Source organism: Tepidibacillus sp. HK-1 (assembly GCF_001748485.2).
GTDB lineage: Bacteria > Bacillota > Bacilli > Tepidibacillales > Tepidibacillaceae > Tepidibacillus_B > Tepidibacillus_B infernus.
The window spans coordinates 1-57,671 of record NZ_BDGM02000012.1 but is presented as its reverse complement, the minus strand read 5'-3'; the positions used below and the strand labels follow the sequence as shown (position 1 = coordinate 57,671).

Below are 57,671 nucleotides of genomic sequence, written 5' to 3'. Positions count from 1 at the left end.
GTTGGCGTTGTAAATATTCAAAAACAAACTAACTTCTGGACAAATATAACAAAAAGTGTGGAAGCAGGGGTTGGGTCAGGTGTTGTTTTTGATAAACGTAGTGGGAAGGCTTATATCGTCACGAATAACCATGTGATTGAAGGGGCCAATAATGTAGAGGTTGCCCTTGCAGATGGGAAAAGAGTTCCTGCAAAAGTCTTGGGAGCAGATGAATTAACAGACTTGGCTGTCATTTCTATTGATGAAAAATATGCAGATGCGGTTGCAACCTTTGGCGATTCAACAAACTTAAAAGCAGGAGAACCAGCGATTGCAATCGGTAACCCACTAGGTCTTAAATTCTCTCAATCTGTAACAGTTGGGGTCGTTAGCTCACCAAACCGTACCATTGATAAAGATTTAGATGGAGATGGACAACCCGATTGGGAAACAGACGTTATTCAAACAGATGCTGCGATTAACCCTGGAAACAGTGGTGGAGCACTCTTAAATATCAATGGAGATGTGATTGGCATCAATAGTGCCAAAATCGCTGAAAGTGGTGTAGAAGGGTTAGGCTTTGCGATTCCAATCAGCGAGGCCAAACCTATCATTGACCAATTGATTCAATACGGAAAAGTGAAACGTCCATATATGGGAATTACCCAAATTGATCTTCACTCTGTGTCACAAGCAGACCGAGTAAATGTATTGAAATTACCTGAATCTGTAAATGATGGAATAGTGATATATGATGTAAGCCGATTTGGTCCTGCTTACTTAGCTGGATTAAAACGATTAGATGTGATCGTGAAATTAGATGACCAGCCGATTAATAGCTCTAGTGATTTACGTAAGTTTTTATATAAACAGAAAAAAGTAGGGGACAAAATGAAGGTTAGCTTCTATCGAGATGGCAACCTACAATCGATAGAATTAACCTTAACAGAAGTCCCTGATCAGAATCGAAGGTAAATCTGCTCAAGAACAAACGAGATAAAGTAAAACAGCAAAGTCTAATGACAGACTTTGCGTTTTTTTATGGATATTTTCTGACATGTAAGTTTATCTTACGGAACTAGCTTGGATATAATGTTGGAAGATTGGAGGTATGTTGGAGTATGCAAATTACGGTTATCGGTATTGGCAAGTTAAAGGAAAAATATTTGATCCAAGGGATTGAAGAGTATAAAAAACGATTATCCGCATATACCAAGGTTCAAATCATCGAATTAGCCGATGAGAAAGCGCCAGAAAACTTAAGTGAAGCAGAAATGGAACAGGTAAAACAAAAAGAAGGAGAACGGATTCTTGCTAATATAAAGCAAGATGATTATGTAGTGGCCTTAGCCATTGAAGGCAAAATGCTAAACTCCGAACAGCTAGCAAAAGAAATAGACCAGCTCATGACCTATGGCAAAAGCCATATTGTTTTTGTGATCGGCGGTTCCTTAGGTTTGTCCAAAGAAGTGTATGACCGAGCGAATATGTTATTATCCTTTTCCAAAATGACATTCCCCCACCAATTGATGAGGGTGATTTTGCTTGAGCAAGTGTATAGAGCGTTTAAGATCAATAGAGGTGAACCGTATCATAAGTAAGTACAAAGTCCAGAAAAATTTGAATTTGTCAGTATGGAAGAAGTTCTGAAGGAGTTAGGTATTAATGAATCAGAACTATAAAATTGTCATAAACAAAAATGCATTGAAGTTTATTAATAAACAGGATACTACAAAGAAAGAGAATTTTATTTGCCATTTATGGATTACCTAAGGGTGACGTAAAGAAGTTAAAAGGTAATGAATATTATAGACTTAGAATTGGAGATATCAGAGTCATTTTTACTAAGAATGATAAGGAACTTATAATACTGGTTATAGATATCGGAAATAGAGGCCAGGTATATGAAGGCTTATTAAATTTGTCGTACAAAATGTACGGCTTTTTGCTTATTACAATATTCCAATACAAAAAGACTAGTTCCTAACCATGGTCAGGCAACTAGTCTCTTTGTATCAATTATGTTACATTTGTTTAAGTAATCGTTTAACCCCTTCTGCCGATTTCATGAGCCCTTTATGTTCTTCTTCCGTTAATTGAATCTCAAGCACTTGTTCAACGCCTTTTGCGCCAAGCACTACAGGGACTCCTAGAAACAAACCATCTACTCCGTATTTGCCATTTACAAATGCGGAAACAGGCATAATTCGTTTTTCATCAAGTAAAATGGCTTCCATCATAGATACGATCGATGAACCAGGAGCATAATAGGCACTTCCTGTTTTCAATAGGTTCACGATTTCTCCGCCACCAAAACGCGTCCGCTCAACTAGGCTGTCTATCTTCTCTTTGGTAAGTAACGTCTCAATAGGAATTCCGCCTGCATAGGAGTAGCGAGCTAGCGGAACCATATCATCGCCATGACCACCGAGTACAAATGCGGTCACATCTCGATAGGACACTCCAAGTTCTTGAGCAATAAAGGTTCTAAAACGAGCAGAATCCAGAACGCCTCCAAGTCCGATTACTTTTTCAGGGGCAAAACCACTTTCTTGAAGTGCAACTTGTGCCATGACATCCGATGGATTGGTGACTAAAATCAGAAATGCGTTTGGCGACAATGGTGCGGATTGTTGCACGACTTGCCGAACCACTTTGATGTTAGTTTCAAGTAAATCATCACGGCTCATTCCAGGTTTTCTTGCGATTCCTGCAGTGATCACAATCATATCCGAATCCTTTGTATTTTGGTAGTCATTCGTGCCAAGTATATTTGCGCTCAAAGATTCAACAGGAGCCGATTCTTGCATATCAAGTGCCTTCCCTTGAGGAATACCTTCCGCAATATCAATAAGTACAACATCACCTAATTTTTTTAATAAAGTTAAGTGTGCAAGTGTAGCTCCAACATTCCCAGCACCGACAATTGTAATTTTTGGGCGTTTCATAAATAACATCTCCCTTTTACATTTTATTTCCTTACAACAAGGACAGGAATATGTGAACGGTGCAAAACACCTTGTGAAACACTGCCTAATAAGGCACGATCAACCATGCCTCTCCCATGACTTCCTACAACAATTAAATCTGCCTGCTTTTTTTTGGCAACCTCACAGATTGTAATGCTCGGATGCCCCGTAAGATGCAAGAATTGAACACGATTTTGCCATTTGTCAAATAAGCGTTCCATAACATCGGTTTGAATTTGTTGCGCAAGGTGTTCTTCATAGCGATCGACTACATCAGGCACTAAGTCATAAGCATAATTTTCTTTGGCAGTGACGTATAAAACAATAGCAGTTGCTTCAGGCCAAGCGTCTAAAAATTCCCCTGTCATCCGTGCCGCATGTTCAGAGTATTCCGAACCATCAGTTGCAAATAAAATTCTTTTCATTTATAACCACCCTCTCATTCGTTGTATAAAAACCAATTACATGGCAACAAACGTTAAGAAGGATAGAACGACCGACGTAATCGACATAGCAATAAGCGGTCGCAATGCTTTCGTTCGGAGATCTTTAAGGCTTACATTTACCCCGAGTCCCACCATTGCCATGGTTAAAACAAATGTTGTAAAATCCGCTACATCGTTCATCACAGTCTTCGGAACGTATAGATGTTTGCCAAGAACATAGCTGCCGAAGAAACTCATTACGATAAATCCAATCAAGAACCAAGGGAACTCGATTTTTGTGTCTGATTGTTCTTTCCCTTTACGTTTCATCCAATACATCAAGATAAAACTGAGTGGAACAAGTAGGAAGACCCGCCCCAATTTTGCCAATAAGCCAATTGCCAATGCGTCTTGACCAGCAGGAGCCGCCGCTAATGCAACATGCGCAATCTCGTGTAAGCTTACACCCGACCAGATACCGTATTGAATGCCCGTTAAGTCGATGAAAGGTCTTAAAATGGTGTATGCGATGGCAAATACAGTACCTACTAAGGCGATAATCCCGGCTCCAATCGCTGTATCTTCATCTTTAGCTTTTAGAATAGGGGATACTGCAGCAATGGCAGCTGCACCGCAAACCCCTGTACCGATTCCAAGAAGAAGGGATAAGGACGAATCGGCTTTCAACCATTTCGCTAATAAAACCGTCAGGAAAATGGAGAAAACAATCGTTCCGACATCACGTACAAGCAAACCAAGTCCCTGATGAATAACAATGTCGATATTTAGCTTTAAACCAAACAAGATAATGGCAAGCCGTAATAATTTTTTTGCTGAAAATTGGATCCCAGGACGTATAGGTTCTGGATATCCAAAAATTTGACGATACACAACAGCAATGATGATCGCAGATGCGAGTTGACCAACATGATCAAACCCTGGTACCTTTGCTAGCCCATAACCCATAAAAGCAATGACAAACGTAAAAGCAATTCCGCCCATCCATAAATTTAACTTGTTTAGATCTACCTTTGATATTCTGGCCCCAACTGTTAATGGCACGCTGTTTTTTACTTGAGCCATTCCATCACCTCCATTATTCTTTACAGTTCCATGATAATGTGCATCTTGAGATAAGGAAAATAAATCATTATGATGATAATAATAAGTAAAATGGTATAATAAATATTGAGTATTTTTAAAATCGGTGGGGGGGGAAGTCATATTGGATCAATCGTTACTTGTTTTTGTTACCGTAGCAGAAAAGGAGAATTTCACACGTGCGGCAGAAGAATTGCACATGACCCAACCAGCAGTCAGTCAATACATTCAAACATTTGAACGAATGGTTGGGACGAAACTTTTGGAACGAAACAATAAATATGTACGATTAAATAAAGCAGGAGAAATTGTGTACCATCACGCAAAAGAAATATTGGGACTCTATACTCGAATGCAGTGTCTGGTGGATGATTTAATGCATACTGCTAGTGGGAATTTACCAATAGGGGCAAGTTCTACATATGGTGAATATGTACTTCCCCACATTATTGCACACTTGCGCGAGCAATATCCATTGATCAAGCCAACCATTACCATTGGCAATACAAAAGAAATCGCGGAACTGGTCGCCAGTCATCAATTGGATATTGGAATTGTAGAAGGGAACTTTAAACATGAGAAGCTACATATTGAACCAATTGCAGAGGATCTCATGTTTATCATTATCTCAGCCAACCATCGATTTGCGAATCGAAAGGAAATACAAATATCGGAATTAAGTAAAGAAACATGGATTGTCCGAGAAGAGGGTTCAGGGACACGCGAGGCAACCGAAAAAATGTTTGCCAAATTCCAGCTTCATCCGCATAACATCATGGAATTTGGCAGTACTCAAATTATTAAAGAATCTGTAAAAGAGGGTTTAGGTATCACATTACTTTCACACTGGGCTGTTCGAAAAGAAATCTCACTGGGTACTTTAAAGATGTTAAAAATAAATGGACTTCCCGTTTCCCGCAAATTTTCGTTAATCACGCAAGCCACACAATTTCATACAAAAGCCATGGAGGTTTTTTTGGATATCTTGCGGAAGAATGAAGCCTTATCTGAATTAAATATGAATGATTATTGACATTTTTTCACTGGTTTTTCACGATGCAACCTGATCTACATTAATGGCAATTAAACAGTGAGGACTGATAAACATTCCAGGCTTTTTATAATATAAAATGAACTATGACCTTTTGCACTCTCCGAATTATTTGACTCTAAACCATAGGAGGAAGGAACTAATGAAAATAAGAGTGTCAGCAGTACAATATCACCTTCATACCATACATTCGTTTGAAGATTTCGCTAAGCAATCTGAGCATTATATTAAAACAGCTGAGGAATTCGGCGCTGAGTTTGTTTTATTCCCCGAGTTTTTTACAACTCAATTGATGTCTATCGGTAACAATCAAGGAAAAGCCTTAACCATCAATGAATTACCCGATTTCACCGAGCAGTACCAGGATTTATTTTCATCTTTTGCGAAGCAAACAAAGATGCACATTATCGGGGGAACCCATGTGATCCGTAAGGGTGACCGATTATATAACGTTGCTCATTTATTCTATCCAGACGGAAGAGTTGCCGAACAGCCAAAGCTTCATATCACTCCGACAGAAGTAAAGGAATGGAACATGTCTCCTGGCGATGGCCTACAAGTGTTCGAGACCGACAAGGGAACTATCGCCATTTTAACTTGTTATGATATCGAATTTCCAGAAATCGTTCGAATGGCAAAGGCTAAGGGAGCTGATGTAATTTTCGTTCCTTCTTGTACTGATGATCAACATGGATTCCATCGTGTCCGTTACACCAGCCATGCGAGGGTGGTAGAAAACCAAGTCTATGTTGTCATCACAGGTACAGTGGGTTCTCTTCCCACAGTTGACTTTATGCGAGCGAATTACGGTCAAGCAGCGATTATTACACCTAACGATATCCCGTTCCCGCCTCGAGGCATCTTAGTCGAAGGAGAAATCAATCAGGATATGATTGTCACCGCAGATCTGGATTTAGAATTGTTATATCAAGTTCGTGAAAGCGGATCCGTCACCACCTGGCGTGATCGACGTATCGATCTCTATCCAGATTGGAAATAAGGAGAGGCTAGTTGCTTTAAGAGGAGGTAGAAGAATGTATCGAAAAGAGATCTATGTTTTTGACCAAGATCAACCTATTCCGGCGGTCATCCGAAATTATGAAGAAAAGGACTTTTCTGGATTAATCCGCATCCAGCAGGAAAGTTTTCCACCACCATTCCCGTCTGATTTATGGTGGAACACGGAACAACTGAAAAACCATGTTACGCTCTTTTCAGAGGGTGCCTTATGTGTGGAGGTTGATGGTGAAATTGCGGGATCAATGACAGGATTAATTGTTGATTTTGACCCTAACCATCCGGAACATACATGGGAAGAGATCACAGATAATGGATATATTCGTAACCATAATCCGAACGGGAATACGCTTTATGTCGTTGATATTGGTGTGCGCCCTGCTTATCGTAAATTAGGGCTGGGGAAATGGCTGATGCTATCCATGTATGAAGTCGTTGTTCAATTGGGATTGGAACGTCTGCTAGGCGGAGGTAGAATGCCTGGCTATCATAAAAAAGCTGATGAGATGACGGCGGAACAATACCTCGAAGCTGTCGTAAAAGGAGAATTGAAGGATCCTGTTATTACCTTCCTGCTTCGATGCGGCCGCACTCCTGTTAAAGTGGTGGCTAACTATTTAGAGGATGAAGAATCTTTTAATTATGCAGCACTGATGGAATGGAAAAATCCTTTTTATACACCTAAATTTTAATAAGGAGAATGATGAAATGGAATATCGCAGAATTACGAGTATTGAAGATCCTTTGTTTAAAAAAATGCATCAATTGATGCAACATGTTTTTCCTCCTGAAGAAGTATTGGAATTCGATCTGTGGAAGGAGCCTTTGGAAGATCCGGGAATTCGTGTGTTTGTTGCTGTTCACGAAGGGAATGTAGTCGGTGCAACGGAATATCGCTATTACGAGGATTATAATGTGGCGATGACAGATTTTACGATTATTGGCCAAGCAGGACTTAGTATTGGCCGATTTTTAGTTCAAAAGAGGTTGGAGGATTTGAACTCCTTGGCTGCGGCAAATGGAAAGCAATTATATGGTATGTTTGCCGAAATTTATGATCCCTATCGAATCGAGCATTATGAATTTGGCGGGGTTAAAACCATGGATCCCTATGTTCGTAGGGAGGTATTGTCTCACCTTGGATATAAGCGCCTCGATTTCGCTTATGTCCACCCATCCTGGAACAATGATGGAGAAGCCGTAACAGGGCTTGACCTTTGTTTTCTTCCAACAGATGATAACATGGATAAATTGCAAACGGCTCTTGTCGTGAAGTTTTTGAAACGTTATTATTCCGTCTTATCAAACAAGCCGAAGTCGTGGAATGAAATGATTGAATTTCTTGAAGCGAGGGAATCCGTTGCATTATTGCCAATTTAACCCAATCCGCTTCTTAGGTAGGGGAAGAAATTACTTTCAGCATGTCGTGAAACTATAAATCAAACAATTGAAAAAAGAGAGGCTATCTCAAAACGTCGTTAAATAACGACTCATATGAGGTAGCCTTAAAATTATTTAATGGAAATCAACATCAATTCTTGGTGTGCCAAAATCTTGGGAATCTGTCTAAAATGTTGGAAAATATTTGGTGAAACAAACGGTCTAATTCCCTTCTTACGTTTTCAAGATGGCGTATTATTTTCTCGAAAACAATAATTTATTTGTGATCGAATTAATTTTTTTTGTTTTGTTTTTATGAATTTTTGATTGTAAAATCTTTTTTATTCCAGAAAAGGCTTTCAACTTCTCATTCATTTACCACCTCATTATTAGTTTTTATAGCAGCTTTCTTTTTATTCGCTAAGGGTTGAGTGTCGCTTTGAACCATAATGCTTTCTCCGTTAAATATTCCTCCATCATCGATGATAATTCCTTCTGTTGTTGCGCTTCCAGTTAACTTACCACTTGGTTGAATATGTACTTTTTCAGAAGTATATAAGTTCCCTTTTACTTCACCAGCAATGATTATGTTTTTTCCTTTAATAGATGGTTCAACATAGCCTTCTTTTCCGATGAAAATGTCACCAGTACTATCAACTTCCCCATAGATTTTCCCATCAATACGTATACTTCCTTCAAGTTTTATCTTTCCTTCAATGATAGTTTCTGAACCAATAATAGTGTTGATCTCAAAGGCTTTATCATTTTTTACTTTAAACATATACAGCTTCCTTTCCTGGGAGAATGTTAAAGTTTTTCTTCGTTATGTTTTAAAAAATTCATATAAGGATATGGATCAATAGGTTTTCCATTTTTAAACACTTCATAATGGAGGTGTGGGCCACTACTTCGTCCAGTATTTCCAATTAAACCTATAATTTCTCCCTTTTTTACTGAGTCTCCTTGTTTAACCTTTATTTCTGAAAGATGGCCGTAAAGTGTTTTATACGTATTTGAATGACGAATAATAATTGTTTTGCCGTATCCGCCATAATATTCGGCTAAAATTACTTTACCGTCTGCGCCAGCATAAACAGGATTTCCCGTAGGCCCGGCAAGATCAATTCCAGTATGGAAAGAAGATACATTAGTAAATGGGTCTTTACGTATACCGAATCTTGATGTAATGGTATTAGTACTTGCTGGCCAAGCAGTTGGAAGCTGCTTTAATTTGTTGTTTGTTTTTTCCATCTCAGCAATGGCTTGTTTATACCTTTCAATTAATTTAATAGAAAGTAAATCAGAATTTATAGGTTCTTCTTGACTATTTTCAAATTCTATCTCGGGAATCGGTATACTAATCCCCCCACGTGGGTCTATATTATCAGACAGTTCCATCATGTATTCTTTCATTTGGGATTCTATTTCTTCAAGTTCATTTATTTTGATTTGGGCTTTAGTTGTAGTGTCTTCCATAGTTTTTATTTTTTCTTGTAACTCATCTATTTTGTTTGTTTGAATATTAAGATTATTAGATAGCAAGACATTCTCTTGTTGTAGTTGATTATTTATATTAAAAACATAAAATAGAATTACTATAGCAATGAATACAAATAAAAACATTATATAGATACTTACTTTCGGTAATTTCAAACGTATTACAGGCTTATCAGTATTAGATAAAATTAAAATAGTTAATAAATTTGATTTCTTCTTTTTTCTCCTCAATTTCTACTTAGCTCCCCTTTTAAAAATGATAACAGGGTATTATTCGACGAATTTTGTTAATTCCCTTTAAAAATATAAAAAAATTAGGACTTTTTTAATAGTCCGAATGGAACAGTTATTATGTATATTTTAAATATTTTTTATCTCAAACTCACAATTTTTAAATCCTTCCCTTGCAAATATTCAATGATCTTTGGCAAAGCATCTATAACAGCTTGAGATTCATGGAGAAGGATAATAGACCCAGATGCTTTAGAGTTATGTATATAATTAAGAATTTCATCGGGATTATTGTCTTTCCAATCTTCCGTATCCTTATTCCAAAGTACCATCTTTTTATGGTTTTTATTTATTAAATCTATGGTTAATTCATTTTTAGCTCCGAAGGGTGGTCTAAAGAGAACGACAGTATCTGGAATAATTTCTTCAATTATTTGATTTGCTTTTATTAGATTAATTTCTTGCTTTTCATAGGAGAGATTCGTGAAATTTGTATGGTTCAAAGAATGATTACCAATAGAGTAACCGTTTGAGTTAACATATTTAACATAGTCAGGATATTTCTTCGCATTAAGTCCAATAAAGAAGAATGTACCACCAACCTGATACTTCTTTAATACATCAATAATTTCCTTTGTATATTTAGATGGACCGTCATCGAAGGTAAGGGAAACGTAGCCTTCTGGAATACTGTAGTTTATTACCTTATTTAGTTCTATAAAAGGAATGCTAGGTTGAATAGAAGAATCAATTTCTGCTTGTTCGCTAGCAGATGGTTTCTCTTTATCTTTTTGATTCAAATCAACTTCATTAACCACAAGTTCTGCTTTTTTAGGTGTTTTTTCATCAAATCCAGTCTTATTTATATTAGCATGACCTGAATATCCGAATAGAATAGTGGATATGATACTGAGCATGGTAACAGCTATCCATGCAAACTTTCGATTATATCTATTAGAATTTACTTCTTCTCGTTTTAGTTCTAGTTCACTAATTGGTAGATTTGGATATAAGAATGGTAAAGTGTGAACTTGATTTATTTGTTGGATACATTTAATAAAGTTTAATCCTTTTACATATTCTTCGGAGCATAGAAAATAGATCCTATCGCTTTGATCTCGATAGGTTCTTGTTACATAACTTACGTTTTGCTTTCTAATTGAATCCCAGAAGCCATAAAAGGCCAATCTATATTTATAATTCCCTCCAAATACAGTCACTGCTTTCAAATTCTCAGCTGTATCATGGTCAATTTCCCAAAGTAGTTCAACTTCTTGTTCAAATGATAATCTTACTCGTAAAAAAGATTTATCAGATTTTCTATCGATTGATAATAATTCAAGTAGTTTTCCATGGTAAACTGACATGGTTACCCCCTTTCTCTAGTCGTGACTAGATTGTAGGTGCCTGTTTACTCCGATAGAGTCGTAGATGCAGTTTTCTTTGGGGAAAAAGAGAATGACATCCGCTCTGTAAAATCATTAATGGTCTCTATTAATTGATTCTTTTCACCAAGAATTCTTTGGTATTGTTCTATGTACTTTTGATTTTCAACTTCTAGATGACTAATTTTCTCTTCAAGTTCTTTGATTTTTAACATATTTTGATATTCAGTGTAAGTAGATTTTTCATTAAGTTTGTTATATTTAATAATCTCTTTTTCAAGTTGACTTGAAATTTTATCAAATTCTTGTTTTGAAGTATATTGAAAGTCTTTATAATCTTCAAGAAGTTGATCGTAGCTCATTTGTTTGTTTGTAAGATTGCTTTCTAAAACGCTAATTTCTTGATTCTTGTCCTGTAAAAGTTGCTCTTTCTTTGCAATGTCATGCTTTAAACGATTAATTGTTTCATTCGCATTATATAATTGGTCTTCAAGAGCTTTATTTTTATAAAGAAGTAATTGCCGGTCACTTAGCATATTTTCCACAGAAGCTATTAAATCTAGCGATACTTTATCCTGATTATCTTTTAAAAATAACTGCTTATTGCTAGGAATATCTGATTGCTCAGGCTCTTCCATATTACTAGATTGTTCTTCAAATATAGCAGTTGTAACTAGTTCTTCTTTACTACTTTGATCCGATTGGCTTTGATTAGATAGGACACCTTTCAACCAACCGATAGATTTATTTTTTGTGTCCTTGGTCATACTTTCATCTCCTCTTAAATAATAATTTAACTTTCGCATGCTTAAATAGGCAGGTAAGCCTTTATATAATTGGGTAAACCTGCGTTGCTGTAGTTGATTTTTAATCGATTTAGTTATTTTACGATTTGATTTTTTGAAATATCTTCAATTGGTTCAAATCATTGTTGTAGTGTTATTGCCTAATTTTATTCACCTATTTCATTACAAAATTCATAAAAGATTCCACCAAGCGTCCTTAAATCTTTACTACAACGGTGTTGCCATGCGAGTAAAATGTAACGAGAGAAGACAATTGTGGTATGACCAAACTATCCATCTAGACATAAGATGATTCTATAGGAATAAAGGTTTGGCCATCTGTCCATCCAAGTGTTAGCATTCTAAACCTTTGTAAAATGTATTTGTTGCATGATCATGAGGTGTTTTTCATTATATTTAGGTTTTTCAAGAGTTATATATGATAATTATTTAAGCATTACGGCTTAAGGTTTCACATTAGATATCGCTATGCGAAAGTTGAGATAATAAGATTAAAAAAATTTAAAATTACTATAATCTTACCTATATTGTATATTTATGTAGAAGAATGTCAACTAAAGACGATAAATTTAGGTCTTAAAAACTAAATTATTAGTTGTTTAAATAAACAAATAGATTAAAATAAAGAATAATAGAATTTAAATTAATGGTTTAGCTTGAATATTATAAATATTTTCAAGAAAAGAAAACCTATACAAACAATTTTAGGGTAGATTGCATGTATTTTAATAATTAAATCGATGGGAGATTTTAAAATGACAAATGAAGCCTTAGTAATTGTTGATATGTCAAATGATTTTGTTCACGACAATGGAAACTTAACAGCGGGTAAACCAGCCCAAGAAATAGTACCTTATATTATGCAAACAGCAGAGGAATTTTTAACAAATGGTGGAACAGTAGTTATTGCTATGGATTCCCACGATGAAAATGACCCTCATTTTGATTTATGGCCTATACATAATGTAGTAGGAAGTTGGGGGCACGAATTATATGGTGATTTGAAGACTTGGTTTAAAAAGAACGAATCGCATTCAAACTTATTAATGATTCCAAAAGCAGACTACAATGCATTCTTTGATACTGGTTTATCTGAAAAACTTAAAGAGAGAATGATTGACAAAGTTCATGTAGTTGGAGTGGCAACTGACATTTGTGTTTTTTTAACGACAGCCGGAGCCAATTCAAATAAATTTAAAACAGTAATCCATAAACGTGGAGTTGCTACTTTTACTAAATTAGGAGATGTTTTTATAAATCAAGCAAAAGCCCTTTTTCACACTGAGATTATTGAATAAGAGGAAAATTACATGTATAAGATATACCCTAGTTCTGTCTGTAATAGATGGTTCTGGGGTTTTAAAGCAACAAAATCTTATTACGAGGATTAGAATGTGGCGATGACAAACAATGATGGAGAGGCTATCTCAAAAGGTCGTTAAATAACAACTTAAATGAGGTAGCCTCTAAATTATTTAATGGAAATCAACATCAATTCTTTTTTTGTTATCAGCTTGTAATTTTGGCATACGAATTTCTAGAACACCATTCTTGTATGTTGCTTTCACACCATCTTGAGAAACACGACTAGGTAAGGTAACAGTACGTTGAAAACGACCAACAAAACGTTCTTGTCTATGCATATTTTCTTTCTTGATTTCGTTAACCCTGTTAATCGTTCCATTGATGTGAAGCATGTTATTGTCAATTTCGATATTCACATCTTCTTTCTTTTCTAAGCCTGGAATATCGCATGTTGCTACAATTTCATTTTCAGTTTCATGAATATCAATTCTGGGTGTGCCAAAATCTTGGGAACTTGTCCAAAAGGTTGGAAAATCTGTGGTGAAAAAACGGTCTAATTCCCTTCTTACGTTTTCAAGATGGCGAAATGGTTCATATGGGATGAGTGACATTGTGATTACCTCCTGAAAGTTAAAATACAGTATTATTTTCTCAAAAAAATTGTGTATTATTCAAAAACAAAAAAATCCTTAAATATATTGACTCAAACGACAGTATGTGTTATTAAAATAGTGATTAGCACTCAAGCGAAAAGAGTGCTAATAAGTTGATGATCTGTAATTAAAGATACCTGTACAATCATAATGACTACATTATGTGTTTAAGTAGTTTTAGATTGAAAGGAGAAATGTGAATGGCAAAAAAACAATTTAAAGCAGAATCAAAAAGGCTATTAGAAATGATGATTAACTCCATCTATTCTCATAAGGAGATCTTTTTAAGGGAGTTAATTTCTAATGCCAGTGATGCAATTGACAAAATATATTATAAAGCGTTAACTGACGATTCTTTACATTTTGATAAAGATAATTACTACATAAAAGTGATTACTGACAAGGAAAATAGAATATTGAAAATCTTAGATACTGGAATTGGAATGACAAAAGAAGAGCTTGAAAATAACCTTGGAACCATTGCCAAGAGTGGGTCTTTATCATTTAAAAACGAAAACGAATTGAAAGACGGTTATGATATTATTGGTCAATTTGGAGTTGGATTTTATTCTGCATTTATGGTAGCTGATGTCGTCACTGTAATAAGTAAGGCTTTAGGAAGCGATGAAGCTTATAAATGGGAATCCACAGGTACAGATGGATACACGATTGAGCCATATGAAAAAGATTTAGTGGGTACAGAGGTTATTTTGAAAATCAAAGAGAATACAGAAGATGAGAACTATGACGAGTATCTAGAAGAATATCGATTAAAAGCGATCATCAAAAAATACTCTGACTTCATTCGCTACCCAATAAAAATGGATGTAACAAAAACAAAACCTAAAGAAGGTAGCGAGAAAGAATACGAGGATTACCAAGAAGAACAGGTTATCAATAGCATGGTTCCAATTTGGAGAAAGAATAAAAACGAACTTACTCCAGAAGATTACGAGAATTTTTATAGGGAAAAACACTACGGTTTTGACAAACCTCTAACACATATCCATATTAGTGCCGATGGTGCGGTAAGATATAATGCTATTTTATTTATCCCAGAAAAAATACCTTTTGATTATTATACAAAGGAATATGAAAAGGGATTAGAGCTCTATTCCAATGGTGTATTGATCATGAGCAAATGCTCAGACTTACTTCCTGACTATTATAGCTTTATTAAAGGAATGGTCGATTCGGAAGATTTATCTTTGAATATATCCAGAGAGATTTTACAACATGATAGACAATTAAAGTTAATTGCCAAAAACATCAAGAATAAAATCACAAGCCACTTACAAAGTTTGTTAAAGGATGATCGGGATAACTATGAAACCTTTTATAAATCCTTTGGCAGACAGTTAAAATATGGGGTTTATAGTGATTTTGGAAGTCATAAAGATGTATTGCAGGATTTATTGATGTTCTACTCATCTAAAGAGAAGAAGATGGTTACCTTAGATGAATATGTATCCAGAATGCCTGAAGATCAAAAATATATTTATTATGCTTCAGGAGAAACGGTTGAAAAAATTGAAAAATTGCCTCAGATAGAGTTAGTGGCAGAAAAAGGATATGAAATTTTGTATTTTACCGAGGATATCGATGAGTTTGCCATCAAAATGTTGATGACATATAAAGAGAAAGAATTTAAATCAGTATCTAGTGGTGATCTAGGGATTGAAGCAGAGGAAAACCAGAATAAAACCGAAGAAGAAGAGAAGGAGAATAAAGATCTTTTCGAACAAATGAAAAAAATCTTAGCAGATAAAGTGAATGATGTTCGAATTTCCAAAAGGTTAAAAACACATCCTGTATGTTTTGCAACCGATGGGGAAATTACAATCGAAATGGAAAAAGTATTAAGTCAAATGCCAGGTGAACAAAACATTAAAGCAGAGAAAATATTAGAAATCAACCATAATCATCAAGTATTCCAATCCTTAAAGAAAGCTTATGAAAACGATAAAGAGAAGTTTGAATTGTATACAAATCTATTGTACAACCAAGCACTTCTCATTGAAGGATTATCAATCAAGGATCCAGTAGAGTTTTCAAATAATATTTGCAAAATAATGGTATAAAGCATGAGTGATGGTGGTTGGTTATTTACCTTTGAAGTATTCAGCAAGTTTTTACAAAAAAGACTGTAGCAAGAGAATCAAGGAATTAGCGGAGATTATGGATTTAGATCTCACCAAAAAAATAGAAAATCTTTCATTAGGCAATAAGGAAAAAGTGGAGATTGTATATTTTTTAGGAAAAGAGATTTGAATATTTGATCATAAAAAGCCACTCGTCCGTAAAGAATGAGTGGCTTTTAACCGGTTTTCTATTCGCTTTAAAACAACTGTGCTACAAATTTAGGCACATTGTCCTTCGTAAACAATCCATAAAACTCTTCTCCTTTTATCGTTTTAAATTTGACATAGTAGGCAGCTTTTCCATAACTGCTATATTGGATAAGCGCTTCTTGTATTGATTGTTTGTCTTCAACTCGAATAAATTGGAGGTTTTTCGGGTTTTTCAGGAAAATCTCCTCGGGATAATTGATGCTCTCTTCGCCTTCCTCTAGGGTTTCATTGGCTTTTGCAATTTCTAAGTATTGAAGATCATCAGACTGTATGCGTGCCTTTGAGAGATAGCCCTTCTCGTCCAACCATTTTTCCAATTGCACAAAGGATTTATTCCATTCGAAAGAGAAAAATTTATTATCATATTGGATACCTGTATGTGTTAATACAATCTTAGGATTGCTAAAAGAGAAATTGATCGTTGCCCAAGAACTCCGCGTATCTATCATATCTTCATATTTCATGTTTAATATTTCTTGTTTTAAAATTTCTTTTAGTTCATTAATTTCATCAGGATTTGTAATAGTTAAATTCCTGCCTGTAAAACTAGACATAAACCTGACTTTATCAATCGGTTGGTCTAACTGATTGAGGAGATAGTGCTCTTTTTTATAGTGGGGAGACTCTAAGACTGGTTTTAATGCTTCTTTGATTGATTCGACCGGAATGGTATATTCACGAACCATTAGCTCCCCATTCTTTAATTGATAGGCAAAAACCATTTGTCGGCTAACCGTATAGTTGATATTAGGTTTGCCACGTAAGTTTTCTGGTTTTTTAGTCAGAATCTCTTGGTGAAGGGAACGCACTTGTTCGACAAATAATGGATCTTGATAAAAAATATCCTCATTTCGCTGCAACTTATCTCTTAACTCAAAACCAGCATTGCCAAAATAAACACCCTCGATTTCTTCTGGGCTCGGTAGTCTGATTTCATAACGAGTCACATCCATTTGAATACCAGTGAAAAGAATCGTTGCAGCAATCGAGTAAATAAGGAGTTCGACAAACGTTCTTTTAACAAATACTCTCCAGGTTTTTTGTAAAACTATTTCTGCTACGAAAAAGCCAATGATGGAGCCGATGATATACCCAAAAATTGTCCATCTTTGATCACGATTTTGGGTAGAGGCAAAATACATTCCAACCATTAACATAACGGAAAAAGTAACACCGTATTTAAAAATGGGTCGTAATAACTTAAAGGAAATAGCTTGTGTTGCCGTTTCAAGGTGGCGATACTTATATAGCAAATAACCACTAACAGCAAAAATAAGAATTAGTACAAGATAGATCACGGTTTCTCCGAAGGAAAAAGGACGATTTTCGCTTGATATGATTCGAATAATGGGAGACCAATCTTCTATTTTTACCGAGGTCATATAGTTTTCAGGAAAACCGTATAAATATAAGCTTAAATGATAATTGATCAATCCCATAATTCCGGTAGGAAGGAATAGAAAAATATAGGTTAAGATCCCTTGTGCTACAGACATACCGGTCATAATGCCAACGAATGATGAAAAGATAAAAAAGAAAATCGTAAATAGTGTCATGATTCCCAACCATTGAAAAAAATCACTTGTCTTAAATTGTTCAGAGAAAGGAACAAAATAAGAAAGAAACCATGTCGTGATTCCTGTAATCCAAACAGCTGGAAGCAACATGAAAAAGCCGCTAACTAAATGGTTAAAGTAAAGACTTTCTCTTCTAATCGGTAAACTATGTATCATATCGGCCGATTCTTTCGTTTGTATATAGCGAAAGAGAAAGACCCCTGTAAGTACAGGTAGGATGAACAACAGGATCGCTTGGAATCCAAAATTGTAAAAATAAACGTTATCTATATATCGGTATTGAGTAATATATTGATTAGAAGCAAGCATCATCAGTTGTAAAGGCAAGGCGAATAGTAGGCCAATTAAATAGATGATTCCAATCCAACCGTGCTGTCTAAAATCCTGTTTGATGATTCCTATTTTAAAGAAGGACATTTTCGATTTCATAGCCGATATCCCCCATTTCATAGATAAAGATTTCTTCTAAAGTAAGTGGCAAAAGATCGAAGACCAACGGTTTGATGGATTCAATCTTTTGAAAGATTTCCTCTTCATATCCTTTCACAATATAAAGGGAAATGCTTCCTCGTTTTTCTTGATAAAGCACCTTAAGATCAGCCATTAATTGTTCCTCATCTTCTGGTTTGGCATAGGCGATTTGGATCTTTAGCGTATCTGCTTTTAGGTCGTCAAGTTCTTTTTCAATAATAAGCTTTCCTTTATGCATGATCCCAACATGATCGCAAATATCCTCAATTTCTCTTAAATTATGAGAAGAGATGATGACGGTCATTTCCCGTTCAGCTACATCCTGAAAGAGTAAATTTTTAATTTTTTGTCGCATAACAGGGTCTAACCCATCGATCGGTTCATCTAAGATCAAGATATCGGGCATGCTAGATAGTGCGAGCCAAAAGGCAACTTGACGCTGCATTCCTTTGGATAAACGGTGAATTTTACGTTTTGGATCGATTTGAAAAACCTGTTTTAATCGTTCAAAACGTTCTTGATTCCAGTTAGGATAAAAGCTTTGGTAATATTTCGTCATTTGTTGAATCGTTGATTGTGGCAAAAAGTATAGGGAATCAGGAATAAAAACCACGCGCTCTTTAAGAGGGACATTTTCATAAATGGGTTCTCCATCAATTTGAATCGTCCCTTGATCTGGTCGGTAAATTCCTGCAAGTATTTTTAGTAAAGTGGTTTTCCCAGCTCCATTTGAGCCTAATAAACCATAGATCGAACCTTTTTTTACAGATAGTTGAAGCTGATGAATGGCTACTTCTTTGTCAAATGTTTTACTGACTTGTTGAACTTTGATCATCGATCTGTCCCCCCTCCGTCTTTCGTTTGGCTTCGTCAAACCATTCATTCAATTCTTTTTTGGTTAAACCAAGATAAATGGCTTCAGCAAGTAAATGGGTCAGTTGCAGCTTTATTTCTTTTAGCTTTTGCTGATTGGGCATTAAATCAATTGGCGCCACGAAATTTCCCTTTCCTGGAATAGAATAGATATAGCCTTGCCGTTCTAATTCACTATACGCCTTTTGAATCGTGTTTGGATTGATGGTTAATTCCTTTGACAACATGCGAACAGATGGCAATTTTTCATCTGGTTTTAGGATTTGGCTAATAATCGATTCTTTAATTTTGTCTACCAACTGTTCATAAATTGGTCTACGACTACGAACATCTAATTCAAACATTGAAGCCCTCCTTTCCCGATCCATCGATTGTTTTTCAGTGAAACATATGTATTAACTGTAATAAGAGTAATAGTACTGTTAATATTATATGCGTAAAATCTTCATTTGTAAAGAGTGAATTGTTAAAAAGAATCAATTATGAAATTAATTCAAATAACTACATAAAAACAATATTTTTGCAAAAATAATGGTATAATTTCATTAAAAATTAGTAAATTGTGGTTAGCTTAATAAGAATTCTATTGCAATGTATGGGAATTTGATAAAGTGTTTGAAGTATGGAATCATCTATGTTCATTTGTAACCAATGGTAGCGGATATCTCGATTATCCAATTGAAAAAATAATTAAAGGATACAACAATCATTTATGATTAGATTGGTGTGATCAAAGTTAAACCAATTGTAGAGGGTGAAAGGAATGACAGAACAAGAACGATTAGACATATTGAATGGCGCTAAAAAATTTTTTAGAGAGATTATTGCTAGTCGTCATATAGAAAATACTAGAAAATTAAATGATTTATCAGAATTTAACGTTAACCCGTTTTTATTACTATATAATGCGAATTACTTAACAGGAAATAATGATGCCAAAAGTGTTGCAAAATCATTAATCTACCCTAGGGTTCTAGGAACATCAATAAATACTTCCTTTGGGACTCAATTCCAGTATTTTATTAGTAATACACTAAGTGGCTATGCCTCTGCAATTCAAGGACTTGATATTGAATTCGTCGATCAGATAGATAGCAGGAGGAAATATTGTCAACTAAAAGCTGGACCTAATACGATAAATAAAGATGATGTTCAAACTATAATCAACCATTTTAATGGTGTTAGAAATTTAGCTCGAACGAATCGATTGTCAATTGGGTTAGATGATCTTGTTGTAGGTGTTCTTTATGGTAATGTTGAAGAATTAAGTACACATTATAAACGAATTAATGAACAATATCCGGTTATCGTTGGTCGCGAATTTTGGCATCGCTTAACGGGAAGAGAAGATTTTTATATGGAGTTAATTAACGCAATAGGTGAAGTTGCAATTGAAGTGGATGGAAGTGACTTACTTGATCAGGTGATTGATCAATTAGCTGAACAGATTAGAGAAAAATGGGGATACAAATGAAGTCAAGAAAAGGGGCTCCCGATGTTTAATGGGAACCCCTATCGTCTTAAACGAGTATAAGTTCTAATTGCGCTGCCTTTTTTTCAATTTGTTCATTTGTTGGTTTAAATGATTGATGTTCTTTATATTTAACAGGATAAATCATGTTATTTTGTATCTCAATTTGATTAAGCATATTAACTAATGCCAAACCTACATGTTTTGCTAATTGAACAGGTACTGCATTTCCAATTTGTTTATATTGTTGTCCTAAAGAGCCTTCAAATTGCCAATCATCGGGAAAACTTTGTATTCTAGCATATTCTCTAACTGTAAATGGTCTAGTTTCTACAGGGTGGCAACGTTCAGTTTGTTTCTGTGCAGGTGAACAGGTTAAGGTTAAACTAGGCTCGTCCCATGAAAGTCGTCTAGCCATACCAGTTTTCCCACCCCCTAAGAAATAACTTTTACCCATGTATTCTTTTGCAATATTCTCAGGTAAATCCCTCCAGCAACCACCTGGTGGCACCATTTCTAGTATTTTCTTTTTACTTTCAGGATATTTTATCCCTGGCGATGGAGGGACGTCTTTTAATATATCCTTTAATGTAAGAATATAGTTAAGAGGTTTTGGGAAATTGATCTCAATATCTAAGTCATTTCTCACCCCAATAATAAAGATCCTTTCCCTTTTTTGGGCCACATTATAATGAACAGCATTAAGCAATTCATATTCAACAGTATAACCGACCTCTTTAAACACATCTAACATCACTTCAAGTGTTTTCCCTTGATCATGACTAATTAAACCACGAACATTTTCAGCAACAAAAACTTTCGGTTTTAATTCATTCAATAGTTCAGCAAAATAGTAGAATAGGGTACCTCTAGTATCGTTTAATCCTAATTTTTTGCCAGCGTAGCTAAATGCTTGACACGGAAAGCCGCCTGATAAAAGATCAATTTCACCCACATTATAGTTATGTATCCCATTTTTTACAATCTGATCAATATCTCCTTCAATTACATTCCAATATGGCCGATTTTTCCTTAAAGTACTACAAGCATATTTATCATATTCGATCAAACCGACACTATCAAATCCCGCCTTTTCCAAGCCTAGGGCTAATCCACCAGCACCAGCAAATAATTCTAACACTTTATATTGTTTAAAAGGTTTAATATTGGAAACATCAATGAATGATTTCTTTGTGGAATATGTAATTGATTGTTTTTTCTCTTTTTTGATAAGAATATCTTCTTTTGTTAAATTAAAGTACTTGCATAGCATTTCTAGATCATTGTCTTCTTGAATCATTCCTTCATTTATAATTGTTGATAGTCTATCATAGGGTATATTTAATTTGTCTGAAAGGTGATAGAAATTAGGAATGCTTCTTTTATGTAATAACTCTTTAAATTTTTTGGTGTTAATTTCCATTGACAACACCACCTTTTCTCCAACTAACTAGATCAATATCATTTATTACTAAGTATAACATGATCATCTAGTTTGGTCCACAGAAAATTTTACTTCACACCAAGTATAGAACGTTTGTTCCTGAATGTAAAGTATTTTAAAAAAATAACTTTAATTTTCTATTGAAATAACGAATTGACAAAAATTGACTTGAAATGATACATTGCAAAAAAGATGGATAAGTAGGAGATAAGGGGAGAGGAAGATTGAATGCTAATTGATAGTTTAATCATCGGAGTGTTGATCGCGAAGCTTCGCGGTGGAAGGGTCTTAAATTTTCTAGACCTAGACATTCATTCAGCCTGTGTTTAGCATTGGAGCTGTGTTGATTAGTATTGGCCTTTTTATCCTCATCCAAAAAGTAATGGTAAAATTGAAGAAATCATGATAAATAGTTGTTTTTTCTATTCGTTAAAGGGAGGGATTACGATATTAGCGTTGTTGGACAAATTATATGAACGAAATGATTTGTCAAAAGAAGAGATTATCCATGTACTTAGGAATTTGGATGATGGGCATAAAGAGGCTCTATTTCACTATGCCCATCGAACCCGGGTTAAATATTACGGACATAAAGTCTTCATGCGGGGGCTCATCGAGTTTTCCAATATATGCAGACAGGATTGTCTTTATTGCGGTATTCGGGTTTCTAACAGGAAAGTGGACCGATACCGCTTGACACCTGAGGAAATTCTGGACTGCTGCAAAGAGGGGTACCAACTGGGCTATCGAACATTTGTCTTGCAAAGTGGGGAGGATGCTTGGTACTCTGAGGAAATATTGATCGATATCATTAGAAAAATCAAAGAGATGTTTCCGAATACAGCCATAACTCTTTCAATAGGGGAAAGAAACGATGCTGTGTATCAAAAGCTTTTTGAGGCGGGTGCTGACAGGTTTCTATTAAGACATGAAACAGCTTCCAAACATCTGTATGAACAATTGCATCCCACGATGAGTTTTGAAAACAGAATCAATTGCCTGCTCACATTGAAAAGAATCGGGTATCAGGTTGGAGCCGGATTTATGGTTGGATTGCCTGAGCAAACGGCGGAAGATTTGGCGGAAGATTTGCTCTTTTTAAAAAAACTGCAGCCGGATATGATTGGAATCGGCCCATTTATTCCGCATAGTGAGACCCCTCTAAAGGATGCGGAAGGCGGTACGGTGGAAGACACGCTGGTCATGGTGGCGTTTGCTCGCCTGCTTGTACCCGATTGTTTGCTGCCTGCAACAACGGCCATGGGAACACTGCATCCGCAAGGCAGGGAATTGGCCTTGAAAGTAGGGGCAAATGTGGTAATGCCGAACCTTTCTCCCAAAGCGGTAAGAACGAAGTATGAACTGTATGAAAACAAAATTTGTACGGGAGATGAGTCTACCCAATGCCGTCATTGTATTGAAATGAGAATTCAATCTGTCGGATTTCAAGTAGATATGGGAAGAGGAGACAGTTTGCGGGCAATTCGGTAAGCGGATGATATAAAAAACTGCCAAGATTCAAAATACTGTCACAAATTATGTGAAACATTTCACTAAATAAATGTTATAATTACAGCATGAAGCAGCAATTAATAGTTATTATTTAAGTTGCGGGTGAGTTTTTTCTTGTTTATCTTGTGAATATTTTCACTTAATAGAACGGTATTTTCATCGTGAAATGAATAGGGAGAAAATCGGATCTCCATTTTGATGAATAAATTATAAAGGAAAGGAAGAAATTGCTTATGGAACATGCGTGCTGCTGCGAAGGCAAACGAACTGACGAACGACTGGAAAAAGTCAAAGAATCGATTCGAAATTTCAAAGATATGAAAGGGGCGCTCATTCCGGTTTTGCATAAAGTGCAGAACCTTTACGGATATCTGCCGGAAAACGTGCTGCAGGTTGTATCCGAAGAACTGGATGTGCCTATGACAGAAATTTACGGTGTGGCTTCCTTTTATTCTTTCTTTTCATTAGAGCCAAAGGGGGAGTACGTCATCAGGGTATGTCTTGGAACAGCTTGCTACATTAAAGGCGCACAGGAACTTTTGGATCGGTTGAGCAAAGAGTTGAATGTTCAAGTCCAAAAGACAACAGAGGATGGGAAGTTTACCTTGGATGCCACCAGATGTCTGGGAGCCTGCGGACTAGCCCCGGTTATGATGATCGGAGAAAAGGTTTACGGGAGAGTAACTTCCAATGATATTTCGAAAATCCTTGAAGAATACAGATAATTGGAGGTTGTTTTATGAAGACGTTAAAGGATCTTAAAGAGATAAAAAATATAACGATTGACAGGGTAAAGCGTAGAAAAGACGGGATCTCGCCGGATCGTGCAGCAGTCCGGCAAAGGACGGTTCTCATATGCGGCGGCACAGGCTGTACGTCGTCAGATTCGATGAAGATACTGAAAGCGATGGAACAAGAAGTAAAAAACCTGGGGATTGAAAATGATATAGAAATTGTCAGAACCGGATGCTTTGGATTGTGTGCACTGGGACCCGTTATGATCGTATATCCCGAAGGAGCCTTCTACAGCAGGGTAAAAATTGAGGATGTCCCGGATCTTGTGAAAGAGCATCTGGTAAAAGGCAGAGTTTTAAGAAGACTCATCTATCAGAAATCTATAAAAAATGATCAGATTAAATCATTAACCCATGTGGATTTTTTTAACAAGCAATACAGAATTGCACTGCGAAATTGCGGTGTGATAGATCCGGAAAACATTGATGAGTATATTGCTTTGGATGGGTACAAAGCACTGGCGAAAGTCTTGCTGTCAATTACACCGCAGGAAGTTATAGATATCATAAAAAAATCAGGTTTAAGAGGTCGGGGAGGCGGAGGATTTCCAACGGGTGTCAAGTGGGAATTTGCTTCCAGGCAACAAAATGAGCAAAAGTATATCATTTGTAACGCGGATGAAGGTGATCCCGGCGCATTTATGGATCGATCCATACTGGAAGGCGATCCCCATTCTGTGCTTGAAGCCATGGCGATAGGAGGATATGCGATTGGGGCAAATCAAGGATATATTTATGTACGGGCGGAATATCCGATTGCAGTGCAAAGATTGCTTATTGCCATCCATCAGGCCAGAGAATATGGCCTGTTGGGACAGAACATTTTGGGGACAGGCTTTCAATTTGATATAGATGTCAGGCTTGGAGCAGGTGCCTTTGTTTGCGGAGAAGAAACGGCGCTTATGAATTCTATAGAAGGCAAACGGGGAACGCCGAATCCGAAACCGCCATTTCCAGCAGTGAGCGGCCTTTGGGAAAAACCGACGGTAATCAACAATGTCGAAACTTTTGCCAGTATACCACAGATTATAGTCAAGGGTGCGGAATGGTTTGCAAGCATCGGAACAGAAAAGAGTAAAGGGACAAAAGTATTTGCACTTGGCGGAAAGATTGCCAATACAGGGCTTGTGGAAGTTCCCATGGGGATCAAGCTTAGAGAAGTGATTTATGAAATTGGAGGAGGCATCCCGAACGGCAAAAAGTTTAAAGCGGTTCAAACAGGCGGGCCGTCAGGTGGATGTATAACAGCTGAACATCTTGATTCTCCGATAGATTATGACACATTGACGTCGCTGGGTTCCATGATGGGATCCGGTGGTATGATCGTCATGGATGAAGACAACTGTATGGTTGATGTTGCCCGTTTCTATCTTGATTTTACAAGGGACGAATCCTGCGGCAAATGTACCCCTTGCCGAATTGGCACAAAAAGATTGCTTGAAATCCTTGAAAGAATCACAGAGGGGAAAGGGACATTGGAAGATCTGGATATGCTTGAAACCCTCTCTGTACAGATCAAAGCAGCATCAATGTGTGGCCTCGGACAAACCGCGCCAAATCCGGTTCTTTCCACATTGAAATATTTCCGGGATGAATACCTTGCACATGTTGTGGATAAGAAATGTCCTTCCGGAGTCTGCAAGTCGCTTTTGCAGTATTTTATTGATCCAGAGAAATGTAAAGGATGCAGTCTGTGTGCGAAAAAATGCCCCGTTAGTGCTATCAGCGGAAAGGTTAAGGAACCCCATACCATCGATGTGAATGTTTGCATTAAATGCGGACTTTGCTATGAAAATTGCAAGTTCATGGCTATATCCAGAAGATAAGAGGTGAGTATGTTGGAAAAGGTGAAGATTGCGATAGACGGTATAGAAATGGAAGTTGACAAAGGTACCACCGTACTTGAAGTAGCAAGAAAGGCTGGCATCGAGATACCTACTCTTTGTCATTTAAAAGGCATACATGAAGCTTCAAGCTGCAGGATTTGTCTTGTTGAGGTAGGTCCAAGACTCATGGCTTCCTGTACTTTGGTAGCAGAAGAAGGGATGAAGATACAAACTAATACACCGAAGGTCAGAGAGGCCAGAAAAACCGTTATCGAACTCCTTCTGTCCGATCATAAACGAGAATGCCCAACTTGTCTGCGAAGTGAAAACTGCGAATTGCAAAGTATTGCCAATGGTTTCAATCTCAGAAATATCAGATTTGAAGGGGAAAGGTCAAAATCAGGTATTGATGTTTCATCCCTTTCGGTTGTCAGAGATGCTGAAAAATGCATCCTGTGTGGAAGGTGTGTAACCGTTTGTGGGAATGTGCAAACGGTTCATGCCATTGGATTTGCGAATAGAGGGTTTCACACCACGATAGCTCCTGCGTATCAAAAACCACTCGCAGATGCAATTTGCGTAAACTGCGGACAATGTATCATGACATGCCCGGTCGGAGCCTTGTATGAAAAAGAGAATATCGAGGATGTTTGGAAGGCCATAGCAGATCCTGGAAAATTTGTGGTTGCCCAGACTGCCCCCGCAGTTCGAGTTGCTCTGGGCGAGGAATTCGGTCTTCCCATAGGAACCAGGGTAACGGGGAAAATGGTCGCTGCGTTAAGAAAGTTAGGATTTGATAAGGTGTTTGACACGGATTTCGCAGCAGACCTTACCATCATGGAGGAAGGGACAGAATTACTGAAACGATTGGGAACGGGCGAAAATCTTCCTCTGATGACTTCCTGCTGCCCGGGATGGGTTAAGTTTGTCGAGCAATTCTATCCGGATATGCTTGACAATTTGTCGACCTGCAAATCGCCTCATCAAATGGAGGGTGCTTTAATCAAAAGCTATTTTGCATCGAAAATGGGCATCGACCCGCAAAAAATTGTTGTCGTTTCCATTATGCCATGTGTTGCCAAAAAATTTGAAGGGCAAAGAGAGGAACTTTCCTTTAACGGGTTGCAGGACGTTGATTATGTTTTAACAACAAGGGAATTGGCTCAGATGATAAAAGAAGGGGGAATTGATTTTGTCAATCTTCCAGATGAAAGCTTCGATAATCCTTTTGGGGAAGGAACAGGAGCCGGAGTTATATTCGGAGCGACCGGAGGGGTGGCCGAAGCGGCGTTACGAACTGTTTTTGAACTGGTCGCGGGCAAGGAATTGGATACCGTCGAGTATACTGCCGTAAGAGGAATTGAAGGGATAAAAGAAGCAACAATCGAGCTGCCCAATGGGAAAACAATTCATACCGCGGTGGCTAGCGGGCTCGGAAATGCCAGAAAAATTTTCGATATGGTCAAGCGCGGAGAAAAAAGCTACCAGTTTATCGAAGTGATGGCATGTCCTGGAGGATGCGTAACCGGAGGCGGTCAGCCAATTGTTGATCCTCAAACAATGGAAAAGATCAACTTAAAAGCGGAAAGGGCCAAAGCCATTTACGAGGAAGATAGAGATCTGCCCCTCAGAAAGTCGCACCAAAATCCGTATATACAGAAAATCTATGAAGAGTTCTTAGTGGAAACAAACGGGCATGTAAGTCATGAATATTTGCACACCCATTATTTGAAACGGAATAAATTTTAAAAACGATCTTAATTGCAAGGAACTTTCTGAACGAAAGGAAATGGGTTAAAGAGTTCACAACCTAACGCAAATTAAGTGAACAGCGTACTTCATGATTTAGTGGGAATCATCGTGGGGCAGGCAGATGCGATCAGTGCGATGACTGGACGACTCGGCAAGATTCGAGGAGTGAATGTCAAATTGGCAATCAATAAACTTCAACCGCGGGCTCTTACAGAAAAAGAATGAGGAGGACTATGCCATGAGGGAGTATACAGCCGAAGATTTTATTCAAGATGGGGAGATTCTGGAATCGATTAAATTCGGGAAAAAAATGATACAGAACAGTGACTACATTATGTCTATTTTGGCCAAGGCAAAAGCATGCAAAGGGTTAACTCACAGGGAAGCAGCTGTTCTTTTGCATGTGGATGATCCGAAAATTCTCACGGAACTATACAAATCAGCAAAAGAGATCAAAGAAAAGATATACGGCAAAAGGATTGTTCTCTTTGCCCCTTTATATTTAAGCAATTACTGTGTGAATAACTGCGAATATTGCGGGTATAAACATTCCAATACAAATTTCAGGCGAAGAAAGCTGACGATGGAAGAGCTTATGCGAGAGGTGGAAGTCCTTGAATCATTGGGGCATAAAAGGTTGGCGCTGGAGGCGGGGGAAGATCCGGTAAATTGTCCGATCGATTATGTGTTGGAAAGTATCCAGACCATTTATTCTCTCAAATTTGACAATGGAAGTATCAGGCGGGTGAATGTAAATATTGCGGCCACTACAGAAGAAAATTACAGAAAGTTGGCGGAAGCAAATATTGGAACGTATATCCTATTTCAGGAAACCTATCACAAACCAACCTATGAAAAAATCCATCCCAAAGGCCCGAAGCATGATTATGAATGGCATACGACAGCCATGGACCGTGCTATGAAAGCCGGCATTGATGATGTGGGAATTGGTGTTTTATACGGTTTACATGATTATAAATATGAAACGATCGCCATGCTCATGCACGCAGAACACCTTGAAGAAGTATTCGGAGTCGGTCCTCACACTGTATCCGTTCCAAGACTCAGGGCAGCGGAAAATGTTGATTTGAATCACTATCCGAATCTTGTGTCTAATGCAGATTTTAAAAAAATTGTGGCTGTTTTAAGGCTCTCCGTCCCGTATGCAGGGATGATTTTATCAACCAGAGAAGAACCGGAGTTCCGGGACGAGGTTTTAGAACTGGGAATTTCACAAATCAGCGCAGGTTCTTGTACAGGGATAGGTGGCTATATGGAAGAATACAGGATGAAGCAGCATGATGAAAAGCCGCAATTCGAAGTAGGAGATCATCGTTCTCCACTGGAGATTATTAAAAGCTTGTGTAAAGGAGGGTATTTGCCAAGTTATTGTACCGCCTGCTACCGCGAGGGAAGAACCGGAGATCGGTTTATGCGGCTGGCCAAATCCGGTCAGATTCATACTATATGTGAGCCTAATGCTATTTTGACATTTAAGGAATATCTTCTCGATTACGGCGATGAGGAAGCAAACAAAATTGGAGAACAAGTGATCAAACAGAGTCTCGAAGACATCCCGAAAGTATCAACAAAAATTGCCACTATACAAAAAATGAAACGGATTGAAGCGGGAGAGAGAGATTTAAGATTTTAACGAATGCCAGCTTGCCGATGCAAGCTGTAGGAGGGGAAAAGGATGATAGACACGCCTCAAGCCAATCGGATGCATATCGCCATTTTTGGTAAAAGGAATGTGGGAAAATCAAGTCTTATTAATGCATTGACTGGGCAGCAAATTGCGTTGGTTTCCGACATGGCAGGCACAACAACAGATCCGGTTTACAAAGCAATGGAGCTGCTTCCGGTCGGACCGGTCGTGATAATCGATACAGCCGGACTCGACGACCATGGCGAAATTGGTGAATTGAGAGTCAAAAAAACAAGAGAAGTCATGGAAAAAAGTGATCTGGCACTATTGGTTTTTACAGCGGATGACGAAAGCTTGTCTCTTGAAAAAGAATGGTATAGGGAACTTCACGCTCGTAAGATACCGGTAATTGGAGTGATTAACAAGATCGATGAAGCGGATGCGGAGCTTGAAGTTTTTAAAACACAATTTGACATTCCTTTTATTAAAGTCAGCGCCAAGCAACGCACCAATATCGGTAAGTTAAAAGAAGCCATTCAAAACCATGCACCTGCTGACTTTGAAAGACCAACCTTGCTGGGGGACATTGTCAAATCCAAGGATATTGTCGTACTTGTGGCGCCGCAGGATATACAGGCTCCGAAAGGAAGGCTGATCCTCCCGCAGGTTCAAATAATTCGAGAAATTCTTGATCAGCACGCGTTAGCGCTCACAGTAACGGACGGTGAATTGGAGGATATTTTAACGGCTTTAAAGCATGATCCCGATTTGGTCATTACCGATTCTCAGGTATTTGACAAAGTGAATAAAATCCTGCCTGACCAGGTTCCTTTAACTTCTTTTTCCATACTTATGGCCAGGTACAAAGGGGATTTAGATGTGTTTGTGCAGGGAGCCAAGGCCATTGACCGTTTGCAATCGGGAGATAAGGTGTTAATTGCGGAAGCTTGCACCCACCATGCGTTAAAAGGAGACATAGGAAGAGAAAAATTGCCGGCATGGCTTGCGCAAAAAACAGGCGGAACACTGGACGTTACAATCAATACTGGGGTTGATTTTCCGGATGATCTAACCCCTTACAAACTGATTGTGCACTGCGGTGCCTGCATGTTTAACAGAAAACAGCTTATGAATCGAATTGCAAGGTCTGAGGAACAACAAATACCGATCACAAATTATGGTGTCGCCATTGCACATATACACGGAATGCTTGACAGAGTCATACGTGTTTTTAAAAGAAGTTAAGAAGACTGGACATTTACTGGTGATAGATTACTTTTCTCTTGGATAAACATATCTTCTTTAGCTATGTCAAAGAACCTGTACAGAATATACGTTTTTAAATGTAAAGGTTTTTTAATATAAAATGATATTGGAAATTAAAGAATTGACAAAAATTGACTTGAAATGATACATTGCAAGAAAGATGGGTAAGTAGGAGATAAGGGGAGAGGAAGATTGAATGCTAATTGATAGTTTAATCATCGGAGTGTTGATCGCGAAGCTTCGCGGTGGAAGGGTCTTAAATTTTCTAGACCTAGATATCCATTCGCCTGGGTTGATCATCCTTGCACTATTCATTCAGTTACCTATTATGTTCTTATATCCAAAATTTTTGTTCGTAGCAATGATTATAAGCTACATTCTATTATTACTATTTCTTTATCAAAATAAGAATCTCCATGGATCGAAATGGGTTTTTATGGGTATCATTCTCAATATGGTCGTTATGTTAGCAAATGGAGGGAGAATGCCAGTAGATATGCGGGCGGCACAGGAGTTAATTCCTGAACATATTCCTTCCTTATTAGCTGGAACGTATGGAAAGCATATTGCGATGACAACCAACACCTCTTTTCGTTTTTTAGGGGATATTTTTTATGTACCGGCTCCATATCCACATCCTGTTGTGTTTAGCATTGGAGATGTGTTGATTAGTATTGGCCTTTTTATCCTCATCCAAAAAGTAATGGTAAAATTGAAGATGAATCATGAAAATAGATTAGATTGGTAAACAATTAAGTAGAAAAGATGAAAAGGAGAAAGTTCTGTTGAAAAAAGGTGTTATTAGTTTAGGTGAAGCGCTAATTGATTTTATTCCTGTTGATCAAACCAATACAACTTATCAAAAGAATCCTGGAGGAGCACCAGCAAATGTAGCTGTAGGCTTATCCCGTTTAGGAGTAAAGTCTGTATTTTTAGGTAAAGTGGGAAACGATGCATTGGGTAAGTTTTTAAAAGAAACCTTACATTACTATGGTGTAGATGTTTCTTCAATGTACTTAACCGATGAAGCACATACTGGATTAGTATTGGTGACGTTAGCTGAAAATGGGGAGCGAAGCTTCGAATTTTATATTAAACCTAGTGCTGACCTATTTTTAAAAGACAGTGAAATTTCCGAAGAGATATTTGAGAAATCAAAAATCTTCCATTTTGGGTCTATTACCTTAACTCGTGAACCAGCAAAAAGCGCAACCATAAAAGCTATACAACTAGCGAAGGAAAAAGGATTGATTGTCTCTTTTGATCCGAATTTACGCTTAGGGTTATGGCAAAGTAAAGAACAGGCAAGGGAAGAGATTATCTCTATGTTACCTGCTGTAGATCTGTTAAAAATATCTGAGGAAGAACTTGAATTTATCACAGGTGAGAATGAAATAAACACAGGTATTCAGCAACTAAAGAAATATAGAATTCCATTGGTGTTTATCACGCTTGGCGAAAAAGGGAGTTATACTGTTGTAAATGACAATATTATTCATGTTCCAGCAATGAAGGTGAATGCAGTAGATACCACAGGTGCTGGTGATGCTTTTGTCTCAGCCATATTATATTGGCTCAATGAATATGAAGGAGAACTAATGAAAATAACAGCAGAAGATGCAGAGAAAATGGCTCGTTTTGCTAGTGTTTCAGGAGGGTTAGCAGCTTCGATAAAAGGAGCAATGACTGCTTTACCAACACTTAAGCAAGTTCAAAAAATACTAGGAAACCAACATGAATGAGAAGGTTACATATTTTTAAATGTAAAAAGTAGAATGAGAATGGTTAAAATGATGATAGTAATGAGTGATTTACTATATCGGTCACTTTTTCGCCGATGTCGCTTTGCGTTTACTCCAAGTGAAAAGATAGAAATGGCAAGTTGAGCGAAACTTAGATAAAAAACGATTTTCATCAGTGATTGATCCCAATCCTGGCGTACATCAAGATGAAGAATTCGAAAAATCTGGACCACGTCGTCTTTCTATCAAATTCGATTTTTTGTTCAAGATCATCACTTCCTTCGATTGATTTGTTCCTCAGTTTATCTTATGTTGCTGTTCATATTTCTGAATTTCTTAGGGGTTAATCCAGTATATTTTTTAAAGAGAGAAGAGTAATAGCTTTGATTACAAAAGTGGAATAACAAAGCAATATCAGAAATAGAGCTATCAGTGTAGAGTAGGAAATATTTTGATTCCTCAATTTTTTTTTGGTTAATAAATTCGATAAGGGAAGTACCAACTTCCTTTTTAAATAACTGAGATAAATAATTAGGAGTTAGATTAAATTGTAGAGCTATTTCGTGAAGAGATAGCTCTTGTAATATATTATCGTGGATATAAGATAAGACGCGATTGATTGTTTGGTTATATGTATTTTTTTTCTCTTCTTTTAGGGTGTTAATAAAGTGGGCCACCATTTCATACTCCAGTTCAGTCAGCCTCTTAGGATCATCTGCTCTTTCTAATTCTAAGATATACACATCGCTTAGGTTAAATGCAGTTTCTGGATGAACTCCGCCTTGAATAATCGCCCTTGTAAAAAGGGTACAGGAGCAGATAAGAGAATTTTTTAAAGAACGAATAGGGTGATGAGCTAATTTAGCCCTTTCTAGTGAATTGATTTTATTTAGTACGCCATATGCCTTCGTATAATTACCTTCTTGTATAGCGTTTAATAGCTGCTGTTCTAATAGATAAGGTGGATGGAGAAAGAATTCTTGTTGATTTTTTATTCTAGTCATCAAGTATTGGTTAATGATCGATTTGTTGATTGAGGTCATCATGATTGTCACCACTTATATTAAAATTTTGATAAATTTCTTAATATTTTAATATAATCTTATTGTTATTTTTTATAAAATTCAAGTGTAAATACAAATAAGAGGATAATGAAGGGGGTTTATTTCATGAAAAAATGGCTGTCTATTATGATAGCGGTTACATTAATTTTTAGTTTGTTTTTGGTTGGCTGTAATTCAAGTACTGAAAACAAAGAGGGAGCAACTGATACAAAGCAAACAAATGAAACAAGTGGTACTACTGAAAAGGTGGTTCTAAAATTTGCTGCTCAAAATGATAACACTCCAGCTACTCAAGCACTCATTGATCAATTTAACAACAGTCAAGATAAGTATAAAGTAGAATGGGTACAAATGACGAATGATTCTGCGCAAATGCATGACCAATTGCTAACCTCATTATCTAGTGGTTCTAGTGAATACGACGTTCTTTCTATGGATGTAGTTTGGGCTGGTGAATTTGCTGGCGGAGGTTATTTGCAACCGATCGATGTCAATATGAAAGATAGCGGCTTCAAGAAAGAAGATTTTAATGCTGGGTCTATGGCTTCAGGTAACTATAAGGGAAAACAATACACATTGCCATTCTTCCCAGACTTAGGATTACTTTATTTCCGTAAAGATATTGTGAGTCAAGAAGATGCCGCAAAATTAGAAAGTGGAAGTTATACTTATGAAGATTTAGGTAAAATGGCAGAAAAATATACTGGTCAAAAGAATACAAAATATGGTTTTGTTTATCAATCAAAACAATATGAAGGCTTAACAGTTAACGTGACAGAGTTTACAAAATCGTTCCAAGATATTAAGGGCGGATTAGAGTTAATGTACTCATTTACAAATGCTCCTTGGGCCGCTAAAGATATTTTAAACTATACCGAGGGTGAAACACATACGAACTTTGAACAAGGTAATGCAGTGTTTGCTCGTAACTGGCCATATCAATTTGGTCGTATTAAAGGTAAAGAAAGTGGTGTTACAGTCGATGTGAAAGATGTAGGGATTGCACCACTTCCAAATGGAGGTTCTGTTGGTGGCTGGCTTTTAGGCATTAATAAGAACTCTAAAAATGTTGACGGAGCATGGGAATTTATTAAGTTTGCTGCTGGTCCTGAAGGGCAGAAAATCATGTCTACAAAAGGTGGATATTTACCTGGATATAATGCTTTACTAGAGGATCAAGAAGTTATTTCAGCAAATGAAATGTTAGGCTTTGAAGGGTTTAAAAAAGCATTAGCAACCACCATTGCTCGTCCTGTATCTCCTGAATACTCTAAGGTTTCAGATACGATTCAAGTAGAGGCAAATAAATACCTAAGTTCTGGCAAAGATCTAGATGCTATTGTAAAGACGATCCAAGATGCAATCAATCAATAATCAATAAAAATAACCATAATGTAGGAAAGGCTCTAATCCGATTAGGGCCTTTCCCTGCTTAAGGAACCATTTCCTTTATACTTATAGAATGAATGTTCCAATATCTAATGCACAAGGAATGGGAGTGACCCTGATGAAAAAGAATGGAATACAGGGGTATTTATTTACATTACCTGTAATCATACTGATTGCTGTTTTTTCTTTATGGCCAATCTTACAATCATTTGTTTATACCTTTTTTGACTATAAACTAAACGATCAACAAAAATCAGGTTTATATATAAGCGAACGATTTAACTTTGATATGTTTCAAGAATCGCAAATGTATGTAAAGCTCTTTCTTGAAGAAGATCGGCCTTCTATTACGGATGTTAGTGATCAAAATAAAGTAGATCAATTGATTCAGAGAATAGAAACAGTTGAAAATGAATTTATAGGGAAAAAAGGGGTACAAAAGATTAACGGGACAGAAAAGGAGAAAATTTTATCTTTGTATGATGAGATTAACGCAACCGTTTCTGACCTAACTCAAAAATATCAATTACCAAATGGCGAAAATCTAACCTTAATCATGCAGGATTTAAAAAATAGTATCATTCCTTCTAATTTTATTGGTTTAAAAGGGTACAAAGAGATCTTATCAGATAAACGTATGGGTACAGCTCTTATCAATACGATCATTTTTACAATCATTTCTGTCTTTTTTGAATTCATTTTAGGCCTTCTCTTGGCATTGATTATGAATAAAGCCATATCAGGCCAAGGACTGATACGAACAACGTCTTTAATTCCCTGGGCGATTCCAACTGCTGTTGCCGCCTTAATGTGGGGATACCTTTATGATGGTAGTAGCGGTATTGTTGCGAATTTTTTCCAGAATATTGGACTAGTTGACGACTCTAGGGAACTACTGCTTAGTATTTCCGGGGCAATGTTCTCCACTATTTTGGCAGATGTATGGAAAACGACCCCTTATATGGCTTTACTATTATTAGCAGGGCTACAAAATATTCCATTATCTTTGTATGAAGCTTCTTCCATTGATGGAGCGAATAAAATTCAGACCTTTTTCCGCATTACGCTTCCACTTTTGAAGCCATCCATATTGGTAGCTTTACTGTTTCGTACATTAGATGCCTTCCGTGTGTTTGATTTAATCTATGTTTTAACAGGTGGAGGACCTGGCGGAGGAACGGAAACACTCTCGATCTATGGATATAAAGTCATGTTTGCCCAGACCAACTTTGGCTATGGTTCAGTAATTGTGATGGTTATGTTTGTGATTGTGGCGATTATTGCAACGATTTATGTAAAAGTGTTGGGTACAAATTTAATGGAGAAAAACTAAAGGAGGGAATAAAGATGAGCAGACCAAAGAGTAAAATGATGATTATAGTTTCCACTTTTGTTGCTTTCTATTTGTTTGCAATGGTATTCCCATTTTTCTGGATCTTTATCACCTCCTTTAAAACATCAGGTGAGATCTTTGGTGACGGTGCTTTTCGTGTGATTGCAAAAGACCCAACACTGCAAAACTATATCACGATCCTGTTTGAAAAGGGCATATTGACCGCAATTAAAAATAGCTTTATCGTTGCTACCACAACAACAATCTATATCGTTGCTGTGGCAACATTAGCTGCCTATGCGATCTCACGTTTTGAATTTAAAGGTAAAAATTTGTTGTTAGGGTTGATATTAGCTGTGTCGATGTTTCCACAGATGATCGTCGTTGGCCCAGTCTATAATTTATTCCTAAAATTAGGTTTGACTAACACTTATGCTGTGGTTTTGCCCTACTCAACGATTACCTTGCCAATGGCAGTTTGGATTTTAGTTACACATTTTAACCATATTCCTCTTGCCTTAGAGGAATCAGCAAAAATTGATGGGGCAGGGCCATTAAAAACGTTATTGCGAATCGTTTTTCCATTAGCAGCACCCGGTGTGTTTACAACAGCTATTATAGTATTTATCGCAGCCTGGAATGAGTTTTTATTAACGATTACGCTTAACTCTAACCAAGAATATCACACGGTACCATTGGCCATTTCCTTTTTACGAACCCAGTTTGAAATTCTTTGGGGGGAGGTTGCGGCAGCTACGACCATTGTAACCATCCCAACATTGATCATGGTTCTCTTCTTCCAGAAACAAATTGTCTCTGGATTAACATCTGGAGGGGTTAAAGAGTAAACTTCACCTACAAAAGTGACTACACTCAATCTTTCTTTATTATGAAAAAAAGGCAGAAGTTGTTTCTTTGGACAACATTTCTGTCTTTTTTTCAATGAATCGATTATAATTTGTAAATACTGTGAAGTGAATACTTCGAATAGAAAGGGAATTATCGAATGGAAAATAACACAAAAGGAATAGGCGATTGGTCTGTGTTACAAAGGTTGCAACCGTTTTTACAGGAAGCTTGGAAACATAAAGGTTTTCAAAAGCCAACGATGATTCAAGAGAAGGCAGTCCCATTGATTTTAGAAGGAAAGGATGTAATCTCTGAATCTCCTACAGGAACCGGGAAAACGATAACTTATCTTTTACCCTTGTTAGAAAGGATTGATTTAGAGAAAAAGGTAACTCAGGCTATAATCATCGCACCATCTAGAGAATTGGTTATGCAGATTTATGAAGAAATTCAAAGGTGGGCGCAAGGAAGTGAAATCACTAGTGCCTCTTTTATAGGTGGAGCTAATATAAAGCTCCAGCTTGAAAAAATAAAAAAGCATCCACAGATTGTAGTGGGAACCACAGGGCGTTTACTAGAACTGATCAAGATGAAAAAATTAAAAATGCATAACGTCAAAATGATCGTGGTAGATGAATTTGATATGTTAATTGTACAAGATCATATTAAAAATGTACAAAGTATCATAAAGGCAACACAAAAAGAACGACAACTCTTATTCTTTTCAGCCACCTTGTCTAAAGAAAATGAACAATTAGCAAAAAGATGGATGAAAGATCCTCAAGTCATTCGAATTGAAAAGAAGAAAGATTGCGAATCTAATGTAGAACACATCTACTTTGTAAGTGAACTTAGAGATAAGATTGATGTCCTTCGTCGAATCATGAGAATAGATGGAATAAAGGCTTTAGCATTTATCAACGACATGGAAAAAATGTTTGAGGTTCAAGCAAAATTAAAATATAAAGGAATTGCATCGGAAGTTTTAAATGGAGAGTCTAGTAAAGGAGAGAGGCAACAAGCCTTGCGGCATTTTCGGGAGGGAAAGGTAGCACTACTTTTGGCGACAGATGTAGCAGCAAGAGGTTTGGACATAGAAGGATTGAATCATGTCATCCATTTTGACTTTCCCCATGATACCAAACAATATATTCATCGTTCAGGTAGAACAGGAAGAATGAATGCAGTAGGTACAGTGATCTCTATCGTGACAAAGCGAGAAGAAAGCTTTCTTAAGAAACTGAGCCGTGAGTCGGGGATTCTAATTCAAAAAAAGGTTATTTATCATGGAAAAATAAGCGATCAAGAAACCCTTCTGTGACAAAATAGAAGGGTTGACACTGTGGTTAGAATGTCCAATTTTCCTTAGAAACTACTCCATTTATCCCTTCTTTGTTTCCTAGTGAAGTCTGCTATAATATGAGTAAACACGGGTACGATAGGTAGGAGGATTTATGAATAAACGATACATCGAAATCTATGAGGAGATAAGAAACGCCATTGTGGAAAGACAGTATAGTCCAGGGGAAAAACTTCCCTCTGAGCATGATTTATGTAAAAAATATAACACGAGTCGCGGTACGATCAGGAGGGCGTTAGACCTACTAGCGGAAGAGGGTTTAGTTCACAGCTTACATGGGAAAGGTGTCTTTGTTTTAGACCACGATACAATCACGTTTTCCTTTGGGGGATTAGTAAGCTTTAAAGAAGCAAGTGTAGGAAATGGGGAAAAATTTGTCACTACAGTCCCTAAGTTTGAAGAAGTAATTATTGATGAATCACTTCATCAAAAGACGAATCTCCCTATTGGTAAAGAAGCCTACTATATCTATCGAATCCGTCATTTAGATGGAGAACGAATTATTTTTGACATAAACTACTTTCTAAAAGATTTGATTATAGATTTAACAAAAGAAATTGCAGAACAGTCAATTTATCAATATATTGAAGAAATATTAAAACTAAAAATTGGTTTTGCAAGGAGAGTGATTCAAGTGGAACCAGCAACTATGAGAGACAAGCAAAACCTTGATATAAAAGGCTACCCTTTCGTGGTAGTTGTTAAAAACTTCGCTCATCTAAATGATGGAACCCAATTTGAATATACAGAGTCACATCATCGCCCAGATCGATTTGTATTCTCTGATTTTGCTCGTCGCCGTTAGGGCGACTTTTTTTGTCCCACATAAAAGTTGAACTTTATTAAAATAATAAAATGACATAAATTACATATTTGAACTTGTATATACAAGTATTGACTAACTTGTTTATACAAGTTATGATGGATAACGAAAACGATTACAGGAGGATGAAATTATGGACATAAAAAAAGAGTCTGTTGAACAAATTATTCAAGCCATTGGTGGTAAGGACAATATTATCGCTGCTACTCATTGTGTGACGAGATTAAGACTTGCTTTAAAAGATGAAAATAAAGTAGATAAATCGATGTTAGAAAATATTGATCTTGTTAAAGGTTCATTTTCAGCGAATGGACAATTTCAAGTAGTAATAGGACAAGGGTTGGTCAATAAAGTATATGATCAATTTGTTGAGGTGGCTGGAATTGAACGTGCGACAAAACAAGAGATTAAAGATGTGGCAGAAAAGAATCTAAATCCGTTTCAACGAGCAGTTAAAATCTTAGCAGATATTTTCATTCCTATTTTGCCAGCGATTGTAACTGCCGGTTTATTAATGGGAATCAATAATGTGTTGACAGGAAAAGGGATTTTCTTTGCAGATCAAGCATTTGTTGATGTATATACCCAATGGAAAGACTTAGCAGATATGATTAATTTAATTGCAAATACTGCTTTCGTTTTTCTACCAGGTTTGATTGGCTGGTCAGCGGTTAAAAAGTTTGGTGGTAGTGAATTATTAGGTATCGTTCTTGGTCTGATGCTTGTGCACCCAGCACTATTAAATGCATGGGGTTATGGTGAGGCTGTAGCAAAAGGTGCTGTACCATATTGGAATCTCTTTGGTTTTAATGTTGAAAAAATTGGTTACCAAGGTCAAGTATTACCTGTATTATTCTCATCCTATATCTTAGCTAAAATAGAGCAATTTCTAAATAAGCGTGTTCCTGATGCTTTTAAATTATTATTAGTTGCACCAATCACATTATTAATCACTGGTTTCTTATCATTTATCGTGATTGGGCCTGTTACCTTTGCAATTGGAAATGCGATCACTTCTGGTTTTGTAGCAATATTTGATAAATTTTCTGTATTAGGTGCATTAATCTATGGTGGATTCTATTCCGTATTAGTAGTTACAGGAATGCATCACACTTTCTTAGCAGTGGATTTACAGTTGATTTCCAACTTAGGGGGAACTTTCTTATGGCCAATTCTTGCATTATCTAACATTTCTCAAGGTTCTGCAGCATTGGCGATGATGTTAGTCTCTAAAGATGAAAAAACAAAAGGTTTATCTCTAACCTCTGCGATTTCTGCTTATTTAGGAATTACAGAACCAGCGATGTTTGGGGTAAATATTCGCTATAAATATCCATTCATTTCAGCGATGATCGGTTCAGCCATTGCAGCAGTGGTAATTACAATAAATGATGTAAGGGCTTCCTCGATTGGGGTTGGTGGCCTACCTGGATTCTTATCTATTTTCCCACAAAATTGGGGGCCATTCTTTATAGGTATGGGTATCGCTTTAGTCGTTCCATTTGTACTCACTTATCTCTATGGGAAAGTTAAGAAATAATTGAATATCGGTGGTGTTAATATTGGAACAACCTTGGTGGAAAAAATCCGTTGTATATCAGATCTATCCAAAGAGTTTTAAAGATACAACTGGAAATGGAATCGGTGACTTACAGGGGATTATCGATAAATTAGATTATTTAAAAGAATTAGGAGTAGATGTGATTTGGTTAACCCCGATCTATGAATCTCCGCAAAAAGATAATGGATATGACATTAGTGATTATTATCGAATCAACCCAGATTATGGGACAATGGAAACATTTGAGATATTATTACAAAAAGCCCATGAAAAAGGCATCAAAATCATTTTGGATATTGTAGTTAACCATACTTCAACAGAACATACCTGGTTTAAAGAAGCTTCTTCTGCAAAAGAGAATCCCTATCGAAATTTTTATATCTGGAAAGATGGGGAAAATGGTGAGCCGCCAAATAATTGGAGTTCTAAGTTTGGTGGGAATGCATGGAAGTATGATGAGAAGACAGGGCAATACTATTTGCATCTTTTTGATGTGACACAAGCAGATTTAAACTGGGAAAATCCTCAACTCAGGGAAGAAATTTATCAAATGATGAATTTTTGGTTAAATAAAGGGGTAGATGGCTTCCGTTTAGATGTCATCAATCTTATTTCCAAAAATCAATCATTTCCAAATGATACGTATCAAACCCCAATAGACGACGGGCGAAAGTATTATACAGATGGACCACGTATCCATGAGTTTCTAAAGGAAATGAATCGTAAAACTTTTTCCCGTTATCCTGAGATGTTAACGGTAGGGGAAATGTCTTCTACTTCTATTGAAAATTGTGTAAGGTATACGAATCCGGAAGAAAAAGAATTGAGTATGACTTTTAGCTTCCACCATTTAAAAGTGGACTACCCAAATGGCGAAAAATGGGTAAAAGCTGATTTTGATTTTATTAAACTAAAGAAAATTCTTAGTGAATGGCAATACGGGATGAGTCAGGGGGGTGGTTGGAATGCGCTATTTTGGTGTAACCATGACCAACCTAGAGTTGTCTCCCGTTTTGGGAATGATCGGGAATATCATAAAGAATCAGCCAAGATGTTAGCAACGGCTCTACATTTATTACAAGGAACCCCTTATATTTATCAGGGAGAAGAAATCGGAATGACCAATCCCAATTTTGATGATATTGATCAGTATCGCGATGTAGAATCGATCAATGCTTATTACTCATTAAAAAATCAGGGGAAATCCGATAAAGAAATCATGGCTATATTAAAACAAAAATCGCGTGATAATTCCCGTACACCAATGCAATGGAATACAAATGAACATGCTGGGTTTACTTCTGGAATTCCGTGGATTGGAGTAGCTTCCAATTACAAAGAGATCAATGTGGATCAAGCTTTAACTGATAAGGACTCTATCTTTTTTCATTACCAAAAGTTAATACAATTACGAAAAGAGCATGATGTCATTGCTTATGGCGATTTTCAATTAATTCTGGAAAATCATCCACAAATTTTTGCCTATATTCGTTCATATCATAATAAAAAACTTTTAGTGATAAATAATTTTTATTCGCAAGAAACCGTTTTTGAGTTACCTGAGGGTATAGAGCTAACTGGAGAATCTAGTATTCTTATCTCGAACTACCAAGATACAGAGAATCGATTTGATCAACTTAAATTAAGAGCATATGAATCTGTAGTATTTTATATAAAATAGACGTTAAGAAATGGGGGCTTTTTAAAGTCCCCATTTCCTTTCTCAAAGATTAAGAAAGTATAACTTTCTTCCATCTGTCATTTAAGGGTTTGTATATTCCATAAGCTGCGACATAGCGTGACTAGCAGCTTTAGCTGTGTAGCACGACTTGTACACTTTGTGTGCCTTCAGAAGTGCCCTTCTTTCCGTAATCTTTATTCATAGAAGGGCACGGATGACGGAGCGCGATGGAATATACAAACCTTTTTTATAAAGAAAGAAAAAATCGGAAAAAATAGTGTAACATAATAGATAAACATATATAGAAAATATTTGCTTTTTGTGCGATTTGTGATATATATACATGTGAATGCCATGCAATGGAATAAGAAAGGTTGAGAAGAATGGAAGAAAAGAATAGTCCTTCTAATTTCATAAGAAATATCGTAGTTGAAGACTTGAAGACTGGCAAGCGGGATCAAATCATCACTAGGTTTCCACCAGAGCCTAACGGCTATTTACATATTGGCCATGCCAAATCGATCGTATTAAATTTTGAATTAGCAGATGAATTTAAGGGTAAGACCAACTTACGGTTTGATGATACAAACCCATTAAAAGAGGATACTGAATACGTTGAGGCAATTAAAGAAGATGTAAAATGGCTTGGTTTTGAATGGGACGGACTTTTTTTTGCCTCTGATTATTTCGAAGAAATGTATAATCGAGCAATCATCTTGATTAAAAAAGGTTTAGCTTATGTAGATGATTTATCAGCAGAAGAAATAAGGCAAACTCGTGGAACACTAACTGAGCCTGGAAAAGAAAGTCCATATCGAAATCGTTCTATTGATGAAAATTTGGATTTATTTGAACGGATGCGCAAGGGCGAATTTAAAGATGGAGAAAAGGTATTAAGGGCAAAGATTGATATGGCCTCGCCTAATTTAAATCTGAGAGATCCAGTTCTTTATCGTATTTCACATGCTACACATCACAATACGGGTGATAAGTGGTGTATTTATCCGATGTATGACTATGCTCATCCTATCGAAGATGCGATTGAAGGAGTTACCCATTCTTTGTGTACATTAGAGTTTGAAGACCATCGTCCTTTATACGATTGGGTAGTGAGAGAAACAGAAATGGAGCATCAACCACAACAAATTGAATTTGCTCGTTTAAACTTAACCAATACGGTGATGAGTAAAAGAAAACTAAAGCTTTTAGTTGATGAAAAGATTGTGGATGGCTGGGATGATCCACGTATGCCTACCATTTCTGGACTTAGAAGAAGAGGATATACTTCGGAATCGATTCGCAATTTTGTTAGAGAGATTGGGGTCGCTAAGGCAAATAGTAAAGTAGATGCTCAAATGTTAGAACATTTTGTTAGAGAAGATCTAAAATTAAAAGCGCCAAGAACAATGGGTGTGCTAAGACCATTGAAAGTAGTTATCACGAACTACCCAGAAGATCAGGTAGAGATGTTAGAAGCAGAGAATAATCCAGAAAATCCAGAGATGGGTAATCGGCAGATTCCATTTTCTAGGGAGATTTATATTGAACAAGATGATTTTATGGAAAATCCACCAAACAAATATTATCGATTATTCCCAGGAAATGAAGTTCGTCTAAAACATGCATACTTTATTAAGTGTAATGATGTTATAAAAGATCAAAATGGCAACGTCATTGAGCTACATTGTACTTATGATCCAGAAACCAAAAGTGGAACTGGATTTACGGGAAGGAAAGTAAAAGGTACGATTCACTGGGTAGATGCTAAACATGCGGTATCAGCTGAATTTAGGTTATATGAACCATTGATTTTAGAAGAAGATCAAGAAGAAGGAACAACCTTTCTCGATCATATCAATGCTAATTCTTTAGAAGTGGTACATGGATTTGTTGAACCAAATATGAAGGAAGCAAAAGTTCAAGATAAGTTCCAATTTTTTAGACATGGATATTTTAATGTCGATCCAAGATATACAACAAACGAGAACTTAGTCTTCAATCGTATCGTATCATTAAAGAGCTCATTTAAACTTGAAAAGCATAAATAATGTGAACCTATTTGCGTAAATGGGTTTGACTCTTCTATTTAAATTTTGTATGATTAACATCAAAATAAGCATAATGTAAATGGTAACGATGAAAGGACAATAGTAACTGAAATCCTTTTTTAAAGCGAGCTAGGGAGGGTGAAAGCCTGGCAAAAAGATTCAGTGAAACGGCAGTCTGGAGTTGCTTTTGAAAAGAGGATGCACATCTGTGTATCAACTAGGGTGGAACCGCGGGAATATCAACTCTCGTCCCTAGGCTTGGTGGCCTAGAGGCGAGAGTTTTTTCGTTTCGTGGAGCCCCTCAAAGTAATTGGAATAGTAATAGATAAGGAGTGAATGAAAATGAATGTAACAATGGAGCAAATTGTCGCCCATGCTAAACATCGTGGTTTTATTTTTCCAGGATCAGAAATTTACGGTGGACTAGCGAATACATGGGACTATGGTCCACTAGGAACCGAATTGAAAAACAATATTAAACGAGCATGGTGGAAAAAATACGTGCAAGAATCCCCTTATAATGTCGGTCTTGATGCAGCTATTTTAATGAATCCGAGAACCTGGGAAGCTTCTGGACACCTTGGTAATTTTAATGATCCAATGATCGATTGTAAGGACTGTAAAGCGAGGCATCGGGCGGATAAGTTAATCGAAAATGCCTTAGACGAAAAAGGAATCGAAATGGTCGTTGATGGATTACCATTTGAGAGAATGGAACAATTGATTAAAGAACATGATATCGCTTGTCCAGAGTGTGGAAGTCATAATTTTACCAATATCCGTCAGTTTAATTTAATGTTTAAGACCCACCAAGGGGTTACAGAAACAAGTACGAATGAAATATACTTACGTCCAGAAACAGCACAAGGAATTTTTGTGAACTTTAAAAATGTACAGCGAACCATGCGCAAAAAGCTTCCCTTTGGTATCGCTCAAATCGGTAAAAGCTTTCGTAACGAGATTACTCCAGGGAATTTTACCTTCCGTACACGTGAATTTGAACAAATGGAGCTTGAGTTTTTCTGCAAGCCAGGTGAAGAATTAAAATGGTTTGATTATTGGAAGCAATATGCAGAAAAATGGCTACTCAGCCTAGGAATGAAAAAGGAAAACATCCGGATGCGCGATCATTCAGAAGAAGAATTGTCTCATTATAGTAATGCAACCACCGATTTTGAATATAAGTTTCCATTTGGTTGGGGCGAATTATGGGGTATTGCTTCCCGTACAGATTATGATTTGAAGCAGCATATGCAATATTCTGGTGAAGACTTCAACTATATCGATCCAGAAACCAATGAACGTTACATTCCTTATTGTATTGAACCTTCTCTTGGAGCGGATCGTGTAGCATTAGCTTTCTTTATCGATGCTTATGATGAAGAAGAACTTGAAGATGGAACCACACGTACTGTAATGCACTTCCATCCAGCACTTGCTCCATACAAAGCTGCGATCCTGCCATTATCGAAAAAACTATCGGAAGAGGCTAAAGGTATCTTTGAAGAGCTTTCAAAATATTTCATGGTTGATTTTGATGATTCAGGTTCAATCGGTAAACGTTACCGTCGCCACGATGAAATTGGTACACCGTTTTGTATTACTTACGACTTTGATTCAAAGCAAGATCAGATGGTTACAGTGCGAGATCGAGATACCATGGAACAACAACGAATTCCTATTGCTGAATTAAAGGAATACCTAGAAAAGAAGGTTCAGTTTAAATAGAAGGTGAACAAAAATTGAGAATTACAATGATTGGAGCAGGGTATGTAGGTCTTACAACAGCTGCGATTTTCGCTTCTTTTGGAAATGATGTTACCCTCTTAGATATTAATAAGGATAAGATAGAGAAACTGAAACAAGGTGAGGTTCCTATTTTTGAAGAAGGGTTGGGAGAGCTACTGGAGGTGGCTAGACCCAACCTTACCTTTATTTCTTCATGGGGATCGTTTAACTCTAAGACAGAGTTGATTATCATTACAGTTGGGACACCAATGAAGGAAAATGGCGACGTTGATTTAACGTCAGTTGAAAAAGTTGCAAAAAGTATAGGCCAAAAGTGGAGCAATGGAAGTCAACCTATTGTGATCATTAAATCTACAGTTCCTGTTGGCACGACTTATCGTGTTAAAGAATGGATCGAAGAAGAACTGAAAAAACGGGAAATTAACCAAGAAATCTATGTTGCATCTAACCCAGAATTTTTGCGAGAAGGGTTAGCAGTATACGATAGTCTATACCCTGATCGTATTGTAATTGGCACAGATTCTTCCCATGTGCAAGATTTATTAAAAAGGCTATACTCACCAATACTAAATCAGACATTTCCCTTATCCTTAAAGTTGCCTATTCAACAGCCAGATCATCAACCTAAACCGGTATGGCTTGTAACAGAAATTAAAAGTGCAGAATTGATCAAATATGCGGCTAATGCCTTTTTAGCAATGAAAATTTCCTTCATCAATGAAATTGCAAGGTTGGCTGAAAAAGTAGGTGCAGATATCACAGAAGTGGCCGAAGGAATTGGATTGGATCAAAGGATTGGAACAAGCTATCTAAAAGCAGGAATTGGCTGGGGAGGGGGATGTTTCCCTAAAGATACCTCGGCCATTTTAAATCAAGGAAAAGAAAAAGGAATCGAAATGTCATTGGTCAAAGCAACAATCGATGTCAATCAAAAGCAAAAGGAATGGGTCATTTCTAAATTAAAGGAAGCGTTAGGGGATTTAAAAAATAAAGAGATTGGCATCCTTGGCCTTTCCTTTAAGCCAAATACCGATGATATTCGAGGGGCGATCTCAATTGAAATCATAGAAAAATTATTGGAATTAGGTGCAGCTATCAAAGTATATGATCCTATAGCCATCGATAACTTTAGAAAGACATATCCTAAATGGAAGATTAAATATATTAAAAAGATCGAAGAGATTTTTGAGCATAGTCATGCTATTATTCTCGTTACAGAATGGAAGCAATTTAAAACCCTTCCTTATGGCGAATTAGCTAAAAAAATGGAAGATAAAATTATAATTGATGGCCGCAATCTATTAGATATTGCCCCATTAATAGAAGCTGGGTTTCAATATTTCGGCGTCGGGAGAAATTATAGTTGACAATGATTCTCATTATCTTTATAATTTCAGTTAGAGAGAAATGAAAATCATTATCAATTAGGGGGGTTATCATGAAGAAAAAGCTACATATCGCAGTTCTAGCAGGACTTATTGCAGCAAGTGGTGTTTTGGCGGGGTGTAGTTCAACAGAAACTAGCCAAAAAAACATAGAACCACAACAAACGAATCAAACAGAGACACAAAAAGAAGAAAATAAAGAAGTGTCCGTATCTACGATCTATAAAGAAGCAGTAGATGAACTTGCAAAAGCAAACGAAGGACAAACAGTAGATTATCAAAAGGTGATTGACCTTTATACAAAAGAACTTCAACCATTGGTTCAAAAACGTGATGCTGAATTTAATGAGTCTGCTGATCAACAGATCATGGCAGCCTTAGAGGCTGGAAAAAACAACTCAATGGATGGGGTTGTTGTAAAGCAAATCTTTGACAAATTAATGCAAAAGAATTTCTTCTTTACCATTCGTCATGAATTCACTGAAGTAGCAGAAAACTGGGATAATAAAGATAAGGTTAAGGAAGAAATGAAGGAAGCAAAAGAATTTTATGCGATTCTAAAATCTACGGTAGAAAAACGTGATGCAGCTTACCAAACTCAATTAGTTGCTAAAATTGATGCAGGCTTTGCTGAAATGGACAAAGCAATAGAAGCAGGAGATCAATTAGGGTTTCAACTAGGAAAACAAGTTGTTGATAAAACATTGATGAAGACTTTCTATTTAGCTACAGGGGCCTTACCTAATGGTTATGCAAGCAAAATTGCAGCACAAGAAGATGAAAAAGAAGCAAAAGCAGAACAAGCAGAGGGCTGGGCCTTCTATCAAGCTTTAAACGGATATTTAGTGAAAAACGCCAAGGAAGAAGCAGAATTTATTCAAAGCCAATTTGATCTTGCTACAGATGTGAAAGCATTAGATCCTAATGACATCAATAATGCTTTTGTAAGAGGTTTTGCGACGGTTGCTCTTAAAGAATATGAAGAAAGCCAGGAGAATTGGGGCAAAGATAAAGCTGTCATTACAGCTCTTGAAGGAGCACTGTTTATTGATATGATTGATACTGATCTTCAACGAATTCTAGGAGAAGAAGCTTACAATACTTTAAATGAACAAGCCCAAAAGCATCTTGAAGCTACAAAGGCACTAAATCAAGAAGAAGCTAAAAATATTCTAACCGAAATTGAGAAAAGCTTAAACACAGCGATTGAAAAAGCAAGTAAGTAGTGATTAGATTGTTGTAACAAGGGTTTGTATATTCCATCGCGCTCCGTCATCCGTGCCCTTCTATGAATAAAGATTAAGGAGAAGTGGAAGAAAGTTATACTTTCTTATCTTTTTTGAAAAAGCCGCTTTTTGCGGCTTTTTCATTGATGTGAACAAACGTTTATTTTAGAGGTGAGATGGATTGAAAATTTTAGTAACAGGTGGCGCTGGTTTTATCGGCCATCATTTAGCGATCCAACTATTACAAAAAGATCACCATATCATCATTGTTGATGAGCTAAATTCTTACTATTCTCAAGAGAGAAAATTAAAACAGATAGAACGTGTCACACGAATGGGTAAGGTAGATTTTTATCAAGAAAATTTAATAGATGAAAATTTTGTTAAGGAGCTTTTTAAACAGAATGCATTTGATGTAGTGGTTCATCTGGCTGCGATGCCAGGTGTGGCTTATTCCATAGAACATCCAGGAATATACATAGATTCAAATATTAAAGCGACTATAAATCTTTTAAAATGGGCTGGTGAAACAGGGGTAAAACAGGTGATTTTTGCCTCCTCTTCTTCGGTCTACGGTGATCAAGAGGGAACACCTTTATCTGAAGGAATGGCTAATGGCAAAGTAATTTCCCCTTATGCAGCTAGTAAAGTAAGTGGTGAAGCTTTTTGTCATGTCTATCAACAACTTTATGGTTTTCAACTAACGATCTTACGTTTTTTTACAGTTTATGGACCTTTTGGTCGACCAGACATGGCGATATCTAAATTTATCAAGAAACTGTTACAGAGAGAGGAGATTGAGGTATTTGCTCTAGATTCTGCCCGAGATTATACCTATATTGATGACATTATCGCCGGAATCACAAAAGCAATAGAAAGACCAGCAACCAATGAAGTTTATAATCTTGGTTTTGGTCAACCAGTCTCAATGAACAAACTATTACAAGAATTTAAAAAGCATTTTCCACAGTTGAGAATCGTAAAAAAGCCATGGCGTATAGGGGATGTAAAAATGACTTGGGCAGATATTAGCAAGGCAAAGGAACAGTTAGGTTATCAACCAACTACATCGATTGTAGAGGGATTGTCACGTACCATTACTTGGGCAAAGGAACATCAAGAGATTTTATGAAAAGAACACTTTTTCGACTTATCGGCTTTATCTTTTTAATCTTTTTTACCTTTTTAACATTGCGTTATTTCGATGTCGATCTTATTGGAAGGGTTAGTAAGCAACTAATAACCAATCCAACTTGGTTAATCGCCATGTTTGTTGTTTATGGACTGGCTTTTGTTCTTCGGGCATTGGCATGGAAATGGTATTTGAATCAATCCATTCCTCTATCTGTTTACCTTTATGCCTTATTCTATAGTCTCTTTATCAATCATTTGTTGCCACTTAAAGTAGGCGATGCAGTAAGAGTAGGATTGCTAATAAAAGAGAAAAAGGTTCAGTTTGATGAAACTCTTCATTCAGTCGTGGTAATGAGATTACTAGATATGTTTATCTTGGGTCTAATAGCAAATGTTGGTGCATTATTTATTGGTTTCGATCTTTCTATAGGCCTATTTCTGATTGTGCTTACCGGTTTAAGCTTAGGACTCCTTCTCTTTTATTGGTTATCAAAAAGAATGAATTCAGACATTTTGCGAAAACATTGGCAGATGATTCAACAGGCTTTTTCAGGAACAAAAGGAATCTATCTCATTTTGTTTATTACGCTAAGTTGGCTTTTTGAAACGATCGTTGTGTTTGGCGTAACGATGGCCTCGGGGCTTTCTCTATCTTTTCTTGATGCAATTTGGGTTAACAGTTTAACAATCTCTACACAGGTCTTTCATTTTACACCAGGTGGAATCGGCAATTATGAAAGTATGATGAGCTTTGCTCTTTCAAGAGTGGGTTTATCATGGGAGGAAGCCTATAGTATTGCTTTGGTTAGTCATGGATTTAAGTTCTTTTTTTCTTATTTAGTTGGTCTTTACGTCTTATTTAAATACCCGATTCGGATCAGTGAATTAAAGAAGTGGCTAAAAATCAACGAGAAAGGGGCAAATGCAGAATGAAAAAAGCATCCTGGTTTGAGATTATTGCGGCAAGGGGATGGAATTTATTAAATGAGGGAAAACCTTTTACTCCTATTTTTGTAGTAGGGACTTTTTTGCTCTTTCATATTCCCGATTGGTCTACTAGTTCGTTCTGGTCCACTATGGCTTTGAGCATGTTAACCATTTTGCCTCTACTTGTAATTTACTATGTTTATGACTACCCATTGATGCTAAGGAATTATTTATGGATTCCCTTTGTTGTTTCGCTCATTTTATGGAATCAGCTAAATATAGGCCTTTCTTTATTTGCTTTAGGACTCTATTTTTTCTTTACAATCTTTTTTTGGGGAACTTTTTATTACCATTTACGAATCGGTACATCTTGGTTAAATTTTACACGCTTTTGGAAGTTAGTTTTAAAAAATAGCGATTCTACCAGTGGTAATGCTCAAGAACAGATCCCGAAGTTTTTATTGTTGTTATTCTTGTGGGATCGCCAATATTCCTTATTGCAACAGGGTTATACCATTGGCGAGTTAGATTGGATTAGATTATTAGGTTTTGGTGGTTTTGTATTCTTGTTTAGTTGGCTCTTACACCATTATTTGTTTGATTGGAAACCAAAGGAAAGGGAAGGATATACCAAACAATTTTTCACAGAATCAAGTCAAGCTTTAACCAAGAAAGTGATCATGATAATTGTAGATGGGGCAAGAAAAGATCGTTTTGCTGAAGCCAATACTCCTTTTCTCGATCAATTGCGACTAAATGGAACAGAATATACACAAATGGAAACCGTGTACCCTGCAAGAACCGTTGTCTGTTTTTCTTCTATCTTTACAGGGACTTACCCAAAAGAGCATGGAATTAAATCGAATATGGTATGGAAATTAGGAATTAAAGTAGAGAGCGTCTTTGATTCTCTCAGAAAGGTTGGGAAAAAAGGCAGGTTACTAGGAATTGCTCATTTAATCGATGCAATGGCAGATGATGTAGAAAGTGTGACAGCAGTCATGAATAACGATGTAGCAGATCGAAATATTATTGAACGGGCAAAAAAAATAATGAGCGAGCAAAATCCTGATTTATTAGCAGTTCAACTGATTAGTACCGATCAAACTGGGCATAGTCGAGGTTCTTTGTATGAAGAATATAAGCAAAAAATTGAGGAAGCAGACCATTTAATTGAAGAGTTTGTTCATTGGTTAGAAGATAAAGGCATGATGGAAGATACTACGATCATTATTGCTGCTGATCATGGTCAATCAGATGGGATTGGTGGTCATGGCCATTTAGATGAAGGGGAACGATTTGTTCCATTCTTTATGCATGGGCCAAATATTGCAAAAGGGAAACAAGTGGATAAGCGACATTCTTTAATCTCTGTTGCTCCGACCATCGCCTATTTATTAGGTGCGCCATTCCCAGAACATAGCAGAGGTCCTGTTCTAATGGAAGCAATCAAAGAGTTAAAGGGGAACATAAATGAAGAAGCAGAGAGTAATCGTATTTCTACCGGCACATAATGAAGAAGAAATAATTGGCGAAGTTATTGCTAGAATTCCTCGAAATTTTGATTCAAGAATAGATGTGAAAGTACTAGTGATTGATGATGGGTCAGAAGACCAAACCGTCTCTGTTGCAAAAAGGGCTGGTGCTGATTATATTTTTTCGTTCTCAAGCAATCAAGGGTTAGGAGCAGCAGTAAGAAAAGGGCTAGAAAAAGCTCTCTGTTTAGGGGCTGATATCGGCGTTTATATTGATTCAGATAATGAATATCCCCCTGAACAGATCCCTGATCTTTTAGAACCTCTTTTTAAAGGGGAGGCAGATTATATCATAGGGTCACGCTTTTTAGGACAAATTAAGGGCATGAAGCTACATCGACGTTTAGGTAATTACACCTTTACCTTTTTACAGTCCTTATTATTAAGAAAATGGATTTATGATGGCCAATCAGGGATGAGAGCTTTTTCCAAGCAAGCAATGGAGCATGCGGAAATCATTCATGATTACAACTATGCTCAAGTCCTAACTTTGAATTTGGTTCGAAAGGGTTTTAGGCTTAAAGAAATTCCAATTCAATATCAAGTAAGACAAAAAGGAAAGTCATTCATTAAATTTAAAGCTTATTTGACGAAAGTGATTCCAGCCATTTTCAAAGAAATGAGTAGACCTGTACAAAAAGTAAAAATTATCAAGGATGCGCATCAATGGTCAAAAAATAGTTAAATTTATTTGACGATAATAATCATTATCAATTAAAATAGAAAAGGAAGATTTTATCATTTCGAGTGGGGGTTAAAAATGATGAAAACTAGTAACATGGTTGCTTCTTTACTCATGATGCTCATGCTAGTAGCAACATTCATTCCTACAAATGTCAATGCCTATTCTTATGGTAGTCCTAATGAAGATGCAATAGCATCAGCTTATACAGATATGTTAGCAGCATTGAGTAAAGAGCCGAAGGATTTTGCAGCAGTTCAAAACAAATTGAATGAAATTAAACCAGAAATGGTAAAAGAGTTTGGCCAAGAGCAGGTGGATCGGATTCAAAAAGGAATTGATGACAAGGATGCAAATCTAGTGATTTATGAGATGAAGGTTGTGATCGTTCGTAACATTGAAAGACGATTTATCAATATGGGGGAAATATTTGATGATTATGCTCAAGCAAAGGTATTATTAGCTAAAGCGTTTGCTAACTATGAAGCCTTATCCCCAGAAGTTATAAAAGCAGATCCAGAATTAGACCAAAAGATACGTAATGCTTTTGATGAAGCCTTAGCTTCCCTTGGTAATCCTGGATTATTTGGAGTAGGAAAAGTTTCATCAGATCGGGCAAAGTTTGATTCCAATCGGGATCTGATTTTAAATGAGATTAAGGATTTTTTCCAAACAGAAGCAGGATATCAAGGACATACAAAGGGAACTGGACAAACAGATATTGAGGTAAAGGGTGGCACGACAACATGGGCTAACTGGGTTCCATTGTTAATTATTTTATTCGTGATTGTAGGAGCTCTACTCCTTTTTACAAGGAAAGGGAAAAAACGAACTAAATGATAAAAGGGGAAAAATGGTTGATCTTTTTTGCTTTGGGTGTTATTGCAATCCCCCGTTTGCTTTATATCGGCCGCTATCCTGATAGTTGGGATACGGTCGATTTTGCGTTAGGTGTTGTTAGATATGATATCTACAACATGCAGCCTCATTTTCCAGGGTACCCTTTATACCTTTTACCTACAAAATGGATGAACAAGTTGGTGAGTGAACCCATTATTTCACTAAGTCTGGTAAGTGCTATCGCTGGAATCATCATGATACCTCTTATCTATTTCACGATAAAGAATTGGCTAGGGAAAAAGATCGCTCTTTTTACTACAATCCTTTCTGCCGTTAATCCACTGCTATGGCTAATGGCTGAACAACCGATGTCAGATAGTTTGGGGATGATGATGATTTGGGTCGTATTGTGGATTATCTCCCGTACCTTCAATCAATCCTTAACTCAATCCGAGTATCTGCGTACAGGAATCATCGCTTCATTTGTTTATGGATTAGCCATGGGCGTAAGAATCTCTTATTTTCCTTTTGTCGCAGTCCTTTTGCTACCACTTCTCATGTCTAGCTTTGATCTTCAACAAAGGATCAAATGGAGAACTTTATTAAGGCATACTGTATTGATGGCCTTATCACTTTTTTTCGGATTAGCATTATGGTTTTTTCCAGTGGCTTATACAGAAGGGGGACTTCTTCCTTACTTGAGGTTAGGAATTGCTTTTACTTCTGGACATTTTACCGATTGGGGAGGAACTGTATTAACTAGCCCACGTTATCTAGATCGAGTTGAAAGCTTTATCAAACTGATTTGGGTAAGCCTTGGGGGGAAAAGTTGGATTATTTCCTTTTTTCTATTTGGAGGATTGCTATGGATCGTTTATCACTTTTTAAAAGTAAGTAAAAAGATTCGGCTTTTTCCAAAATACTTTCACTTTCAATCGATGAAATCCTACCGTTGTCTACTCTATTTACTTAGTACAATCCCTTATATTCTTTGGGCTTTTATTGGGCAAAATTTAGATAAACCGCGGCATGTTGCAATCTTGATCCCATTCATATTGATAGGTTTTGTATGGAGTCTAGGGAAAATAGGTCGGCTTTCTAAACTGATATTTTTAGGATTAGCTTTCGTTACGATGATTACATCGATTCCATTAGTAGAACAGTATGCAGTTGAAAAACCGCCGATGGTACAACTGGCGAATCAAATCAACCAATCCTATCATCCTGAACAAACAACGATTTTTACCTGGGAAGAGCAAAGGGTGATTCAATATTTATATCCTGATTATCAAACCATTCGTTTAAGGAATCCAGCAGATTTTGAAAATCAAATCCTTATTTATGGGGAGAATCGGCGTATTTTGGTGACGAATGCTGTTTTAGATGGTTTCGGAGAACAGAAGGGAAAGTACGCACCTTATTTAAAACCTGTTTTTCAAACCGAAGCAGATTCATTTCTTTATCCTACTTACTATCAGATCGTCTTATATGAAGCATTGCCAGAGTTATATGAAAAATTAAAGCATTGACAATGAGAATGATTTGCAATAAAATATTTACAAATGATAATGATTATCATTATCGTCATAATAAAGATAACAATATCATAATAGTGAAAATAGCCATATACTTATGATGGGAACGAATCTATTAGATTGTCTTAAGGGGGAAAAGGAGAATGGATTTTCAGGCATTTTTAATCACCTTTAGGGAAGGGTTAGAAGCTTTTCTCATTATAGGGATCATTATTACTTATTTAAAAAAAATGGACCGAGCAAAATATAATAAATGGGTTTGGACTGGTGCATTTGGCGCAGTTATTTCAAGCTTATTAATGGCATTAATCTTTCAGGTAGTTTTGACTGGATTTACCTCAATGGGAAGTCAAAATTATATGAAGTTAGGAATTATGTTAGTCTCAAGCGTTCTTTTAACGCAAATGATTTTTTGGATGAATGAAAACAATAGAGACGTGCATACTAAGACACAAGATAAACTTTCGCAAATCGTCACAACTGGTAGTGTCATTGGCATGGTGACACATGCTTATTTAGTTGTTCTCCGTGAGGGAGTAGAAACGGTCTTCTTCTTTGCAGCTATAACAGGGGGAGATATTACTAGAGCCATTGAAAGTAAAGGCGCCTTGTTTGGTTTAATTCTTTCTGCGGTCATTGCTTATTTAATGTTTAAAGGACTTGTCCGTTTCCCATTAAAAACCTTTTTCAAAATTACTGGTATATTGATTATGATGATTGCTGCTGGATTGTTAGTCCAAGGTATTGGCATGATGCAAGATTTAGGAATCATGGGTAGTGCAATGCCTGAAGTATATAATATTATTGGCTTCATGCCTGAACATCCAATCGATGCCGCACAGTATATTAGAGACACAGGTAAACAACCACTAATCAGTGGCCAAGTAGGAATCTTTATGAAAGCCATGTTTGGTTATTCCCACCACCCATCGATTGAAGAGTTATTAGCGTATTTAGGATATTTTATCGTAGTGATCTTTTGGGTTCGATACACGAACCAACGTAAAGAGGAAAACAAAGCAAACGAGGCAAACATGGAGAATAACTCGTTCAAAGCAAACCATCCAACTGCAGTTTAATTGCTAAATGGAACATTGCTATCCGATAAATGATGAGGATAGCTTTTTCTTTCTGGTAAAACGTTTTCATATCATGTATATTTATTATATAGCACGAAGACAAGGATGAATCTCATGAATGAAGGAAAAAGTTATCTGGTTAAACGAACATTAAATAATAATACGGTTTTAGCAGTAGATGAATCTCAGAAAGAGGTTGTCCTCCTAGGGAAAGGGATTGGTTTTAATAGAAAAAAGGGAGAATGGATTCCCTACGACTCATCAATAGAAAAAATATTTGTTCTCTCCTCCGATAACAATCGAGAAACGATGTTACGGATTTTTACCGAAACTGAAGAAGAGATTATCCATGCCATTAACGATTATATTCAATATATAGAGGACCGATTAGAAGTTAAGCTTACTGAACAATTTCTTGTCTCTTTTATTGATCATATTTCGTTTGCGATTAAACGTTTAAAACAAGGGATACAAATCCAAAATCCATTTTTACATGAAGTTCGTAGCCTTTATCCTGAGGAATATGCTTTGGCTCAAGATGGAGTGAACATGTTAAGTAAACTTTTAAAAATGGAAATTCCTGATGATGAGATCGGGTTTATTACCCTCCATTTGCACAGTGCAAAAACAAAGCAAAGCGTTTCCAAGATGAACCAATTTTCTTCCCTTATTGGTAAATTGATACAAGTGATAGAAAACGAATTGGAAATTAAAATTGATCGAGATTCCATAGATTATGCAAGATTAATCACTCATCTTCGTTTTGCGATTGAAAGGACAGAGAGAAACCAATTTCTTGACCAAGATCATCCATTAACGTATGAGTAAAATTATTGTGGGAGGAAAAACAACCTTATAAGGCAGATAATGGAATCTGCTTGAATAAGAAGAATATTAAGCAGAAAGATGTAAGCAAAAAAATATGGAAAAGAGGGTCTCTCCTTG

52 protein-coding genes and 2 pseudogenes (1 of these 54 running past the window's edge) are annotated in these 57,671 nt (G+C 36.7%); 39 read left to right on the top strand and 15 right to left on the bottom strand.

What is annotated here, in order from left to right:
• The 3 genes from BEN26_RS07790 to BEN26_RS14300 form a co-directional block, all read left to right on the top strand.
• A protein-coding gene (locus BEN26_RS07790) for a S1C family serine protease (RefSeq protein WP_068726876.1) crosses the window boundary here: on the top strand, positions 1-954 show its 3' portion. 291 nt of this gene lie to the left of the window's left edge; only the last 954 of its 1,245 coding nucleotides appear in the window; its start codon lies beyond the left edge, outside the window; its stop codon occupies positions 952-954.
• Between the two features lie 146 nt (positions 955-1,100).
• On the top strand, positions 1,101-1,580 hold the full coding sequence (gene rlmH / locus BEN26_RS07785; protein ID WP_069799074.1) for a 23S rRNA (pseudouridine(1915)-N(3))-methyltransferase RlmH: 480 nt from the start codon (positions 1,101-1,103) through the stop codon (positions 1,578-1,580).
• A 116-nt stretch (positions 1,581-1,696) separates the two neighbouring features.
• A complete protein-coding gene (locus BEN26_RS14300) occupies positions 1,697-1,966 on the top strand; it encodes a type II toxin-antitoxin system RelE family toxin (protein WP_399168192.1) in 270 nt (89 codons plus the stop codon).
• A gap of 37 nt (positions 1,967-2,003) precedes the next feature.
• On the opposite strand, the gene mdh is transcribed toward BEN26_RS14300, so the two are convergent.
• Genes mdh through BEN26_RS07765 form a run of 3 tightly spaced genes read right to left on the bottom strand, consistent with a single transcriptional unit; the run spans position 2,004 to position 4,456 of the window.
• Complete coding sequence (gene mdh, locus BEN26_RS07775) at positions 2,004-2,927, bottom strand: malate dehydrogenase (RefSeq protein ID WP_068726867.1); 924 nt, start codon at positions 2,925-2,927, stop codon at positions 2,004-2,006.
• Positions 2,928-2,950: 23 nt separating this feature from the next.
• Positions 2,951-3,373, bottom strand: a complete 423-nt coding sequence (locus tag BEN26_RS07770) for a universal stress protein (protein ID WP_069799076.1) — start codon at positions 3,371-3,373, stop codon at positions 2,951-2,953.
• 36 nt (positions 3,374-3,409) lie between these two features.
• Positions 3,410-4,456, bottom strand: coding sequence for a YeiH family protein (locus BEN26_RS07765; protein WP_069799078.1), 1,047 nt, complete (start codon positions 4,454-4,456; stop codon positions 3,410-3,412).
• 142 nt (positions 4,457-4,598) lie between these two features.
• On the opposite strand from BEN26_RS07765, the gene BEN26_RS07760 reads away from it, so the two are divergent.
• From BEN26_RS07760 to BEN26_RS07745, 4 genes are all read left to right on the top strand, one after another.
• On the top strand, positions 4,599-5,507 hold the full coding sequence (locus BEN26_RS07760) for a LysR family transcriptional regulator (RefSeq protein WP_069799080.1): 909 nt from the start codon (positions 4,599-4,601) through the stop codon (positions 5,505-5,507).
• Positions 5,508-5,667: 160 nt separating this feature from the next.
• Positions 5,668-6,525, top strand: a complete 858-nt coding sequence (locus BEN26_RS07755; protein ID WP_069799081.1) for a carbon-nitrogen hydrolase family protein — start codon at positions 5,668-5,670, stop codon at positions 6,523-6,525.
• A gap of 34 nt (positions 6,526-6,559) precedes the next feature.
• Entirely contained in the window at positions 6,560-7,234 is a 675-nt protein-coding gene (locus BEN26_RS07750) for a GNAT family N-acetyltransferase (RefSeq protein WP_069799083.1), read from the top strand.
• A gap of 16 nt (positions 7,235-7,250) precedes the next feature.
• The gene (locus tag BEN26_RS07745; protein WP_069799084.1) at positions 7,251-7,922 is read left to right on the top strand and encodes a GNAT family acetyltransferase; all 672 of its coding nucleotides are present in this window, start codon (positions 7,251-7,253) and stop codon (positions 7,920-7,922) included.
• A 367-nt stretch (positions 7,923-8,289) separates the two neighbouring features.
• Here BEN26_RS07745 and BEN26_RS07740 read toward each other — a convergent pair whose 3' ends face one another.
• The 5 genes and pseudogenes from BEN26_RS07740 to BEN26_RS14295 all read right to left on the bottom strand — a co-directional run.
• Positions 8,290-8,703: a bactofilin family protein gene (locus tag BEN26_RS07740; protein WP_069799086.1), complete on the bottom strand. Its 414-nt coding sequence runs from the start codon at positions 8,701-8,703 to the stop codon at positions 8,290-8,292.
• Positions 8,704-8,729: 26 nt separating this feature from the next.
• A complete protein-coding gene (locus tag BEN26_RS07735) occupies positions 8,730-9,650 on the bottom strand; it encodes a M23 family metallopeptidase (RefSeq protein ID WP_068726849.1) in 921 nt (306 codons plus the stop codon).
• A 140-nt stretch (positions 9,651-9,790) separates the two neighbouring features.
• Positions 9,791-11,017, bottom strand: coding sequence for a polysaccharide deacetylase family protein (locus BEN26_RS07730; protein ID WP_069799088.1), 1,227 nt, complete (start codon positions 11,015-11,017; stop codon positions 9,791-9,793).
• Between the two features lie 44 nt (positions 11,018-11,061).
• The gene (locus BEN26_RS07725; RefSeq protein WP_069799090.1) at positions 11,062-11,802 is read right to left on the bottom strand and encodes a hypothetical protein; all 741 of its coding nucleotides are present in this window, start codon (positions 11,800-11,802) and stop codon (positions 11,062-11,064) included.
• A gap of 41 nt (positions 11,803-11,843) precedes the next feature.
• A pseudogene (locus BEN26_RS14295) lies at positions 11,844-12,104 on the bottom strand (IS4 family transposase); the annotation flags it as partial.
• 492 nt (positions 12,105-12,596) lie between these two features.
• Between BEN26_RS14295 and BEN26_RS07720 the strand changes: the two are divergent.
• Positions 12,597-13,139 (top strand): cysteine hydrolase family protein, encoded by a 543-nt coding sequence (locus tag BEN26_RS07720; protein ID WP_153012051.1) that lies wholly within the window; start codon positions 12,597-12,599, stop codon positions 13,137-13,139.
• A 177-nt stretch (positions 13,140-13,316) separates the two neighbouring features.
• Here BEN26_RS07720 and BEN26_RS07715 read toward each other — a convergent pair whose 3' ends face one another.
• Positions 13,317-13,757 carry an Hsp20/alpha crystallin family protein gene (locus tag BEN26_RS07715; protein ID WP_069799091.1) on the bottom strand — a complete coding sequence of 147 codons (441 nt, stop codon included), beginning with the start codon at positions 13,755-13,757 and terminating at the stop codon, positions 13,317-13,319.
• Positions 13,758-13,999: 242 nt separating this feature from the next.
• Here BEN26_RS07715 and htpG point away from each other — a divergent pair, with 242 nt between their 5' ends.
• On the top strand, positions 14,000-15,880 hold the full coding sequence (gene htpG / locus BEN26_RS07710) for a molecular chaperone HtpG (protein WP_069799093.1): 1,881 nt from the start codon (positions 14,000-14,002) through the stop codon (positions 15,878-15,880).
• A gap of 31 nt (positions 15,881-15,911) precedes the next feature.
• Positions 15,912-16,046: pseudogene (locus BEN26_RS14110) on the top strand (ABC transporter ATP-binding protein); the annotation flags it as partial.
• 91 nt (positions 16,047-16,137) lie between these two features.
• Here BEN26_RS14110 and BEN26_RS07705 read toward each other — a convergent pair.
• Genes BEN26_RS07705 through BEN26_RS07695 form a run of 3 tightly spaced genes read right to left on the bottom strand, consistent with a single transcriptional unit; the run spans position 16,138 to position 19,415 of the window.
• The gene (locus tag BEN26_RS07705; RefSeq protein ID WP_069799096.1) at positions 16,138-18,156 is read right to left on the bottom strand and encodes a DUF6449 domain-containing protein; all 2,019 of its coding nucleotides are present in this window, start codon (positions 18,154-18,156) and stop codon (positions 16,138-16,140) included.
• Positions 18,131-19,033, bottom strand: a complete 903-nt coding sequence (locus tag BEN26_RS07700; RefSeq protein WP_069799098.1) for an ABC transporter ATP-binding protein — start codon at positions 19,031-19,033, stop codon at positions 18,131-18,133. Before BEN26_RS07700 ends, BEN26_RS07705 begins: the two co-directional genes overlap by 26 nt.
• Positions 19,008-19,415, bottom strand: coding sequence for a GntR family transcriptional regulator (locus tag BEN26_RS07695; protein WP_068726829.1), 408 nt, complete (start codon positions 19,413-19,415; stop codon positions 19,008-19,010). The genes BEN26_RS07700 and BEN26_RS07695 overlap by 26 nt, the downstream gene beginning before the upstream one ends.
• A 419-nt stretch (positions 19,416-19,834) precedes the next feature.
• On the opposite strand from BEN26_RS07695, the gene BEN26_RS07690 reads away from it, so the two are divergent.
• Positions 19,835-20,545: a PmeII family type II restriction endonuclease gene (locus BEN26_RS07690; RefSeq protein ID WP_069799100.1), complete on the top strand. Its 711-nt coding sequence runs from the start codon at positions 19,835-19,837 to the stop codon at positions 20,543-20,545.
• A 46-nt stretch (positions 20,546-20,591) separates the two neighbouring features.
• On the opposite strand, the gene BEN26_RS07685 is transcribed toward BEN26_RS07690, so the two are convergent.
• Positions 20,592-21,965, bottom strand: a complete 1,374-nt coding sequence (locus BEN26_RS07685) for a DNA cytosine methyltransferase (RefSeq protein ID WP_084818792.1) — start codon at positions 21,963-21,965, stop codon at positions 20,592-20,594.
• A 423-nt stretch (positions 21,966-22,388) separates the two neighbouring features.
• On the opposite strand from BEN26_RS07685, the gene hydE reads away from it, so the two are divergent.
• The 9 genes from hydE (at position 22,389) to BEN26_RS07645 (ending at position 32,526) form a co-directional block, all read left to right on the top strand.
• Complete coding sequence (gene hydE / locus BEN26_RS07680) at positions 22,389-23,477, top strand: [FeFe] hydrogenase H-cluster radical SAM maturase HydE (RefSeq protein WP_069799102.1); 1,089 nt, start codon at positions 22,389-22,391, stop codon at positions 23,475-23,477.
• A gap of 254 nt (positions 23,478-23,731) precedes the next feature.
• Positions 23,732-24,223, top strand: a complete 492-nt coding sequence (nuoE, locus tag BEN26_RS07675; protein WP_069799104.1) for an NADH-quinone oxidoreductase subunit NuoE — start codon at positions 23,732-23,734, stop codon at positions 24,221-24,223.
• 14 nt (positions 24,224-24,237) lie between these two features.
• On the top strand, positions 24,238-26,118 hold the full coding sequence (gene nuoF / locus BEN26_RS07670; RefSeq protein ID WP_084818793.1) for an NADH-quinone oxidoreductase subunit NuoF: 1,881 nt from the start codon (positions 24,238-24,240) through the stop codon (positions 26,116-26,118).
• Positions 26,119-26,139: 21 nt separating this feature from the next.
• Positions 26,140-27,867 (top strand): NADH-dependent [FeFe] hydrogenase, group A6, encoded by a 1,728-nt coding sequence (locus BEN26_RS07665; RefSeq protein ID WP_255421873.1) that lies wholly within the window; start codon positions 26,140-26,142, stop codon positions 27,865-27,867.
• A gap of 111 nt (positions 27,868-27,978) precedes the next feature.
• Entirely contained in the window at positions 27,979-28,095 is a 117-nt protein-coding gene (locus BEN26_RS14290) for a hypothetical protein (RefSeq protein WP_399168171.1), read from the top strand.
• Positions 28,096-28,108: 13 nt separating this feature from the next.
• Positions 28,109-29,524, top strand: a complete 1,416-nt coding sequence (hydG, locus tag BEN26_RS07660; protein ID WP_069799106.1) for a [FeFe] hydrogenase H-cluster radical SAM maturase HydG — start codon at positions 28,109-28,111, stop codon at positions 29,522-29,524.
• Between the two features lie 42 nt (positions 29,525-29,566).
• Positions 29,567-30,763: a [FeFe] hydrogenase H-cluster maturation GTPase HydF gene (gene hydF, locus BEN26_RS07655; RefSeq protein ID WP_069799108.1), complete on the top strand. Its 1,197-nt coding sequence runs from the start codon at positions 29,567-29,569 to the stop codon at positions 30,761-30,763.
• 217 nt (positions 30,764-30,980) lie between these two features.
• Positions 30,981-31,532, top strand: coding sequence for a DUF5317 domain-containing protein (locus tag BEN26_RS07650; protein ID WP_069799110.1), 552 nt, complete (start codon positions 30,981-30,983; stop codon positions 31,530-31,532).
• 37 nt (positions 31,533-31,569) lie between these two features.
• Positions 31,570-32,526, top strand: coding sequence for an aminoimidazole riboside kinase (locus BEN26_RS07645; protein ID WP_069799112.1), 957 nt, complete (start codon positions 31,570-31,572; stop codon positions 32,524-32,526).
• Positions 32,527-32,531: 5 nt separating this feature from the next.
• Here the strand turns inward: BEN26_RS07645 and BEN26_RS07640 are convergent, their stop codons facing one another.
• The gene (locus BEN26_RS07640) at positions 32,532-32,759 is read right to left on the bottom strand and encodes a hypothetical protein (RefSeq protein WP_181482241.1); all 228 of its coding nucleotides are present in this window, start codon (positions 32,757-32,759) and stop codon (positions 32,532-32,534) included.
• Between the two features lie 69 nt (positions 32,760-32,828).
• Positions 32,829-33,572: an AraC family transcriptional regulator gene (locus tag BEN26_RS07635; protein ID WP_069799115.1), complete on the bottom strand. Its 744-nt coding sequence runs from the start codon at positions 33,570-33,572 to the stop codon at positions 32,829-32,831.
• 123 nt (positions 33,573-33,695) lie between these two features.
• On the opposite strand from BEN26_RS07635, the gene BEN26_RS07630 reads away from it, so the two are divergent.
• From BEN26_RS07630 to BEN26_RS07540, 19 genes are all read left to right on the top strand, one after another.
• On the top strand, positions 33,696-34,964 hold the full coding sequence (locus BEN26_RS07630; RefSeq protein WP_068726816.1) for an extracellular solute-binding protein: 1,269 nt from the start codon (positions 33,696-33,698) through the stop codon (positions 34,962-34,964).
• Positions 34,965-35,097: 133 nt separating this feature from the next.
• Positions 35,098-36,312 (top strand): carbohydrate ABC transporter permease, encoded by a 1,215-nt coding sequence (locus BEN26_RS07625; RefSeq protein ID WP_069799117.1) that lies wholly within the window; start codon positions 35,098-35,100, stop codon positions 36,310-36,312.
• Between the two features lie 14 nt (positions 36,313-36,326).
• Positions 36,327-37,160 (top strand): carbohydrate ABC transporter permease, encoded by an 834-nt coding sequence (locus BEN26_RS07620; RefSeq protein ID WP_069799119.1) that lies wholly within the window; start codon positions 36,327-36,329, stop codon positions 37,158-37,160.
• Positions 37,161-37,318: 158 nt separating this feature from the next.
• Positions 37,319-38,482, top strand: a complete 1,164-nt coding sequence (locus BEN26_RS07615) for a DEAD/DEAH box helicase (protein ID WP_069799121.1) — start codon at positions 37,319-37,321, stop codon at positions 38,480-38,482.
• Positions 38,483-38,615: 133 nt separating this feature from the next.
• Entirely contained in the window at positions 38,616-39,326 is a 711-nt protein-coding gene (gene treR, locus BEN26_RS07610) for a trehalose operon repressor (RefSeq protein ID WP_068726806.1), read from the top strand.
• Positions 39,327-39,477: 151 nt separating this feature from the next.
• Positions 39,478-40,884, top strand: a complete 1,407-nt coding sequence (treP, locus tag BEN26_RS07605; RefSeq protein WP_068726804.1) for a PTS system trehalose-specific EIIBC component — start codon at positions 39,478-39,480, stop codon at positions 40,882-40,884.
• A 22-nt stretch (positions 40,885-40,906) separates the two neighbouring features.
• Positions 40,907-42,586 carry an alpha,alpha-phosphotrehalase gene (treC, locus tag BEN26_RS07600; protein ID WP_069799123.1) on the top strand — a complete coding sequence of 560 codons (1,680 nt, stop codon included), beginning with the start codon at positions 40,907-40,909 and terminating at the stop codon, positions 42,584-42,586.
• A 383-nt stretch (positions 42,587-42,969) separates the two neighbouring features.
• Positions 42,970-44,634 carry a glutamine--tRNA ligase/YqeY domain fusion protein gene (locus tag BEN26_RS07595; protein WP_069799125.1) on the top strand — a complete coding sequence of 555 codons (1,665 nt, stop codon included), beginning with the start codon at positions 42,970-42,972 and terminating at the stop codon, positions 44,632-44,634.
• 342 nt (positions 44,635-44,976) lie between these two features.
• Complete coding sequence (locus BEN26_RS07590) at positions 44,977-46,362, top strand: glycine--tRNA ligase (RefSeq protein ID WP_069799127.1); 1,386 nt, start codon at positions 44,977-44,979, stop codon at positions 46,360-46,362.
• Positions 46,359-47,750 (top strand): UDP-glucose dehydrogenase family protein, encoded by a 1,392-nt coding sequence (locus tag BEN26_RS07585; RefSeq protein ID WP_399168189.1) that lies wholly within the window; start codon positions 46,359-46,361, stop codon positions 47,748-47,750. Before BEN26_RS07590 ends, BEN26_RS07585 begins: the two co-directional genes overlap by 4 nt.
• Positions 47,751-47,821: 71 nt before the next feature.
• On the top strand, positions 47,822-48,994 hold the full coding sequence (locus BEN26_RS07580) for a hypothetical protein (RefSeq protein ID WP_069799132.1): 1,173 nt from the start codon (positions 47,822-47,824) through the stop codon (positions 48,992-48,994).
• Positions 48,995-49,175: 181 nt separating this feature from the next.
• Entirely contained in the window at positions 49,176-50,126 is a 951-nt protein-coding gene (locus tag BEN26_RS07575; RefSeq protein WP_069799134.1) for an NAD-dependent epimerase/dehydratase family protein, read from the top strand.
• Positions 50,123-51,061: a lysylphosphatidylglycerol synthase transmembrane domain-containing protein gene (locus BEN26_RS07570; RefSeq protein ID WP_069799136.1), complete on the top strand. Its 939-nt coding sequence runs from the start codon at positions 50,123-50,125 to the stop codon at positions 51,059-51,061. The genes BEN26_RS07575 and BEN26_RS07570 overlap by 4 nt, the downstream gene beginning before the upstream one ends.
• Complete coding sequence (locus tag BEN26_RS07565; protein ID WP_068726783.1) at positions 51,058-52,569, top strand: alkaline phosphatase family protein; 1,512 nt, start codon at positions 51,058-51,060, stop codon at positions 52,567-52,569. Before BEN26_RS07570 ends, BEN26_RS07565 begins: the two co-directional genes overlap by 4 nt.
• Entirely contained in the window at positions 52,529-53,275 is a 747-nt protein-coding gene (locus BEN26_RS07560) for a glycosyltransferase family 2 protein (RefSeq protein ID WP_069799138.1), read from the top strand. The genes BEN26_RS07565 and BEN26_RS07560 overlap by 41 nt, the downstream gene beginning before the upstream one ends.
• 75 nt (positions 53,276-53,350) lie before the next feature.
• Positions 53,351-54,112, top strand: coding sequence for a hypothetical protein (locus BEN26_RS07555; protein WP_069799140.1), 762 nt, complete (start codon positions 53,351-53,353; stop codon positions 54,110-54,112).
• A gap of 17 nt (positions 54,113-54,129) precedes the next feature.
• Positions 54,130-55,641, top strand: a complete 1,512-nt coding sequence (locus tag BEN26_RS07550) for a glycosyltransferase family 39 protein (RefSeq protein ID WP_181482240.1) — start codon at positions 54,130-54,132, stop codon at positions 55,639-55,641.
• Between the two features lie 149 nt (positions 55,642-55,790).
• Positions 55,791-56,726, top strand: coding sequence for an FTR1 family iron permease (locus BEN26_RS07545; RefSeq protein ID WP_069799146.1), 936 nt, complete (start codon positions 55,791-55,793; stop codon positions 56,724-56,726).
• A gap of 114 nt (positions 56,727-56,840) precedes the next feature.
• Entirely contained in the window at positions 56,841-57,554 is a 714-nt protein-coding gene (locus BEN26_RS07540) for a PRD domain-containing protein (protein ID WP_069799148.1), read from the top strand.
• Positions 57,555-57,671: the final 117 nt, after the last annotated feature.

Bases quoted from the DNA above. Each gene is read 5' to 3' on its own strand.
- BEN26_RS07615 (WP_069799121.1), top strand. From the start codon at position 37,319: ATGGAAAATAACACAAAAGGAATAGGCGATTGGTCTGTGTTACAAAGG.
- BEN26_RS07740 (WP_069799086.1), bottom strand. From the start codon at position 8,703: ATGTTTAAAGTAAAAAATGATAAAGCCTTTGAGATCAACACTATTATT.
- BEN26_RS07650 (WP_069799110.1), top strand. From the start codon at position 30,981: ATGCTAATTGATAGTTTAATCATCGGAGTGTTGATCGCGAAGCTTCGC.
- BEN26_RS07625 (WP_069799117.1), top strand. From the start codon at position 35,098: ATGAAAAAGAATGGAATACAGGGGTATTTATTTACATTACCTGTAATC.
- BEN26_RS07565 (WP_068726783.1), top strand. From the start codon at position 51,058: ATGAAAAAAGCATCCTGGTTTGAGATTATTGCGGCAAGGGGATGGAAT.
- nuoF (WP_084818793.1), top strand. From the start codon at position 24,238: ATGAAGACGTTAAAGGATCTTAAAGAGATAAAAAATATAACGATTGAC.
- BEN26_RS07750 (WP_069799083.1), top strand. From the start codon at position 6,560: ATGTATCGAAAAGAGATCTATGTTTTTGACCAAGATCAACCTATTCCG.
- BEN26_RS07620 (WP_069799119.1), top strand. From the start codon at position 36,327: ATGAGCAGACCAAAGAGTAAAATGATGATTATAGTTTCCACTTTTGTT.
- htpG (WP_069799093.1), top strand. From the start codon at position 14,000: ATGGCAAAAAAACAATTTAAAGCAGAATCAAAAAGGCTATTAGAAATG.
- BEN26_RS07590 (WP_069799127.1), top strand. From the start codon at position 44,977: ATGAATGTAACAATGGAGCAAATTGTCGCCCATGCTAAACATCGTGGT.
- BEN26_RS07635 (WP_069799115.1), bottom strand. From the start codon at position 33,572: ATGATGACCTCAATCAACAAATCGATCATTAACCAATACTTGATGACT.
- BEN26_RS07730 (WP_069799088.1), bottom strand. From the start codon at position 11,017: ATGTCAGTTTACCATGGAAAACTACTTGAATTATTATCAATCGATAGA.
- BEN26_RS07555 (WP_069799140.1), top strand. From the start codon at position 53,351: ATGATGAAAACTAGTAACATGGTTGCTTCTTTACTCATGATGCTCATG.
- BEN26_RS07745 (WP_069799084.1), top strand. From the start codon at position 7,251: ATGGAATATCGCAGAATTACGAGTATTGAAGATCCTTTGTTTAAAAAA.
- BEN26_RS07595 (WP_069799125.1), top strand. From the start codon at position 42,970: ATGGAAGAAAAGAATAGTCCTTCTAATTTCATAAGAAATATCGTAGTT.
- BEN26_RS07690 (WP_069799100.1), top strand. From the start codon at position 19,835: ATGACAGAACAAGAACGATTAGACATATTGAATGGCGCTAAAAAATTT.
- mdh (WP_068726867.1), bottom strand. From the start codon at position 2,927: ATGAAACGCCCAAAAATTACAATTGTCGGTGCTGGGAATGTTGGAGCT.
- BEN26_RS07580 (WP_069799132.1), top strand. From the start codon at position 47,822: ATGAAGAAAAAGCTACATATCGCAGTTCTAGCAGGACTTATTGCAGCA.
- BEN26_RS07545 (WP_069799146.1), top strand. From the start codon at position 55,791: ATGGATTTTCAGGCATTTTTAATCACCTTTAGGGAAGGGTTAGAAGCT.
- BEN26_RS07770 (WP_069799076.1), bottom strand. From the start codon at position 3,373: ATGAAAAGAATTTTATTTGCAACTGATGGTTCGGAATACTCTGAACAT.
- BEN26_RS07570 (WP_069799136.1), top strand. From the start codon at position 50,123: ATGAAAAGAACACTTTTTCGACTTATCGGCTTTATCTTTTTAATCTTT.
- BEN26_RS07630 (WP_068726816.1), top strand. From the start codon at position 33,696: ATGAAAAAATGGCTGTCTATTATGATAGCGGTTACATTAATTTTTAGT.
- BEN26_RS07720 (WP_153012051.1), top strand. From the start codon at position 12,597: ATGACAAATGAAGCCTTAGTAATTGTTGATATGTCAAATGATTTTGTT.
- nuoE (WP_069799104.1), top strand. From the start codon at position 23,732: ATGGAACATGCGTGCTGCTGCGAAGGCAAACGAACTGACGAACGACTG.
- BEN26_RS07715 (WP_069799091.1), bottom strand. From the start codon at position 13,757: ATGTCACTCATCCCATATGAACCATTTCGCCATCTTGAAAACGTAAGA.
- BEN26_RS07725 (WP_069799090.1), bottom strand. From the start codon at position 11,802: ATGACCAAGGACACAAAAAATAAATCTATCGGTTGGTTGAAAGGTGTC.
- treP (WP_068726804.1), top strand. From the start codon at position 39,478: ATGGACATAAAAAAAGAGTCTGTTGAACAAATTATTCAAGCCATTGGT.
- BEN26_RS07705 (WP_069799096.1), bottom strand. From the start codon at position 18,156: ATGAAATCGAAAATGTCCTTCTTTAAAATAGGAATCATCAAACAGGAT.
- BEN26_RS07755 (WP_069799081.1), top strand. From the start codon at position 5,668: ATGAAAATAAGAGTGTCAGCAGTACAATATCACCTTCATACCATACAT.
- BEN26_RS07685 (WP_084818792.1), bottom strand. From the start codon at position 21,965: ATGGAAATTAACACCAAAAAATTTAAAGAGTTATTACATAAAAGAAGC.
- rlmH (WP_069799074.1), top strand. From the start codon at position 1,101: ATGCAAATTACGGTTATCGGTATTGGCAAGTTAAAGGAAAAATATTTG.
- hydG (WP_069799106.1), top strand. From the start codon at position 28,109: ATGAGGGAGTATACAGCCGAAGATTTTATTCAAGATGGGGAGATTCTG.
- hydE (WP_069799102.1), top strand. From the start codon at position 22,389: ATGATAAATAGTTGTTTTTTCTATTCGTTAAAGGGAGGGATTACGATA.
- BEN26_RS07540 (WP_069799148.1), top strand. From the start codon at position 56,841: ATGAATGAAGGAAAAAGTTATCTGGTTAAACGAACATTAAATAATAAT.
- BEN26_RS07695 (WP_068726829.1), bottom strand. From the start codon at position 19,415: ATGTTTGAATTAGATGTTCGTAGTCGTAGACCAATTTATGAACAGTTG.
- treR (WP_068726806.1), top strand. From the start codon at position 38,616: ATGAATAAACGATACATCGAAATCTATGAGGAGATAAGAAACGCCATT.
- BEN26_RS07560 (WP_069799138.1), top strand. From the start codon at position 52,529: ATGAAGAAGCAGAGAGTAATCGTATTTCTACCGGCACATAATGAAGAA.
- BEN26_RS07765 (WP_069799078.1), bottom strand. From the start codon at position 4,456: ATGGCTCAAGTAAAAAACAGCGTGCCATTAACAGTTGGGGCCAGAATA.
- BEN26_RS07700 (WP_069799098.1), bottom strand. From the start codon at position 19,033: ATGATCAAAGTTCAACAAGTCAGTAAAACATTTGACAAAGAAGTAGCC.
- hydF (WP_069799108.1), top strand. From the start codon at position 29,567: ATGATAGACACGCCTCAAGCCAATCGGATGCATATCGCCATTTTTGGT.